59 protein-coding genes and 1 other RNA gene (2 of these 60 running past the window's edge) are annotated in these 55,136 nt (G+C 64.6%); 21 read left to right on the top strand and 39 right to left on the bottom strand.

From position 1 onward, the window contains the following. The 3 genes from mraZ to rsmI form a co-directional block, all read right to left on the bottom strand. Positions 1-56, bottom strand: the beginning of a protein-coding gene (gene mraZ, locus M6E97_RS29190) for a division/cell wall cluster transcriptional repressor MraZ (protein ID WP_003103101.1). It extends 400 nt beyond the left edge of the window; the window shows 56 of its 456 coding nt (coding positions 1-56); the start codon lies at positions 54-56; its stop codon lies off the left edge, out of view. A gap of 314 nt (positions 57-370) precedes the next feature. Then, positions 371-720, bottom strand: an RNA gene (rnpB, locus tag M6E97_RS29195) — RNase P RNA component class A. 40 nt (positions 721-760) lie between these two features. After that, a complete protein-coding gene (rsmI, locus tag M6E97_RS29200) occupies positions 761-1,609 on the bottom strand; it encodes a 16S rRNA (cytidine(1402)-2'-O)-methyltransferase (RefSeq protein ID WP_003134739.1) in 849 nt (282 codons plus the stop codon). A 126-nt stretch (positions 1,610-1,735) separates the two neighbouring features. On the opposite strand from rsmI, the gene M6E97_RS29205 reads away from it, so the two are divergent. From M6E97_RS29205 to M6E97_RS29220, 4 genes are read left to right on the top strand one after another with little or no spacing between them, the layout of a single operon-like run. Then, on the top strand, positions 1,736-3,550 hold the full coding sequence (locus M6E97_RS29205; protein ID WP_016253867.1) for a penicillin-binding protein activator: 1,815 nt from the start codon (positions 1,736-1,738) through the stop codon (positions 3,548-3,550). After that, on the top strand, positions 3,547-3,924 hold the full coding sequence (locus M6E97_RS29210; RefSeq protein ID WP_003110149.1) for a YraN family protein: 378 nt from the start codon (positions 3,547-3,549) through the stop codon (positions 3,922-3,924). Before M6E97_RS29205 ends, M6E97_RS29210 begins: the two co-directional genes overlap by 4 nt. Positions 3,925-3,952: 28 nt before the next feature. Beyond that, positions 3,953-4,546 carry a phosphoheptose isomerase gene (locus M6E97_RS29215; RefSeq protein WP_003094149.1) on the top strand — a complete coding sequence of 198 codons (594 nt, stop codon included), beginning with the start codon at positions 3,953-3,955 and terminating at the stop codon, positions 4,544-4,546. Further along, positions 4,543-5,121 carry a BON domain-containing protein gene (locus M6E97_RS29220; RefSeq protein ID WP_003094151.1) on the top strand — a complete coding sequence of 193 codons (579 nt, stop codon included), beginning with the start codon at positions 4,543-4,545 and terminating at the stop codon, positions 5,119-5,121. The genes M6E97_RS29215 and M6E97_RS29220 overlap by 4 nt, the downstream gene beginning before the upstream one ends. A 56-nt stretch (positions 5,122-5,177) precedes the next feature. Here the strand turns inward: M6E97_RS29220 and M6E97_RS29225 are convergent, their stop codons facing one another. From M6E97_RS29225 to rplM, 7 genes are all read right to left on the bottom strand, one after another. Then, a complete protein-coding gene (locus M6E97_RS29225) occupies positions 5,178-5,585 on the bottom strand; it encodes a ClpXP protease specificity-enhancing factor (RefSeq protein WP_003094153.1) in 408 nt (135 codons plus the stop codon). A gap of 11 nt (positions 5,586-5,596) precedes the next feature. Further along, positions 5,597-6,214, bottom strand: a complete 618-nt coding sequence (locus tag M6E97_RS29230; protein ID WP_003094155.1) for a glutathione S-transferase N-terminal domain-containing protein — start codon at positions 6,212-6,214, stop codon at positions 5,597-5,599. A gap of 85 nt (positions 6,215-6,299) precedes the next feature. Continuing rightward, entirely contained in the window at positions 6,300-7,082 is a 783-nt protein-coding gene (locus M6E97_RS29235) for a cytochrome c1 (protein WP_003094157.1), read from the bottom strand. Continuing rightward, positions 7,082-8,293 carry a cytochrome b gene (locus tag M6E97_RS29240; RefSeq protein WP_003094159.1) on the bottom strand — a complete coding sequence of 404 codons (1,212 nt, stop codon included), beginning with the start codon at positions 8,291-8,293 and terminating at the stop codon, positions 7,082-7,084. Before M6E97_RS29240 ends, M6E97_RS29235 begins: the two co-directional genes overlap by 1 nt. Then, on the bottom strand, positions 8,293-8,886 hold the full coding sequence (gene petA, locus M6E97_RS29245) for a ubiquinol-cytochrome c reductase iron-sulfur subunit (protein ID WP_003100631.1): 594 nt from the start codon (positions 8,884-8,886) through the stop codon (positions 8,293-8,295). The genes M6E97_RS29240 and petA overlap by 1 nt, the downstream gene beginning before the upstream one ends. Positions 8,887-9,135: 249 nt before the next feature. Then, complete coding sequence (rpsI, locus tag M6E97_RS29250) at positions 9,136-9,528, bottom strand: 30S ribosomal protein S9 (protein WP_003098810.1); 393 nt, start codon at positions 9,526-9,528, stop codon at positions 9,136-9,138. A 14-nt stretch (positions 9,529-9,542) separates the two neighbouring features. Further along, positions 9,543-9,971 carry a 50S ribosomal protein L13 gene (rplM, locus tag M6E97_RS29255; RefSeq protein WP_003094164.1) on the bottom strand — a complete coding sequence of 143 codons (429 nt, stop codon included), beginning with the start codon at positions 9,969-9,971 and terminating at the stop codon, positions 9,543-9,545. Positions 9,972-10,216: 245 nt separating this feature from the next. On the opposite strand from rplM, the gene M6E97_RS29260 reads away from it, so the two are divergent. Further along, on the top strand, positions 10,217-11,254 hold the full coding sequence (locus M6E97_RS29260) for an NADP(H)-dependent aldo-keto reductase (protein ID WP_003094166.1): 1,038 nt from the start codon (positions 10,217-10,219) through the stop codon (positions 11,252-11,254). Positions 11,255-11,338: 84 nt separating this feature from the next. Here the strand turns inward: M6E97_RS29260 and M6E97_RS29265 are convergent, their stop codons facing one another. Then, positions 11,339-12,484, bottom strand: a complete 1,146-nt coding sequence (locus M6E97_RS29265; RefSeq protein ID WP_003134747.1) for an acyl-CoA dehydrogenase family protein — start codon at positions 12,482-12,484, stop codon at positions 11,339-11,341. Between the two features lie 253 nt (positions 12,485-12,737). Between M6E97_RS29265 and M6E97_RS29270 the strand changes: the two genes are divergently transcribed. Continuing rightward, the gene (locus tag M6E97_RS29270) at positions 12,738-13,637 is read left to right on the top strand and encodes a GlxA family transcriptional regulator (protein WP_003120906.1); all 900 of its coding nucleotides are present in this window, start codon (positions 12,738-12,740) and stop codon (positions 13,635-13,637) included. A 158-nt stretch (positions 13,638-13,795) separates the two neighbouring features. Further along, positions 13,796-14,758, top strand: coding sequence for a hypothetical protein (locus M6E97_RS29275; protein ID WP_003110032.1), 963 nt, complete (start codon positions 13,796-13,798; stop codon positions 14,756-14,758). 64 nt (positions 14,759-14,822) lie between these two features. Here M6E97_RS29275 and zapE read toward each other — a convergent pair whose 3' ends face one another. The 3 genes from zapE to M6E97_RS29290 form a co-directional block, all read right to left on the bottom strand. Then, positions 14,823-15,917, bottom strand: coding sequence for a cell division protein ZapE (gene zapE, locus M6E97_RS29280; protein ID WP_003094297.1), 1,095 nt, complete (start codon positions 15,915-15,917; stop codon positions 14,823-14,825). Between the two features lie 94 nt (positions 15,918-16,011). After that, positions 16,012-17,358: a tryptophan--tRNA ligase gene (locus M6E97_RS29285; RefSeq protein ID WP_003110030.1), complete on the bottom strand. Its 1,347-nt coding sequence runs from the start codon at positions 17,356-17,358 to the stop codon at positions 16,012-16,014. Positions 17,359-17,425: 67 nt separating this feature from the next. Beyond that, the gene (locus M6E97_RS29290; RefSeq protein WP_034005145.1) at positions 17,426-18,055 is read right to left on the bottom strand and encodes an alpha/beta hydrolase; all 630 of its coding nucleotides are present in this window, start codon (positions 18,053-18,055) and stop codon (positions 17,426-17,428) included. 144 nt (positions 18,056-18,199) lie between these two features. Between M6E97_RS29290 and M6E97_RS29295 the strand changes: the two genes are divergently transcribed. Continuing rightward, entirely contained in the window at positions 18,200-18,646 is a 447-nt protein-coding gene (locus tag M6E97_RS29295) for a YhcB family protein (RefSeq protein WP_003094304.1), read from the top strand. A 73-nt stretch (positions 18,647-18,719) separates the two neighbouring features. Here the strand turns inward: M6E97_RS29295 and cysN are convergent, their stop codons facing one another. Further along, on the bottom strand, positions 18,720-20,621 hold the full coding sequence (gene cysN, locus M6E97_RS29300) for a sulfate adenylyltransferase subunit CysN (protein ID WP_034005147.1): 1,902 nt from the start codon (positions 20,619-20,621) through the stop codon (positions 18,720-18,722). An 11-nt stretch (positions 20,622-20,632) separates the two neighbouring features. Beyond that, positions 20,633-21,550: a sulfate adenylyltransferase subunit CysD gene (cysD, locus tag M6E97_RS29305; RefSeq protein WP_003094311.1), complete on the bottom strand. Its 918-nt coding sequence runs from the start codon at positions 21,548-21,550 to the stop codon at positions 20,633-20,635. Between the two features lie 344 nt (positions 21,551-21,894). Between cysD and mltB the strand changes: the two genes are divergently transcribed. Continuing rightward, a complete protein-coding gene (mltB, locus tag M6E97_RS29310; protein WP_003094315.1) occupies positions 21,895-22,998 on the top strand; it encodes a lytic murein transglycosylase B in 1,104 nt (367 codons plus the stop codon). Here the strand turns inward: mltB and M6E97_RS29315 are convergent. Continuing rightward, a complete protein-coding gene (locus M6E97_RS29315) occupies positions 22,985-23,743 on the bottom strand; it encodes a Nif3-like dinuclear metal center hexameric protein (protein ID WP_003094318.1) in 759 nt (252 codons plus the stop codon). The genes mltB and M6E97_RS29315 overlap by 14 nt on opposite strands. A 116-nt stretch (positions 23,744-23,859) precedes the next feature. On the opposite strand from M6E97_RS29315, the gene algW reads away from it, so the two are divergent. Continuing rightward, positions 23,860-25,029, top strand: a complete 1,170-nt coding sequence (gene algW, locus M6E97_RS29320) for a Do family serine endopeptidase AlgW (protein WP_003134756.1) — start codon at positions 23,860-23,862, stop codon at positions 25,027-25,029. A 42-nt stretch (positions 25,030-25,071) separates the two neighbouring features. Here the strand turns inward: algW and hisC are convergent, their stop codons facing one another. The 10 genes from hisC to M6E97_RS29370 form a co-directional block, all read right to left on the bottom strand. Then, positions 25,072-26,127: a histidinol-phosphate transaminase gene (gene hisC / locus M6E97_RS29325; RefSeq protein ID WP_003141292.1), complete on the bottom strand. Its 1,056-nt coding sequence runs from the start codon at positions 26,125-26,127 to the stop codon at positions 25,072-25,074. A gap of 2 nt (positions 26,128-26,129) precedes the next feature. Further along, entirely contained in the window at positions 26,130-27,452 is a 1,323-nt protein-coding gene (gene hisD, locus M6E97_RS29330) for a histidinol dehydrogenase (RefSeq protein WP_023912399.1), read from the bottom strand. Positions 27,453-27,577: 125 nt separating this feature from the next. Then, positions 27,578-28,213 carry an ATP phosphoribosyltransferase gene (hisG, locus tag M6E97_RS29335; RefSeq protein ID WP_033938744.1) on the bottom strand — a complete coding sequence of 212 codons (636 nt, stop codon included), beginning with the start codon at positions 28,211-28,213 and terminating at the stop codon, positions 27,578-27,580. Positions 28,214-28,230: 17 nt separating this feature from the next. After that, on the bottom strand, positions 28,231-29,496 hold the full coding sequence (gene murA / locus M6E97_RS29340) for a UDP-N-acetylglucosamine 1-carboxyvinyltransferase (RefSeq protein ID WP_003094332.1): 1,266 nt from the start codon (positions 29,494-29,496) through the stop codon (positions 28,231-28,233). Positions 29,497-29,516: 20 nt separating this feature from the next. Continuing rightward, positions 29,517-29,756, bottom strand: a complete 240-nt coding sequence (locus M6E97_RS29345) for a BolA family protein (protein ID WP_003094334.1) — start codon at positions 29,754-29,756, stop codon at positions 29,517-29,519. A gap of 116 nt (positions 29,757-29,872) precedes the next feature. Further along, positions 29,873-30,181: an STAS domain-containing protein gene (locus M6E97_RS29350; RefSeq protein ID WP_003094335.1), complete on the bottom strand. Its 309-nt coding sequence runs from the start codon at positions 30,179-30,181 to the stop codon at positions 29,873-29,875. Beyond that, positions 30,178-30,825: an MlaC/ttg2D family ABC transporter substrate-binding protein gene (locus M6E97_RS29355; RefSeq protein ID WP_003094337.1), complete on the bottom strand. Its 648-nt coding sequence runs from the start codon at positions 30,823-30,825 to the stop codon at positions 30,178-30,180. Before M6E97_RS29355 ends, M6E97_RS29350 begins: the two co-directional genes overlap by 4 nt. A gap of 11 nt (positions 30,826-30,836) precedes the next feature. Then, positions 30,837-31,310, bottom strand: coding sequence for an outer membrane lipid asymmetry maintenance protein MlaD (gene mlaD / locus M6E97_RS29360; RefSeq protein WP_003094339.1), 474 nt, complete (start codon positions 31,308-31,310; stop codon positions 30,837-30,839). Further along, positions 31,311-32,108 carry a lipid asymmetry maintenance ABC transporter permease subunit MlaE gene (mlaE, locus tag M6E97_RS29365; protein ID WP_003094341.1) on the bottom strand — a complete coding sequence of 266 codons (798 nt, stop codon included), beginning with the start codon at positions 32,106-32,108 and terminating at the stop codon, positions 31,311-31,313. It abuts the gene before it with no gap. Continuing rightward, the gene (locus M6E97_RS29370) at positions 32,108-32,917 is read right to left on the bottom strand and encodes an ABC transporter ATP-binding protein (protein WP_003094343.1); all 810 of its coding nucleotides are present in this window, start codon (positions 32,915-32,917) and stop codon (positions 32,108-32,110) included. Before M6E97_RS29370 ends, mlaE begins: the two co-directional genes overlap by 1 nt. A gap of 413 nt (positions 32,918-33,330) precedes the next feature. On the opposite strand from M6E97_RS29370, the gene kdsD reads away from it, so the two are divergent. The 10 genes from kdsD to M6E97_RS29420 all read left to right on the top strand — a co-directional run bounded on the left by kdsD (position 33,331) and on the right by M6E97_RS29420 (position 40,417). Continuing rightward, the gene (gene kdsD, locus M6E97_RS29375) at positions 33,331-34,311 is read left to right on the top strand and encodes an arabinose-5-phosphate isomerase KdsD (protein ID WP_003094347.1); all 981 of its coding nucleotides are present in this window, start codon (positions 33,331-33,333) and stop codon (positions 34,309-34,311) included. Continuing rightward, positions 34,311-34,850: a KdsC family phosphatase gene (locus M6E97_RS29380; RefSeq protein WP_003094350.1), complete on the top strand. Its 540-nt coding sequence runs from the start codon at positions 34,311-34,313 to the stop codon at positions 34,848-34,850. Before kdsD ends, M6E97_RS29380 begins: the two co-directional genes overlap by 1 nt. An 8-nt stretch (positions 34,851-34,858) precedes the next feature. After that, positions 34,859-35,431: an LPS export ABC transporter periplasmic protein LptC gene (gene lptC / locus M6E97_RS29385; protein ID WP_003094353.1), complete on the top strand. Its 573-nt coding sequence runs from the start codon at positions 34,859-34,861 to the stop codon at positions 35,429-35,431. After that, positions 35,418-35,945, top strand: a complete 528-nt coding sequence (gene lptA / locus M6E97_RS29390; RefSeq protein ID WP_003120916.1) for a lipopolysaccharide transport periplasmic protein LptA — start codon at positions 35,418-35,420, stop codon at positions 35,943-35,945. The genes lptC and lptA overlap by 14 nt, the downstream gene beginning before the upstream one ends. Continuing rightward, positions 35,945-36,670: an LPS export ABC transporter ATP-binding protein gene (lptB, locus tag M6E97_RS29395; RefSeq protein ID WP_003094355.1), complete on the top strand. Its 726-nt coding sequence runs from the start codon at positions 35,945-35,947 to the stop codon at positions 36,668-36,670. Before lptA ends, lptB begins: the two co-directional genes overlap by 1 nt. Before the next feature lie 225 nt (positions 36,671-36,895). Then, entirely contained in the window at positions 36,896-38,389 is a 1,494-nt protein-coding gene (locus M6E97_RS29400) for an RNA polymerase factor sigma-54 (RefSeq protein WP_003094357.1), read from the top strand. A gap of 77 nt (positions 38,390-38,466) precedes the next feature. Continuing rightward, entirely contained in the window at positions 38,467-38,775 is a 309-nt protein-coding gene (gene hpf / locus M6E97_RS29405) for a ribosome hibernation-promoting factor, HPF/YfiA family (RefSeq protein ID WP_003094359.1), read from the top strand. Between the two features lie 13 nt (positions 38,776-38,788). Beyond that, the gene (gene ptsN, locus M6E97_RS29410) at positions 38,789-39,253 is read left to right on the top strand and encodes a PTS IIA-like nitrogen regulatory protein PtsN (RefSeq protein ID WP_003098853.1); all 465 of its coding nucleotides are present in this window, start codon (positions 38,789-38,791) and stop codon (positions 39,251-39,253) included. Position 39,254: 1 nt separating this feature from the next. Continuing rightward, positions 39,255-40,115 carry an RNase adapter RapZ gene (gene rapZ / locus M6E97_RS29415; RefSeq protein WP_003094361.1) on the top strand — a complete coding sequence of 287 codons (861 nt, stop codon included), beginning with the start codon at positions 39,255-39,257 and terminating at the stop codon, positions 40,113-40,115. A 29-nt stretch (positions 40,116-40,144) separates the two neighbouring features. Continuing rightward, positions 40,145-40,417, top strand: a complete 273-nt coding sequence (locus tag M6E97_RS29420) for an HPr family phosphocarrier protein (RefSeq protein WP_003094362.1) — start codon at positions 40,145-40,147, stop codon at positions 40,415-40,417. 96 nt (positions 40,418-40,513) lie between these two features. Here the strand turns inward: M6E97_RS29420 and M6E97_RS29425 are convergent, their stop codons facing one another. The 6 genes from M6E97_RS29425 to pmbA form a co-directional block, all read right to left on the bottom strand. Continuing rightward, the gene (locus tag M6E97_RS29425; RefSeq protein WP_003120918.1) at positions 40,514-41,446 is read right to left on the bottom strand and encodes a ZIP family metal transporter; all 933 of its coding nucleotides are present in this window, start codon (positions 41,444-41,446) and stop codon (positions 40,514-40,516) included. Positions 41,447-41,464: 18 nt separating this feature from the next. Beyond that, complete coding sequence (locus M6E97_RS29430; protein ID WP_009315925.1) at positions 41,465-42,076, bottom strand: superoxide dismutase; 612 nt, start codon at positions 42,074-42,076, stop codon at positions 41,465-41,467. Between the two features lie 12 nt (positions 42,077-42,088). After that, on the bottom strand, positions 42,089-42,538 hold the full coding sequence (locus M6E97_RS29435) for a hypothetical protein (RefSeq protein ID WP_003094369.1): 450 nt from the start codon (positions 42,536-42,538) through the stop codon (positions 42,089-42,091). Positions 42,539-42,565: 27 nt separating this feature from the next. Continuing rightward, a complete protein-coding gene (gene fumC, locus M6E97_RS29440) occupies positions 42,566-43,942 on the bottom strand; it encodes a class II fumarate hydratase FumC (RefSeq protein ID WP_003098863.1) in 1,377 nt (458 codons plus the stop codon). Beyond that, positions 43,935-44,330, bottom strand: coding sequence for a hypothetical protein (locus tag M6E97_RS29445; RefSeq protein ID WP_003094374.1), 396 nt, complete (start codon positions 44,328-44,330; stop codon positions 43,935-43,937). Before M6E97_RS29445 ends, fumC begins: the two co-directional genes overlap by 8 nt. Positions 44,331-44,477: 147 nt before the next feature. Then, entirely contained in the window at positions 44,478-45,827 is a 1,350-nt protein-coding gene (gene pmbA / locus M6E97_RS29450; RefSeq protein WP_003110024.1) for a metalloprotease PmbA, read from the bottom strand. Between the two features lie 98 nt (positions 45,828-45,925). Here pmbA and yjgA point away from each other — a divergent pair, with 98 nt between their 5' ends. Further along, on the top strand, positions 45,926-46,450 hold the full coding sequence (gene yjgA, locus M6E97_RS29455; protein ID WP_003094378.1) for a ribosome biogenesis factor YjgA: 525 nt from the start codon (positions 45,926-45,928) through the stop codon (positions 46,448-46,450). A 30-nt stretch (positions 46,451-46,480) separates the two neighbouring features. Here the strand turns inward: yjgA and tldD are convergent, their stop codons facing one another. From tldD to mreD, 6 genes are all read right to left on the bottom strand, one after another. Then, the gene (tldD, locus tag M6E97_RS29460) at positions 46,481-47,923 is read right to left on the bottom strand and encodes a metalloprotease TldD (RefSeq protein WP_003134783.1); all 1,443 of its coding nucleotides are present in this window, start codon (positions 47,921-47,923) and stop codon (positions 46,481-46,483) included. A 2-nt stretch (positions 47,924-47,925) separates the two neighbouring features. Continuing rightward, positions 47,926-48,774, bottom strand: a complete 849-nt coding sequence (locus M6E97_RS29465) for a carbon-nitrogen hydrolase family protein (RefSeq protein ID WP_033938748.1) — start codon at positions 48,772-48,774, stop codon at positions 47,926-47,928. Between the two features lie 49 nt (positions 48,775-48,823). After that, positions 48,824-52,654, bottom strand: coding sequence for a YhdP family protein (locus tag M6E97_RS29470; RefSeq protein ID WP_033938774.1), 3,831 nt, complete (start codon positions 52,652-52,654; stop codon positions 48,824-48,826). A 14-nt stretch (positions 52,655-52,668) separates the two neighbouring features. Beyond that, positions 52,669-54,126: a ribonuclease G gene (gene rng / locus M6E97_RS29475; protein WP_003094386.1), complete on the bottom strand. Its 1,458-nt coding sequence runs from the start codon at positions 54,124-54,126 to the stop codon at positions 52,669-52,671. Between the two features lie 33 nt (positions 54,127-54,159). Then, positions 54,160-54,765 carry a Maf family protein gene (locus tag M6E97_RS29480; protein ID WP_003145924.1) on the bottom strand — a complete coding sequence of 202 codons (606 nt, stop codon included), beginning with the start codon at positions 54,763-54,765 and terminating at the stop codon, positions 54,160-54,162. A gap of 89 nt (positions 54,766-54,854) precedes the next feature. Then, positions 54,855-55,136, bottom strand: partial view of a rod shape-determining protein MreD gene (gene mreD, locus M6E97_RS29485; RefSeq protein WP_003094389.1) — the 3' portion only. The gene runs 213 nt beyond the window's last position; 282 of the gene's 495 nt are visible here — the last part of the coding sequence; its start codon lies off the right edge, out of view — the gene reads right to left on this strand; its stop codon occupies positions 54,855-54,857.

Consider the following 55,136-nt stretch of genomic DNA (forward strand, 5'->3'; position numbering starts at 1 on the left):
GGCATCGCGAGGCGCCCTTTGGCGTCGAGACTTATGGCATTAGCTCCGCGAAACACGTCAGCGCTTCCCCTGTGGTTGGCTTTCCATGCCAATTGATCCCACTTTTACCCACTTCATACCACTTCTGCACACTATAGAAATCCACACTCCCCACCGTCAAGGCGCGTCAGAAGTGAAAAATCCTTACAGGACGGAGATTTAGCGTGCTTTTGGAAGGTTGCGGAGCGCTTTTAGAAGTAAAAGAGATGACAAAACACAATAAGTCCAAAGTTTTAGCCTTCGAACTTAAAGTGATTTATCAAGAGTTGCGGCTTTTCGCTTTTGCGACGGACGGATAAAACCGGGAAAAAGCGAAGAGAGTGGGAAGAAGTGGGAGAGTCGATCTATAAGCCGGGTTCTGTCGAGGACAGCCATTCCTCTGGGACGCACATCACTGTACGCCTCAAGCGACCTACCCGAATCCAACGCGGGCCGCGCCAATGGATTCCTATTTGGTCTTGCTCCGAGTGGGGTTTACCTAGCCACGCACTGTTGCCAGCCGTGCGGTGCGCTCTTACCGCACCTTTTCACCCTTACCGGCGCTGTTGCGCTTAGGCGGTTATTTTCTGTGGCACTTTCCGTAGGCTCGCGCCTCCCAGGCGTTACCTGGCACTCTGCCCTATGGAGCCCGGACTTTCCTCCACCGCGCTATTGCGCGACAGCGACTGTCCAATCGACTCTCCGCCGACAAGGTTAGCGGGAGCAGGCGCGAAGAACAAGCTCAACTCTTCCCTTGGCGCTGCAAAGCCTGTTGATACAAAAGGTTTTTTCGCACCCCGGTGATTTCCGCCGCCAGCGCCGCGGCTTTCTTCAACGGCAGCTCGGCAAGCAGCAGGTCGAGCACCCTGAGCGCCTCTGCACCGATCGACTCCTCGCCTTCCGGCGCCTGCCACCCCGCCACCAGCACAACGCACTCGCCGCGCTGCTGGTTGCTGTCCGACGCGACCCAATCGTGCAGTTCGGCCAACGGCAGGCTGCGAATGGTCTCGAAGGTCTTGCTCAGCTCCCGCGCCAGCACCGCACGGCGCTCCCCGCCGAACACGTCGCGCATGTCCGCCAGGCTTTCCAGCAGACGATGGGGCGCCTCGTAGAAAATCAGCGTGCGTGGCTCTTCCTGTACCGCCTGGAGGCGGCTGCGTCGTCCCGCAGCCTTGGCGGGCAGGAAACCTTCGAAGATGAACCGGTCCGACGGCAATCCCGCCGCCGACAGCGCCGCGATCAGCGCGCAGGAGCCCGGCACCGGGACCACCCGGATACCCAGCGCCTGTGCCTGGCGCACCAGGTGGAAGCCGGGATCGGAAATCAGCGGGGTACCGGCGTCCGAGATCAGCGCGACGTCCTCCCCCCCCTGCAGCCGGGAGATGAAGCGCCCGCCCTCCTCGCGTTCGTTGTGCTCGTGGCAGGCCGCCAATGGCGTCTCGATGCCGAAGTGCTGGAACAGCCGGATCGAATGGCGGGTATCCTCCGCAGCCACCAGGGCCACCTCCCGCAGCACCCGCAGGGCGCGCGGGGTGATGTCGTCGAGATTGCCGATCGGGGTCGCCACTACGAACAGAGTGCCTGCTGACACGAAAATACCTCGGGAGCTATCTGAAAAGGCGGCATTGTATCGCGATTCAGGGTGCCGCCATCGCACCCGAGGCGGGCCTCCGGTACAATCGGCGACTCTTCGTGAATGCGCCATGAGAAGCCCTATATGATCGCTTGCCTGCGTCCGCTTTCTGCTCTGATCCTGGCCGGTCTGCTGACCGCCTGCGCGACCTCGTCCAATTCCGGACTGGGCGAACTTCCCCGTACGCCGAATGCCAGCATCGAGCAGTTGTTGCAACAGGCCAGCCAGAGCAAGCCCGAGGAAGCGGCGCTGCTGCGCCTCTCGGCAGCGGACCTTGCCTACCAGCAGAAGGACCTCGCCAGGTCCACCGCCATCCTGGGACAGATCCCGCTGGAAAGCCTGAAGCCGGCCCAGCAGGTCTTCGCCAGCACCCTGAACGCCGAACTGGCCCTCGCCCGCAGCAAGCCCAAGGCCGCCCTGCAGGCATTGCAGCATCCGAGCATGCAGCATCTCAGCGAACTGCCGGTGACCCAGCAGGTTCGTACCCAGCGCGCCAAGGCCCAGGCCCTCGCCGCCGACGGCCAGGTCCTTGCCGCAGCCAAGGAGCGCATCTACTTCGCACCGCTGCTCGAGGGCCCGGCGGTGATCGAGAACCAGGAAAAGATCTGGACCCTGGTCAGCAGCCTGCCGGTCGACCAGTTGCAACCGAGCGCCAACGAAGGCGACCTCAGCGGCTGGCTGACCCTGGCACGCATCACCAAGACCTCGCCGACCCTGCAGCAACAGCAGGCCAGCATCGAGAGCTGGCAACAGCAGAACCCCGAGCACCCGGCGGCCAAGCACTTGCCGGCGGCGCTGGAGAAACTCAAGACGCTGTCCCAGCAGCCGCTGACCCGCATCGCCCTCCTGCTACCCCAGCAGGGGCAGTTGGCCAACGTCGCCCGGGCCCTGCAGGACGGCTTCCTCGCCGCCCACTTCCAGGCCCAGCAGGCCGGCCAGAACCCTCCTTCGATCAAACTCTACGACAGTACCCAGGTGCGCTCGCTAGATGACTTCTACCGCCAGGCCCAGGCCGATGGCGTCGAACTGGTCGTCGGTCCACTGGAGAAGCCGCTGGTCAAGCAACTCGCCAGCCGCGAGCAACTACCGATCACCACCCTCGCACTCAACTACAGCGACAACAGCCAGGAAGGCCCGGCGCAGCTGTTCCAGTTCGGCCTCGCCGCCGAGGACGAAGCGCGCGCGGTGGCCAGCCGGGCCTGGGGCGACGGCATGCGCCGGGCCGTGGCGCTGGTGCCGCGCGGCGAATGGGGCGACCGCGTGCTGGCCGCCTTCAGCCAGAGCTGGCAGTCCGCGGGCGGCAGCCTGATCGCCGCCGAGCATGTCGACCAGCCGGTACAACTGGCGCAACAGATCGCCGACCTGCTGCAACTGCGCCAGAGCGAAGGCCGCGCCCAGCGCCTGCAGGGCGCCCTCGGCAGCCAGATCGCCACCCAGCCGTCGCGCCGCCAGGACATCGACTTCGTGTTCCTCGCCGCCACCCCGCAGCAGGCCCGCCAGATCAAGCCGACCCTGGCCTTCCAGTACGCCGGCGACCTTCCGGTCTACGCCACTTCGCACCTCTACACCGGGACCAACAACCCGACCCAGGACCAGGACCTCAACGGCATCCGCTTCTGCGAGACCCCGTGGCTGCTCAACCCCAGCGACCCGACCCGCCAGCAGGTCGCCGCCCAATGGCCCCAGGCCAACGGCAGCATGGGCCGCCTCTACGCCATGGGCGTCGACGCCTACCGCCTCGCTCCGCGACTGCCTGAACTGAAGGCCGTGCCGAGCCTGCAGATCGACGGCCTGACCGGTACCCTGAGCCTGAATCCGACCCAGCGCATCGAACGCCAGTTGCAATGGGCCGAATTCCGCAATGGCCAGGTCCAGCCGCTGGGGACCACCAGCTTTTGACCGATAGGGAAAGCTCCCGGGACAAGGGGCGCCAGGCCGAGGAACTGGCCTGCGCCCATCTACGGCGACAGGGCCTTGCCACACTTGGCAAGAATTGGACCTGTCGCCGTGGAGAGCTCGATCTGGTCATGCTCGACGGCGATACAGTAGTATTCGTCGAAGTCCGCTCCCGCCGGCATCGCGCCTGGGGCGGAGCCCTGGAGAGCATCGACGCGCGCAAGCGGCAACGCCTGATTCTCTCCGCCGAACTTTTTCTGCAACAGGAGGCGCGCTGGGCCAAACGCCCCTGTCGCTTCGATGTGGTCACCGTCGATACCAGCGACGGACAATCACCACCGCGACTGGACTGGATTCAGAACGCATTCGACGCCTGATCAGCCGCCCCACCGAAGGTCATTACCGATGGACATGCAACACCGTATCCGCCAGCTCTTCCAGGCCAGCATCGAGACCAAGCAGCAGGCGCTGGAAGTACTGCCTCCCTATATCGAGCAAGCCAGCCTGGTGATGGTCAATGCGCTGCTCAACGAGGGCAAGATCCTCTCCTGCGGCAATGGCGGCTCGGCCGGCGATGCCCAGCACTTCTCCTCCGAACTGCTCAACCGCTTCGAGCGCGAACGTCCGAGCCTGCCGGCCGTGGCCCTGACCACCGACAGCTCGACCATCACCTCGATCGCCAACGACTACAGCTACAACGAAGTCTTCTCCAAGCAGATCCGCGCCCTGGGCCAGCCGGGCGACGTCCTGCTGGCGATTTCCACCAGCGGCAATTCGGCCAACGTGATCCAGGCCATCCAGGCTGCCCACGACCGCGAGATGCTGGTGGTCGCCCTGACCGGCCGCGACGGTGGCGGCATGGCTTCGCTGCTGCTGCCGGAAGACGTGGAGATCCGCGTTCCTTCCAAGATCACCGCACGCATCCAGGAAGTCCACCTCCTGGCCATCCACTGCCTCTGCGACCTGATCGACCGCCAACTGTTCGGGAGTGAAGAATGAGCCGTACCGCCTTCGTCGCCGCCACCCTGGCCCTGAGCCTGGCCCTGGGAGGCTGCAGCAGTTTCCTCAGCGCCACCCGGGACAAACCGATCGACGACGATCGCGGGACCCGAACCATCGGCAGCAAGATCGACGACTCGCTGATCGAGACCAAGGCCGCGGTGAACATCGCCAAGGCCGATCCGGCCCTGGACAAGGACTCTCACATCGTCGTGGTCAGCTACAACGGCATCGTGCTGATCGCCGGCCAGACCCCGCGCGCCGACCTCAAGAGCAAGGCCGAGCAGGCCGCACGCACGGTGCAGAAGGTCAAGAACGTGCATAACGAACTGCAGGTGACCTCGCCCTCCTCCCTGCTCGCCCGCAACAACGACGCCTGGATCACCACCAAGCTGAAGACCCAGATGCTCAGCGATCCCAACGTGCCCTCGTCGCGGATCAAGGTGGTCACCGAGAACGGCATCGTCTACATGATGGGCCTGGTCAACCAGCAGGAAGCCGCCCAGGCTGTCCGCGTCGCCCAGGGCGTCGACGGGGTGCAGAAGATCGTCAAGCTGTTCGAATACATAAACTGAAGAACAGCGAACGAAAAAAAGGCGATCCTTCGATCGCCTTTTTCATTGCTCGCCGTTTACTTGACCACCTTCAGGGATGGCCTGCCACTGGGACGCGGCGGCTCATCGGACGGTCCGCCATCGTCATCGCCCGGCTCGTCGTCCACCGGACCCGGCTGCTCCAGATCGAAGACCATGCCCTGGCCGTTTTCCCGGGCGTAGATGGCCATTACCGCCAGCGCTGGAATGTACAGGCTCTGCGCCACGCCGCCGAAACGCCCCTCGAAGCTGACCGCCTCGTTGTCCATGTGCAGATGCCGCACGGCAGAGGGCGAGACATTGAGCACGATCTGCCCATCGCTGGCATAGCCCGGAGGCACCTTTACCCCGGCGAACTCTGCGTTCACCAGGATATGCGGCGTGCAATCGTTGTCGACGATCCATTCATAGAGCGCGCGGACCAGATAGGGACGGCTGGAATTCATCTTCATGTTCCTTAACGCATATCTCGTTCAACGGAAGACAGGCTGGCCCGGAAGCTTTCCCGGGCGAATCCGCGCTCCATATAGTCGAGCAACGGCTTGGCCTGCCGCGGCAACTCGATGCCCAGCAGCGGCAGACGCCAGAGGATCGGCAACAGGCAGCAATCCACCAGGCTGAAATCCTCGCTGAGGAAATATGCCTTGTCGGCGAACAGCGGGGAAACCCCGGTCAGGCTCTCGCGCAACTCCTTGCGCGCCTGGACCCGCTCGGCCTCCTTGCTGCGCGCATCCAGGATCCGGTCCACCAGGGAACACCAGTCCCGCTGGATACGATGGATCAACAGGCGGCTGTTGGCACGCTTCACCGGATAATCGGGCAGAAGCGGCGGATGCGGATAGCGTTCATCGAGGTATTCCATGACCACCGTCGGCTCGTACAGCGCCAGGTCGCGATCGACCAGGGTCGGTACGCTGCCGTAGGGGTTGACCTCCGCCAGCATCGGCGGACAGCGGCCCGCCTCGATATCGATCACCTCTACCGCCACGTTCTTCTCGGCCAGGACCAGGCGGATGCGATGGCAGTAATGATCGGCAGGGTCGGAATAGCAGGTCAGCTTGTTGATTGAAGCCATGGAGCCCTCCTCGCAGGTCGACTTGTGGGAGGTGAAAAGACGCGCGCGCCCCGTAGGGCGCGCGCTTCGAAGACCAACGTGCGGGTTAGTGCACGTCCTTCCAGTACTCGCGCTTGAGGAGATAGGCGAATACGAAGAAGAAGGCCAGGTAGAGCAGGACGTAGGTACCGATACGCTCGGAGGCCAGCTTGTTCGGGTTGGCCGAATAGGCCAGGAAGGTCACCAGGTTCTTGACCTTCTCGTCGAACTGAGCTTCGTTCAGTTCGCCGGTCTTCGGCACCACGGTCAACTGGTCACAAGCTTCGTGAGTCAGCGGGGTACCGGTCAACGGATCGAACTGCTTCTTGCCATCCTCGACCACCTGTACCTGCTTGCAGCCGATCACCTGGCGTCCCTGCAGGGGCGCCAGGACGTTCGGCATGCCGACGTTGGGGAAGATCACGTTGTTCACGCCCCACGGACGCTTGGGATCCTCGTAGAACGAGCGCAGGTAGCTGTACAGCCAGTCGGTGCCGCGTACGCGGGCAACCAGGGTCAGATCCGGCGGAGCGGCGCCGAACCAGGTCTTGGCGTCGGCCGGCTTCATGCCGATGTCCATGTGGTCGCCGATCTTGGCGCCGGTGAACACCAGCTTCTCCATCATCAGATCGGCAGGAATGCCCAGGTCGGTGGCGACACGCTCGTAACGCTGGAACTTGGCGCTATGGCAGCCCATGCAGTAGTTGGCGAAGGTACGCGCGCCATCCTGCATGGCCGCCTTGTCGGTCAGGTCGATATCGACATGATCCAGTTGCGGCCCATGGCCGCCAGCGGCGAAACCCAGGACTGGCAGTACCGCCAGAATCAGTGCAGCGAATTGCTTTTTCATCAGCCAGTCACCCTTTCCGGAACCGGTTTGGTCTTCTCCATCCGGGTGTAGAACGGCATCAGGATGAAGAAGGCGAAATACAGGACGGTGCAAACGCGCGACAGGGTAGTACCCAGCGGGCTCGGAGCCTGGGCGCCGTAGTAGCCGAGGATCACGAAGGACACCGCGAAGATCACCAGCCACAGCTTGCTCAGCCAGCCCTTGTAGCGGATCGAGCGAACCGGGCTGCGATCCAGCCACGGCAGGACGAACAGCACGGCGATCGCCGCACCCATCGCCACCACACCCATCAGCTTGTCCGGAACCGCGCGGAGGATCGCGTAGAACGGGGTGAAGTACCAGACCGGAGCGATGTGCTCGGGGGTCTTGAACTGGTTGGCCATCTCGAAGTTGGGCTTCTCGAGGAAGTAGCCGCCCATTTCCGGGAAGAAGAAGATCACGGTGCAGAAGATGAACAGGAACACCACCACACCGACGATATCCTTCACGGTGTAGTACGGATGGAACGCGATGCCGTCCAGCGGTACGCCGTTCTCGTCCTTCTTCTTCTTGATGTCAACGCCGTCCGGGTTGTTCGAACCGACTTCGTGCAGCGCCAGGATGTGCAGCACGACCAGGCCGAGCAGGACGATCGGCAGGGCGATCACATGCAGGGCGAAGAAGCGGTTCAGGGTGATGCCGGAGATCAGGAAGTCACCGCGGATCCACTGGGCCAGGTCTTCGCCGACCACCGGAATCGCGCCGAACAGGGAAATGATCACCTGGGCGCCCCAGTAGGACATCTGACCCCAAGGCAGCAGGTAGCCCATGAAGGCCTCGGCCATCAGCGCCAGGTAGATCAGCATGCCGAAGATCCACACCAGCTCGCGCGGCTTCTGATAGGAGCCGTAGAGCAGGCCGCGGAACATGTGCAGGTAGACCACGATGAAGAACGCCGATGCACCGGTGGAGTGCATGTAGCGAATGATCCAGCCGTAGTCGACATCGCGCATGATGTATTCGACGGAAGCGAACGCCTCTTCGGCCGACGGCGTGAAGCTCATGGTCAGCCAGATGCCGGTGAGGATCTGGTTGACCAGCACCAGCAGCGCCAGGGAACCGAAGAAATACCAGAAGTTGAAGTTCTTCGGTGCGTAGTACTTGCTCAGATGGTCTTCCCACATCTTGGTCGCGGGAAAACGCGCATCGACCCAAGCCATGAACTTGTTCATCAGGCTTTCTCCTGGTCCACGCCGATGGTGATGACGTCGTCAGCATCGAACGTATAAGGCGGAATCGGCAGGTTCAGCGGCGCTGGCTGGCCTTTGTAGACACGACCGGCGAGGTCGTAGTGGGAGCCGTGGCAAGGGCAGAAGTAGCCGCCCTTCCAGTCCGGACCGAGGTCGGCGGGGGCGACTTCGGGACGGAAGGTCGGCGAGCAGCCCAGGTGGGTGCAGATGCCGACGATCACCGCCAGTTCCGGCTTGATCGAGCGAAGCTTGGGATCGACGTACTCCGGCTGCTCCGAGGCCTTGGAGTCCGGGTCGGCCAGTTGTCCTTCGAGGCTCGGCAGGGCGTCCAGCATCTCCTTCGTGCGGTGCACGATGAATACAGGCTTGCCGCGCCATTCAGCGATGATCTGCTGACCTGGATCGATCTTGCCCACGTTCACCTGCACCGGCGCGCCAGCAGCCTTGGCTTTGGCACTGGGGAACCATGACCCTACGAACGGGACCGCAGCACCCACCGCTCCCGCCGCGCCAACCACAGAGGTGGCCGCGACGAGGAAGCGACGCCGGCCTGCATTCACGCCGTCATTACTCATTCAGTCGTCTCCCATCAGCTTCAGACCTGTTCTAATCAGGCCTTTAAGTAAAAATTCGAGCCGCGCAAAAAATTCGCCAAATGGTAAAGAAAACCCCCTTTGATGACAAGGTAATAGCCTGACACAAAACGCCCGAAACCCTTGTAGGGCGCGCCCTTCGGCCATGCGACACCTTGCCGCAGAGTTAAAGCGTAGACATAAAAAAACGCCCAGCTCCGAAGAGGTGGGCGTTTTTCAGCAAGCGTCGAATTAACGCTTGGAGTACTGCGGACGCTTACGCGCTTTACGCAGACCGACTTTCTTACGCTCGACTTCACGGGCATCGCGAGTCACGTAGCCGGCCTTGCGCAGCGAGCTACGCAGGGTTTCGTCGTACTCGATCAGGGCACGGGTGATGCCGTGACGGATCGCACCGGCCTGACCGCTTACGCCACCGCCAACGACGGTAACGAAGATGTCGAACTTCTCGACGGTCTCGGTCAGCTCGAGCGGCTGACGCACGACCATGCGAGCGGTTTCACGACCGAAGAACTGATCGAGACCACGGTTGTTGATGGAAATCTTGCCAGTACCCGGACGCAGGAAGACGCGAGCGGTAGCGGTCTTACGACGGCCAGTGCCGTAATTTTGAGTCGCCGACATAATGAGCTATCCCGTTAAATCTTCAGTTCTTGGGGCTGCTGAGCGGTGTGCGGGTGGCTGGCACCCTTGTACACCTTCAGCTTGCGATACATATCGCGACCCAGAGGGTTCTTCGGCAGCATGCCTTTTACAGCGGTCTCGATGACGCGCTCAGGGGCCTTGGCGATCAGCTTCTCGAAGTTGATCGACTTGATGCCGCCCGGGAAGCCGGAGTGGTGGTAGTACATCTTGTCGGTGGTCTTGGCACCGGTCACACGCACCTGCTCGGCGTTGATGACGACGATGTAGTCGCCGGTGTCAACGTGCGGAGTGTACTCAGGCTTGTGCTTGCCACGCAGGCGGCGGGCAATTTCGGTCGCCAGACGACCCAGGGTCTGGCCGGCAGCGTCGACGACGAACCAGTCGCGCTGTACAGTTTCCGGTTTCGCGGTATAGGTTTTCATTCGTTATAGCCTCAGGGGCCGCCTGAAAATAAGACGGCGAATCTTACTGGACAGTGGTTGCCTTGACAAGTCAAGGACAGCCGAAAACAGACACGAATTGGGGCTCGGGTCGGTGTGCGTCCGTAACGACTAGATACATCGATCGGCAGGCTTGGCATCCCCCACCGATGAAAGGCTGCGGAATTATGCAGATTTCGCCAGAATTTACAACCGCATTAACCACTTAATTTCACGAGGACACCCGCATGGAGTATCGCCCGCTCGGCCGCACCGATCTGAAAGTCAGCGCCCTCTGCCTCGGCACCATGACCTGGGGCGAGCAGAACAGCGAGCAGGACGCCTTCGCCCAGATCGCCAGGGCCAAGGCCGCCGGGATCAATTTCATGGATACCGCCGAAATGTATCCGGTGCCGCCCCGCGCCGAGACCTACGCCAGCACCGAGCGCATCATCGGCAACTGGTTCCGCCGCAGCGGCGACCGCGCCGACTGGATCCTCGCTAGCAAGATCGCCGGCCCCGGCAACGGCATCAGCCATGTGCGCGACGGCAACCTCAAGTTCAACCGCCAGCACATCGTCGCCGCCCTCGATGCCAGCCTGGAGCGCCTGCAGACAGACTGGCTGGACCTCTACCAGTTGCACTGGCCGGAGCGGCGGACCAACTTCTTCGGCCAGCTCGGCTACCAGCACCAGGAAGAGAGCTTCACACCGCTGGAGGAAACCCTGGAAGTGCTCGACGAGCAGGTGCGCGCCGGCAAGATCCGCCACATCGGCCTGTCCAACGAGACACCCTGGGGCACCATGACCTTCCTCAGGCTCGCCGAGGAGCGCGGCTGGCCGCGCGCGGTATCGATCCAGAACCCCTACAACCTGCTCAACCGCAGCTTCGAGGTGGGCCTGGCGGAAATCGCCATCCGCGAGCAGTGCGGCCTGTTGGCCTACTCGCCGATGGCCTTCGGCATGCTTTCCGGCAAGTACGCGGACGGCGCCCGCCCGGCCAACGCGCGCATCAGTCTCTACAGTCGCTTCACCCGCTACACCAACCCGCAGGCGGAAGCGGCCTGCGCGCGCTACGTGGCGCTGGCCCGCGAACATGGACTGGAACCGGCGCAGATGGCACTGGCCTACGTCACTTCGCGGCCGTTCGTGACCAGCAACATCATCGGCGCGACCTCGCTGGAACAGCTGGAAACCAACCTCGGCAGCGTCGACCTGAGGCTGGACGAGGAGGTGCTCGCCGGTATCGATGCGATCCACCGGGAGCAACCGAACCCGGCTCCCTGAGGCTCCAGGGGCCTGGCGCTGCCGCGGGTTCGGCGGACAACCGCGCGATGCGCTCGTTCGCCCCTCCCGGTGGCCAGGAGCGCCTCACAGGGCCCGCGCGATGATCTCCTTCATGATCTCGTTGGTACCGGCGTAGATCCGCTGTACCCGGGCATCAGCCCAGGCCCGCGCCACCGGATATTCCCACATGAAGCCGTAGCCGCCGTGCAACTGCACGCATTCGTCGAGCACCTTGCATTGCAGGTCTGTCGTCCAGTACTTGCACATGGCGGCGGTGGGTACGTCCAGCTTGCCCTGGAGATGCAGCTCCATGCAGCGATCGACGAAGACCCGGCCGACCTGGATCTCGGTAGCCATCTCGGCAAGCTTGAAGCGGGTATTCTGGAAGTCCGCCACCGACTTGCCGAACGCCTTGCGCTCGCGAGTGTAGTCGAGCGTCCATTGCAGGGCCGCCTCGGCCGACGCCAGCGCGCCGATACCAACGGTCAGGCGCTCCTGCGGCAGCTCCTGCATCAGGTAGATGAATCCCTGGCCGTCCTTGCCGAGCAGGTTCTCCCGGGGAATCCGCACATCCTGGAAGAACAGCTCGGAGGTGTCCTGGGCCTTCATCCCGACCTTCTCCAGGCGCTTGCCCTTGCTGAAGCCCGGCGTACCCGCCTCGACCACGAACAGGCTTATGCCCTTGGCGCCAGCCTTCGGATCGGTCTTCGCCACCACGATCACCAGGTCGGCGAGGAAGCCGTTGGTGATGAAGGTCTTCGAACCATTGATGACGTACTCGTCGCCATCCAGTACCGCCGTGGTCTTCACCCCTTGCAGGTCGGAACCGGCCCCCGGCTCGGTCATGGCGATGGCCGCGACCATCTCGCCGGATACCAGCTTCGGCAGGTACTTGCGCTTCAGCGCCTCGCTGCCGTAGTGGAGGATGTAGGGCGCAGCGATGTCCGAATGCAGGGAGAAACCGATCCCGGTCAGGCCGGCCCGACCGATCTCTTCGATGACCACGGCGCTGTAGAGGAAGTCCGCGCCCATCCCGCCATACTCTTCCGGCAGGTGCGAACAGAGCATTCCGGCCTCGCCGGCCTTGTTCCAGAGCGCGCGGTCGACATGCCCATCCTTTTCCCATTGGTGATGGAAAGGCACGGCTTCCTGTTCGAGGAACTTGCGCACGCTGTCGCGAAACAGTTCGTGGTCGGAGCTGAACAGGGTTCTCGGTATCATCGTGGTCACCTGGAAACGGTCTGGGATCGGGTTGGCTGCACGCGGCAGGTCTTCGACTGTAGGGAAATGCCCCGACCGACGCACTGGACAGTTGCGCCAAAAAATAAGACGATCCAGCCGCCTTTTGACCGCTTTCCCTTACTCACAACAACGATAAAAATCCATGCGCGCTCAATCCGCTCCGGTGCTGAAACATGTCGGCATCGTCGCCATCGACGGCGTCTTCGCCTCGACCCTGATGCAGGCCAAGGACTTCTTCCACATGGCCAGCCTGCGCCACGGCAAGCAGCAGGGCCTCGGTCTCCAGCCGGCCTTCCGCACCCGCATCCTCAGCCCCGACGGCCAGCCGGTACGCAGCTTCAGCGGCGACAGCATCGCCGTCGACGGTCCCCTCGCCGCCTGCGATATCGTGGTCCTGCCCGCCTTCTGGGGCGACTTCGACGCGCTCGAACGGCGCTATCCGCAAATCGTTCCCTGGTTGCGCCGCAGCCATGCCGAGGGAACCGCCCTCTGCGGCGAGGCGACCGGGGTTTTCTGGCTGGCCCAGGCAGGCCTGCTGGATGGCAAGGAAGCGACCACCTACTGGCGCTTCTATCGGGAATTCGCCGAACGCTTCCCGAACGTGCTGCTCAACCAGGAGAAGCACCTGACCGATGCCGACGACCTGTTCTGCGCCAGCGGCGTCACCTCCGCCTGCGACCTCTACATCTATCTGATCGAGCGTTTCTGCGGCGGATCGGTGGCCCAGGCGGTGGCCCGGGATACCCTCTACGAAGTACAGCGCAGCTACACCCCAGGGCGTATCGGCTTCGGCGGACAGAAGCTGCATCATGACCCGACGATCCTGCAGATCCAGCAATGGCTGGAAGACCACTTCGCCGACAAGTTCCGTTTCGAGGATGTCGCCCGCGACCACGGCATGAGCATCCGCAACTTCATGCGGCGCTTCCAGGCCGCTACCGGCGACAAGCCGCTGCACTACCTGCAGCGACTGCGGATCGAGACCGCCAAGGGCATGCTCTCGAGCACGCGCAAGAGCATCAAGACGATCAGCTACGAGGTCGGCTACGACGACGCCAGCTTCTTCGCCCGCCTGTTCCGCCAGCACACCGAACTCTCTCCCCACCATTACCGTCGCCAGTTCATGCAGAAGGAAAGCTGAGCCGGACATCGCCGGGCCTGCCCGAACGGCATCGGCGCCGGCGCTTTCCCTACAGAACCTAGGATAGGTAGCCAGGTCGGCCTTCGCGGGTTCTCATGAACCCGCAGGCCCGCCGCAGACGCGGGCGTTCCGAACAACGACAAGAACGGACCTTTGCCATGCGCCTTTATCTGCTCGCCTTCCTGGCCCTCTTCGGTATGAATGCTATGGCCGCCGACAACTGGAAAGCCTTCCCCTACGACCAGAGCGCCTATGACTATCCAGGCGACAAGTTGAAGGAAGCCTGGCCGCGCCTGACCCGCGGCTTCGGCGACTATCCCTATCCGGACGCCGACTGGGTGGTGAACATGGCGACCGCCCATCCGGATGCCCTGGAAAAGACCGTGAAGGCCGGCACCGGCTTCACCGGCAAGCCGGAAGAGGCCGCGCAATATGCGGCGCGCCTGCAGGATGTCTGGCGCCTGCTGTTCCGCGGCGACTACGCCAAGGCCAAGGAGCAGGGACTAGCCCTGGGAGTCGGCGGCCAGGTACCGGCGATGTTCGCCCAGGTGCTCTACGCCATGTTCCTGGCTCCCGACCAGGCGGAGAAACAGCGCCTGCTCGAAGAGGTCATCGACTACACCGAACAGGCCGGCCCGCTGGTCAAGGCCGATATCGTCGCCCAGTTCGGCAGCGTCTACGCCAAGGCGCGCCTGGCCGAGGAGCTATCGGTACCGGTAGTGCTCAAGCGCGGCTATACCAGCGAAATCCCCAAGGAACTGGACGCCCTCCTGGCCAGGCAACCCAACCAGCCGTTCGCCCTGGCGCTCTACGGCGGCTACGAGGCGGGAGTGATCCGCAAGGTCGGCAAGCTGGTCGGCAAGATGACCTACGGGGTCAGCGCCGACAAGATGGAACAGTACTTCGCCCGCTCCTTCCGCCAGGCCAACGACCTGCCGATCGGCCACTACGAGTACGCCAACGCGCTGACCTACGTATACGGCGACGACGAGCGGGAGAAGGCCATCGCCCAACTGAAGCAGGCCGTGGCGATCAAGCCGATCAACGCCATGGAAGCCCTCGAAGTGGCCCATGCGAAGAAGCTCCTCGCCGGCTTCGAGCAGAACACCGCGCAGCGCTGAAACGCCGCGCGTCCATGAAAAAAGGGGTTGCCATCGGCAACCCCTTTCTCGTTTCCGCCCCGGATCAGGGCCGGTGCGGACGCGTCAGGTATTCGTGGGACTGCATTTCCAGCAGACGACTGAGGGTGCGCTGGAATTCGAACTCCAGCCGGCCGCCGCTGTAGAGATCCTTTAGCTCGACCTCGGCGGAGATGATCAGCTTGACGCTGCGGTCGTAGAACTCATCCACCAGGTTGATGAAACGCCGCGCCATGTCGTCCTTGGTGACGCCCATCTGCTCGACGTTGGAGATCAGCACGGCGTGGAAAATCTTCGCCAGCTCGATGTAGTCGTTCTGGCTGCGCGGGCCGTCGCACAGCTCGCGGAATTCGAACCAGGCCACGTCGTCGCAGGTCAGGCGCGCGCGGATCTCGCGGTTCTCGATCATCAGCGCCTCGTCGCGCTGGGCCTTGGCACAGTCCGGGGTCAGGGCCTTGAAGCTGCGCGCCATCTCCTCCTCGACCTGTTCACTGAGCGGCCAGTGGAACAGCTCGGCCTGCTCCAGCGCGCGCAGGCGATAGTCGACGCCGCTATCGACGTTGACGATCTCGGTATGCTCCTTGAGCAGGGCGATCGCCGGCAGGAAACGGGCGCGTTGCAGGCCGTCCTTGTACAGGCCGTCCGGCACGATGTTGGAGGTCGCCACCAGGCTCACGCCGTTCTTGAACAGCTCTTCCAGCAGGGTGGCGAGGATCATCGCATCGGTGATGTCGGAGACGAAGAACTCGTCGAAGCAGATCACCCGCGCCTCGTCGGCGAAGCGCTTGCCGATGATGGTCAGCGGGTTCTTCTCGCCCTTGAGGGTCTTCAGTTCTTCGTGCACCCGCTTCATGAAGCGGTGGAAGTGCGTGCGCACCTTCTGCTCGAACGGCAGCGACTCGAAGAAAGTGTCCACCAGGTAGGTCTTGCCACGGCCGACGCCGCCCCAGAAATACAGGCCCTTCACCGGCCCGCCGGACTTCCTGCCGAGCAGCTTGCCGAACAGGCCGGGCTTGGCGTGGTCGGCGGCGACCAGGTCATCGTAGAGGCGTTGCAGATGCTTCACGGCATTCGCCTGTGCGGCATCGTGGAAGAAATCGGGGCGTTGGAGATCGGCCTGGTAGCGCTCGAGGGGCGTCATGATCGGTAGCAATGCAACGAAAACGGGGCCGTCACTTTAGCGACGACCCCGTCTCTTGGCAATCGGCCATCCGTCGAGGATGTACCGGGGCTGCCTACTCCTGCGGTGCCAGCGCTTCGCGGGTGCGCTCGATGGCGGCGTCACGGGCGGCGGCGTTGGCGAAGGCCGGGCTCTGCGCCACCGCCTCGCCATCCAGCCACAGGCCAAAGGCATTGCCCTCGGCCCGCAGGTCAGCAGTCTCGCCAGCCAGCAGGCGCTTGCTCACCGCACCGGCGGCCTTGCCGTCGGCGAAGGCGCGGGACAGCAGCAGCTGTTCGCCGGCGGCGTCCAGCAGGCGGAAGCGGAAGCTGCCGTCGTCGTCGCGGAAGCTGACCAGGCGCGCAGCCTTGGCGGCCTTCTTCTTGCCGCTCTCGGTACTTTTCAGCGGCTCGCGCAGTGAGCGCAGGCCGACTGCCTCGCGCAACTCGGCGATGAATGGGGTGGCGATGCGGCGCGCCTTGGCGGCGCCGGCGAGGAGAATGTCCTCGATATCGTCGGGCTTGGCGATCAGCGCCTGGTAACGCTCGCGAGCCTCGCCCAGTTCGTTGTCGAGCAACTGGAACAGGCGCTGCTTGGCTTCGCCCCAGGCCAGGCCGTCGAGCAGTTCCTGGCGGAACGCGGCGACCTGTTCGGCACTGGCGAAGGCCGAGTAAAGAAGGAACAGGTGCGAACTGTCCGGGTCCTTCGGCTCGCCCGGCGCGCGCGAGTCGGTGACGATGCGTGCGATGGCGTCCTTGAGCTGCCTGGACGGGCTGAACAGCGGGATGGTGTTGTCGTAGCTCTTGGACATCTTGCGCCCGTCCAGGCCCGGCAGGGTGGCGACGTTTTCCTCGATCACCGCTTCGGGCAGGACGAAGAACTCGCGGCCGTTGCCGAACAGGTGGTTGAAACGCTGGCCGATGTCGCGGGCCATCTCCACGTGCTGCACCTGGTCGCGGCCGACCGGGATCTTGTGCGCGTTGAACATCAGGATGTCCGCGGCCATCAGCACCGGATAGCTGTAGAGGCCCATGGTCACGCCGGCGTCCGGGTCTTCGCCAGCCTCGACATTGCGGTCCACCGCGGCCTTGTAGGCATGCGCGCGGTTGAGCAGACCCTTGGCACTGACGCAGGTGAGCAACCAGGTCAGCTCGGGAATCTCGGGGATGTCCGACTGCCGGTAGAAGGTCGCACGCTCGACGTCCAGGCCGCCGGCCAGCCAGGTCGCGGCGATTTCCAGGCGCGAGCGCTGGATACGAGCGGGATCGTCGCACTTGATCAAGGCGTGGTAGTCCGCCAGGAAGTAGAACGAATCCACGTCGCTCCGACGGCTGGCGAGGATCGCCGGGCGGATGGCGCCGGCGTAGTTGCCCAGGTGCGGAGTGCCGGTAGGAGTGATGCCGGTCAGGATACGAGTAGTCATGCGATACCAGATGTCAGGCAAAGAAAAGAATGGCGCGCCGGATGGTAGCAGGGCCGGCGCGACAACGTCAGTCCTGCAGGCGTGGCAGCAACAGGTCCTTCAGATCGATCAGCTTGCCATGGAAGAAATGTCCGCTTTCCGCCACCCGCAACAGCTCGTGCGGTCGTGCCAGGGACTCGCTCCAGGCATATACCGCGGCCGGCGTGACCACGTCGTCATCCTCCGGCTGCACCACGGTCAGCGGGCAACGCGCAGGCAGGCTGACCGCGAAGCGTTCCACCGGCGGCGCGATCATGAACAGCCGCGCCAGCCCGACGCCCTCCGCTTCCAGGCGACCCGCCAGATTGCCGGCGACGCAGGAGCCGAAGGAAAAGCCCATCAGTGTCAGCGGCAACCCCGGATGGCGTGCCAGCAACCAGCGCGCGGCGGCCTCGGCGTCGTCGATCTCGCCGCCCCCCTCGCCATAGCTGCCAGCGCTCTGGCCAACGCCACGGAAGTTGAAACGCAGGGTCGCCAGGCCGGCATCGCGGGCGCTGCGTTGCAGAGTGGCGACCACCTTGTTCTGCATGGTGCCGGCGAACAGCGGGTGCGGATGGCAGACCAGGGCGATGCCGCGGGCATCGGGCAGATCGAGGTGCAGGGCTTCCAGCGGCCCGCAGGGGCCATCGATGGATACAGGGATTTCGCGGGTAGACAAACAGGAACTCCGTGACCCCGGCTCGGGTCGACTCGTCTAGCAGATTACTCCAAGCGACACAGGCACTTACTCGCGTGCCGTGGTATACAGCTCGGACTCAAGCCGTTAACGTAAAGCAAAGCCGTCTATAGAGGAAGGATTCGCGTGGAACAGTCGCTCACCGCCTGGCTGCTGCCGGCCCTCGCCCTGGTCGCCGGGGTCGCCATCGGTTTTCTGATCGCCCGCCTGCTGCCCAACGCCGCGCCGAACAAGGTGCAACGCCAGATGGACGACCTGCAGGACCGCTTCGACAGCTATCAGCGCGAAGTCGTGACCCATTTCAACACCACCGCCAGCCTCGTGAAGAAGCTGACCCAGAGCTACCAGGACGTGCAGGAGCACCTCTCCGACGGCGCCCAGCGTCTGGCCCTGGACGAACAGACCCGCCAGCGCCTGCTGGCCGCGCTGCATGCCGACGAGGCCTACCCGGCCGAGCGCCGCGAGCGCCTGACTCCGCCGGCCTCCGGTGAAGTGCCGAAGGACTATGCGCCGAAGAGCCCGGACAGCCCCGGCACCCTCGACGCCACCTACGGCCTGAAAGGCAAGTACTGACGCGCTGCGCGAACCTGCCGACGCCCATGAAAAAGCCCCGCATCAGCGGGGCTTTTTCATGGCTGCGAGACGATCAGATCGCCTGGCGTTCGCGCAACAGGTCGAGCACCTGCTTCACGCCGTCCTCGACGCTCAGCGCCTGGGTATCGATCACCAGGTCGGCATCCAGCGGCACGTCGTAGGGGAAGGACTCGCCGGGGATATTGTCCTCGCCCGCCGCATACAGCCCCTGGGGATCGCGCTCGCGGCAGACCTGCGGCGACGCCTGCACATAGACGGTGATCAGGCGCTCGGCGCCGATCAGCGCCCTGGCCTGCTCGCGCCCTTCCGCGCTCGGCGCGACGAAGGCGCAGAGGCTGATCAACCCGGCCTCGTTGAACTGCTTGGCGACATGGGCGGTACGCAGCCAGTTCTCGGTGCGTCCGGCGCGGTCCTGCGGCAACCCCTTGTTCAGGTCGTGGCGCAGGTTCTGCCCGTCCAGCACGTAGACCGCGCGGCCCATATCGAACAGCTTGCGCTCCACGGCGTAGGCCAGGGTGCTCTTGCCGGCGCCGGAGAGGCCGCTGAACAGTACGGTCGCCGGCTGCTGGCCGAAGCGGCCGGCACGCTCCTCGCGCGTCACATGGGCATTCGAACCGTGATGCGCGCTGCTGCCATGGGCCGCCGGCGGAGCGGAGACGATCATGCCGGCGCCAACGGTGCCGTTGGTCAGGCGATCGATGACGATGAAGGCGCCGGTGGTGCGGTTCTGCTCATAGCCATCGAGCGCGATGGGCGCGTCCAGGCTGACCTTGACCCTGGCGATCTCGTTCAGCTTCAGCTCGCTGCCCGGGGTCCGCTCCAGGGTATTCACGTCCACCTTGTGGACGATGCTCGGAATCGAACCCGGCACATAGCTGGTAGCGCGCTTGATATCGTACTTCTTGCCCGGAAGCATCGGCTCCTCGGCCATCCACACCAGCATGGCATCGAAGCCGTCGGTGACCAGCGGGCGATTGTCGGCATGCACCAGCATGTCGCCGCGGGAAACGTCGATCTCGTCTTCCAGGGTCAGGGTGACGGCCTGGCCGGGACCGGCCTGCTCCAGTTCGCCCTCGAAGGTGACGATGGATTTCACCTTGCTGCCCTTGCCCGACGGCAAGGCCACCACCTCGTCGCCCTTGCGCACCACGCCGCTGGCCAGGGTGCCGGCGAAACCGCGGAAGTTCAGGTTCGGCCGGTTCACGTACTGCACCGGGAAGCGCATGTCATCGAGGTTGCGGTCGGCTGCGATCTCGACGGTTTCGAGGATTTCCATCAGCGACTGGCCGGCGTACCAGGGCGAACGCTCGGACTTGTTGACCACGTTGTCGCCCTTGAGCGCCGACATCGGCACGAAGTGCAGCGAACTGGTCTTCAGACCGATCTTCTCGGCAAAGGCCAGGTAGTCGGTCTTGATCTGTTCGAAGACACCCTGGTCGAAGTCCTTCAGGTCCATCTTGTTGATGGCGACCACGATATGCCGGATGCCCAGCAGGGACGCGATGAAACTGTGCCGGCGGGTCTGGGTCTGCACGCCGTAGCGGGCATCGATCAGGATGATCGCCAGGTCGCAGGTCGAGGCACCGGTGGCCATGTTGCGGGTGTACTGCTCATGACCGGGCGTGTCGGCGATGATGAACTTGCGCTTGGCGGTGCTGAAGTAGCGGTACGCCACGTCGATGGTGATGCCCTGCTCACGCTCGGCCTGCAGGCCGTCGACCAGCAGCGCCAGGTCGACATCGTCGCCCGTGGTGCCGACTTTCTTCGAGTCGCGGGTGATGGCCTCGAGGTGATCCTCGTAGATCATCTTGGAGTCATGCAGCAGGCGCCCGATCAGGGTGCTCTTGCCGTCATCGACGTTGCCGCAGGTAAGGAAGCGCAGCAGTTCCTTGCGTTCGTGCTGCCCCAGGTAGGCGAGGATGTCCTCGCTGATCAGATCGGATTGATGAGACATGCTGCGTACCCTCAGAAATAGCCCTGACGTTTCTTTTCTTCCATCGAACCGGCCTGGTCATGGTCGATGACCCGGCCCTGGCGTTCGGAAGTACGCGTCAGGAGCATTTCCTGGATGATTTCCGGCAGCGTGGTGGCGCTGGACTCGACCGCGCCGGTGAGCGGGTAGCAGCCGAGGGTACGGAAGCGCACCATGCGCTTCTCGATGCGGGCTTTCTCTTCGTCAGAGAGATGCTCGAGGATGCGCTCGTCGTCGATCATGATCAGCGTGCCGTTCTTCTCGATAACCTCGCGCTCGGCGGCGAAGTACAGCGGGACGATCGGGATGCCTTCCAGGTAGATGTATTGCCAGATGTCCAGCTCGGTCCAGTTGGACAGCGGGAAGACGCGGATCGACTCGCCCTTCTTCACCTTGCCGTTGTAGATGTTCCACAGCTCGGGACGCTGGTTCTTCGGGTCCCAGCGGTGCTTGCTGTCGCGGAACGAATAGACCCGTTCCTTGGCCCGCGACTTCTCCTCGTCGCGGCGCGCACCGCCGAAGGCAGCGTCGAAACCGTACTTGTCCAGGGCCTGCTTGAGTCCCTCGGTCTTCATCACGTCGGTGTGCTTGGCGCTGCCGTGGGTGAACGGGTTGATGCCCTGGGCGACGCCGTCCGGGTTGACGTGGGTGATCAGGTCCAGGCCCATTTCCTCGACCATCCGATCACGGAACCTGTACATCTCCTGGAATTTCCAGCGGGTGTCCACGTGCATCACCGGGAAGGGCAGCTTGCCGGGGAAGAAGGCCTTGCGGGCCAGGTGCAGCATGACCGCGGAATCCTTGCCGATCGAGTACAGCATCACCGGGTTATCGAACTCGGCGGCCACCTCGCGGATGATGTGGATGCTTTCCGCCTCCAGCTGTTTCAGGTGCGTCAGTTTGTCGACCATGGCTACTCACGGAATTGCTTATGGACGGCCGTCGGGCCGTAGACGAACGCGCACTCTATCACAGCGCAAGGCTCTAAAAGATTCGCCATTTATACCGAAAAAATATACCCATATAGCCATCAGAGCTCAGCCTCGCAGCCGGCGAAAACACTGGCGTCGAGAGGTTTTCCTGGGGCGTTTCGCAGACCGGGCGGACAAAGCTGAGACGGCATCGTCCCGGACCGGACAAAGCCGTCGCCGCGACAGCGAGCAGACGGTCCGCCCCCCTTTCGGCGGCTCGACTTGTACGCCAGCGGCACTGCGCTAGCATAGCGGGCATCGTCATTCCGCCAAGAAGACCCCAGATGCGCCGTACCGCCCTCGCCCTGCCCCTGTTCCTTCTGGTCTCAGCATGCAGCAGCGAACCGACGCCACCACCGAAACCCGCCGCCAAACCCCAGGCCCGCACCGTCATTTCACCCCGCCCCGTACGCCAGTCGGTGCAACCGATACTGCCGCTGCGCGGCGATTACGCGAACAATCCGGCGGCACAGCGCTTCATCGACAGGATGGTCAGCCAGCACGGCTTCAACCGCCAGCAACTGCACGACCTGTTCGCCCAGACCCAGCGCCTGGACTGGGTGATCCGCCTGATGGACCGGCAAGCCCCGACCTATACCCCACCCAGCGGACCGAACGGCGCCTGGCTGCGCTACCGGAAGAAGTTCGTCACGCCAGGCAACGTACAGAACGGCGTGCTGTTCTGGGACCAATACGAAACCGACCTGCAACGGGCATCGCGCGTCTACGGCGTGCCGCCGGAGATCATCGTCGGCATCATCGGCGTGGAAACCCGCTGGGGGCGGGTGATGGGCAAGACGCGGATCATCGATGCGCTGTCCACCCTGTCCTTCTCCTACCCTCGCCGCGCGGAGTTCTTCAGCGGCGAGCTGGAACAATTCCTCCTCCAGGCGCGCAAGGAAGGCACCGACCCGCTGGCCCTGCGCGGTTCCTATGCCGGCGCCATGGGCTACGGCCAGTTCATGCCGTCTTCATTCACCAAGTACGCGGTGGACTTCGACGGCGATGGGCATATCGACCTGTGGAATCCGCGTGACGCGATCGGCAGCGTCGCCAACTATTTCAAGCAGCACGGCTGGGTCAACGGCGATCGCGTGGCGGTTCCCGCCAGCGGCCGGGCGCCCTCGCTGGAGGATGGCTTCAAGACGCTGTACCCGCTGGACGTGCTCGCTTCCGCCGGACTACGCCCGCAGGGTCCGCTCGGCGGGCACCGGCAAGCCAGCCTGCTGCGCCTGGACATGGGCAGGAACTACCAGTACTGGTACGGCTTGCCGAACTTCTACGTGATCACCCGCTACAACCACAGCACCCACTACGCGATGGCTGTCTGGGAACTGGGCAAGGAGGTCGACCGGGTGCGTCACCGCTCCGTCGTCAGGCAGGATTAGGACAGTCGATGAACAGGTGCTCGATGGCGAAGCGCTTGCCCAGGTAGTCGCCCAGCGCCTGCACCCCGTAGCGCTCGGTGGCGTGGTGTCCGGCTGCGATGAAGCTGATGCCGTTCTCCCGCGCGCTGTGCACGGTCTGCTCGGAAACCTCGCCGGTCAGGTAGGCATCGACGCCGGCGGCTATCGCCTGGTCGATATAACCCTGGGCGCCGCCGGTGCACCAGGCGATGCGTCGGATCGGCTGGCCGGCGTCGACCAGCAGCGGCTCGCGCCCCAGCGCATCGCGCACATGCCGAGCGAAATCGGCAGGCTGCATCGGCTCGGCAAGCGAACCGAGGAGGACGATGGAACGCGGGTTGCCCGGCTCCAACGGCCCTTCCACTTCGAAGCCGAGCTGCCGGGCGAGCTGCACGTTGTTGCCCACCTCCGGATGCAGATCCAGCGGCAGGTGGTAAGCGAGCAGACTGATATCGTTGTTCAGCAGGGTCTTCAGGCGCCGTTGCTTCATGCCGACCACGCAGGGATTCTCACCCTTCCAGAAGTAGCCGTGATGCACCAGCACCACGTCGGCGTCGGCCTCCACGGCGGCATCCAGCAGCGCCTGGCTGGCAGTGACCCCGCTGACGATCCGCCGCACCTGCGGCCGGCCCTCGACCTGCAGGCCGTTCGGGCAGTAGTCCTGGATGCGCGCGGCATCCAGATAACGGTCGGCCTCTTCGACCAGGGTGCTCAGGGCGATAGCCATGCAAATTCCTCTTCATTCAGGCAGGGCGCGCCGCTCCTCTAATGGACGGCTTCCCCCTATAATGGGCGCCACCTTATCGGCCGCTTTTCGGCCTCGCAACCCCAAGGATTGTCCCGATGCCCAAGGCCCTGCGTTTCCTCGGCTGGCCCGTGCTGGTCGGCGTGCTGCTGGCCCTGCTGATCATCCAGCGCAACCCCGAGCTGGTCGGCCTGCCACGCCAGGAGGTGCACGTCGAGCAGGCGCCTCTGCTCAGCCGTCTGCAGGAAGGCCCGGTGTCCTATGCCAATGCGGTGAGCCGGGCGGCTCCGGCAGTGGCCAACCTGTACACCACCAAGATGGTCAGCAAGCCCTCCCACCCATTGTTCGACGACCCGATGTTCCGCCGCTTCTTCGGCGACAACCTGCCACAACAGAAGCGCATGGAATCGAGCCTCGGCTCGGCAGTGATCATGAGCGCGGAAGGCTACCTGCTGACCAACAACCACGTGACCGCTGGCGCCGACCAGATCATCGTGGCCTTGCGCGACGGCCGCGAGACCATCGCCCAGTTGGTCGGCAGCGACCCGGAAACCGACCTGGCCGTGCTGAAGATCGACCTTAAGAACCTGCCGGCGATGACCCTCGGCCGCTCCGACGGCATTCGCACCGGCGACGTCTGCCTCGCCATCGGCAACCCGTTCGGCGTCGGCCAGACCGTGACCATGGGCATCATCAGCGCCACCGGACGCAACCAGCTCGGCCTGAACACCTACGAAGACTTCATCCAGACCGACGCGGCGATCAACCCCGGTAACTCCGGCGGCGCGCTGGTGGACGCTGCCGGCAACCTGATCGGCATCAACACGGCGATCTTCTCCAAGTCCGGCGGCTCCCAGGGTATCGGCTTCGCCATCCCGACCAAGCTGGCCCTGGAGGTCATGCAGTCGATCATCGAGCACGGCCAGGTGATCCGCGGCTGGCTCGGCGTCGAGGTCAAGGCGCTGACCCCGGAACTGGCGGAGTCCCTGGGCCTCGGCGAAACCGCAGGGATCGTCGTCGCCGGCGTCTATCGCGACGGTCCGGCGGCGCGCGGCGGCCTGCTGCCGGGCGACGTGATCCTGACCATCGACAAGCAGGAAGCCAGCGACGGCCGCCGCTCGATGAACCAGGTGGCGCGCACCCGTCCGGGACAGAAGATCAGCATCGTGGTGCTGCGCAACGGACAGAAGGTCAACCTGACCGCCGAGGTCGGCCTGCGTCCGCCGCCGGCACCGGCTCCACAGCAGAAACAGGACGGCGGCGAGTGATCCCCGCCATTGAAAACGGCGCCCTCGGGCGCCGTTTTCGTATCACTTGAGGAAGTGCAGGGCGTCCAGTAGCGCCTGGTTCTGCTCCGGACTGCCGATGGTGATACGCAGGAACTGGTCGATCCGCGCCTGCTTGAAATGGCGGACGATCACTCCCTGCTCGCGCAGGGTCGAGGCAATCTGCCCGGCATCGTGCCGCGGATGACGGGCGAAGACGAAGTTGGCGGCCGACGGTAGTACCTCGAAGCCCAGCGCCTGCAAAGAGGCGCTCAACGCCTCGCGGCTATCGATCACTGCCTGGCAGGTCCGACGGAAATAGGCGTCGTCCTCGAAAGCCGCCGCCGCGCCGGCGATCGCCAGGCGATCCAGCGGGTAGGAATTGAAGCTGTTCTTGATCCGCTCCAGCGCCTCGACCAGATCGGCATGGCCGACCGCCAGGCCGACCCGCAGGCCGGCCAGGGAGCGCGACTTGGACAGCGTCTGGGTGACCAGCAGGTTCGGGTAGCGATCGACCAGGGCGATGGCGCTCTCGCCACCGAAGTCGACATAGGCCTCGTCGACCACCACCACCGAATCCGGCGACGCCTTCAGCATAGCTTCGATGGCGTCCAGCGGCAGCAGGCAGCCGGTCGGCGCGTTCGGATTGGGGAAGATGATTCCGCCGTTGGGCCGCGCGTAGTCTTCGACGCGGATGCGGAACCTTTCATCCAACGTGATCTTCTCGTGCGCGACCCCGTACAGGCCGCAATAGACCGGGTAGAAGCTGTAGGTCACGTCCGGGAACAGAAGCGGCAGGTCGTGTTGGAACAGGCCATGGAAAATGTGCGCGAGCACCTCGTCGGAGCCGTTGCCGACGAACACCTGGTTGGCCTGTACGCCGTAGTGCGCGGCGACCGCCTGCTTCAACCGCTCGCCGTTGGGATCGGGATACAGACGCAGGTCGTCGTTGAGTTCCGCCTGCATCGCGGCGAGCGCCTGTGGCGACGGACCGTAGGGATTCTCGTTGGTGTTCAGCTTGACCAGCCGCGACAGCTTCGGCTGCTCGCCCGGCACATAAGGCACCAGGTCCTTGACGAAGGGACTCCAGAATTTGCTCATGCTCAGGCCTCCTTCTCGTCGAGGATGCGGTATTCGGCGCTGCGCGCGTGGGCGGTCAACGACTCGCCGCGAGCCAGCACCGAAGCGGTGCGACCGAGGACCGAAGCGCCCTCGGCCGAGCAGTTGATGATCGACGAACGCTTCTGGAAGTCATATACCCCCAGAGGCGAAGAGAAACGCGCGGTACCGGAGGTCGGCAGCACGTGGTTCGGGCCGGCGCAGTAGTCGCCCAGGGCCTCGGCAGTGTAGCGGCCCATGAAGATCGCGCCGGCATGGCGGATCTCCGGCAGCCAGCTTTCCGGATCGGCCACCGACAGCTCCAGGTGTTCCGGGGCGATGCGGTTGGCGACCGCACAGGCCTCGGCCTGGTCGGCGACCTGGATCAGCGCGCCGCGCCCCTCCAGGGAGGTGCGGATGATCTCGGCGCGCTCCATGGTCGGCAGCAGGCGAGCGATGCTGTCCGCGACGCGGTCCAGGAACGCCGCGTCCGGACTGACCAGGATCGACTGGGCGTCTTCGTCGTGTTCGGCCTGGGAGAACAGGTCCATGGCGATCCAGTCGGGATCGGTCTGGCCATCGCAGACCACGAGGATTTCCGAGGGACCGGCGATCATGTCGATGCCGACCTGGCCGAACACGTGACGCTTGGCGGTGGCCACGTAGATGTTGCCGGGGCCGACGATCTTGTCCACCCGCGGCACGCTTTCGGTGCCGTAGGCCAACGCGGCCACGGCCTGTGCCCCGCCGATGGTGAAGACACGGTCGACACCGGCGATGCAGGCGGCGGCGAGGACGATCTCGTTGATCTCGCCGCGCGGGGTCGGTACGACCATGACCACTTCGGACACCCCGGCGACCTTGGCCGGGATCGCGTTCATCAGCACCGAGGACGGGTAGGACGCCTTGCCGCCCGGCACATAGAGCCCGGCGCGGTCCAGCGGGGTGACCTGCTGGCCGAGCACCGTGCCGTCGGCCTCGGTGTAGCGCCAGGAACCCTGCTTCTGCTTCTCGTGGTAGCTGCGCACGCGCTCGGCGGCGACTTCCAGGGCTTCGCGCTGGGCTACGGTGATGCGGGTGAGAGCCAGCTCCAGGCGCTCGCGCGGCAGGATCAGGTCAGCCATCGAGGCGGCCTGGAGACCGTCGAAGCGCTGGGTGAACTCGACCACGGCGGCGTCGCCACGGCTGCGTACGGCGGCGATGATGTCGAGGACGCGCTGGTTGACCGAATCGTCGGAGACACTTTCCCAGCTCAGCAGATGATCCAGATGACGCCCGAAGTCCGGATCAGCGGCATTGAGTCGACGGATAGCGAAGGGAGCGGTCATAGCGAGCCTCTTTTATGGATGGCGTTGTCTCGGGCGCCGCTAGACTACCAAGCCCACCGTGCGGGCACCCGAGAAAATTTGGCTATGACACGGATAGGCAGGTGCGGCGCGGAGCCGCACGGGTATCAGTGACGGTGTCGCGCCTCGACGGCGTCGCGCAGGGTATCGATCAGCGACTGGATGCAACCGTGCTGCATCTTCATCGAGGCCTTGTTGACCACCAGGCGCGAGCTGATCGTGGCGATCAGTTCCTGGGGCTCCAGGCCGTTGGCGCGCAGGGTATTGCCGGTATCCACGACGTCGATGATCTTGTCGGCGAGACCGACCAGCGGCGCCAGCTCCATCGAGCCGTACAGCTTGATCACGTCGACCTGGCGGCCCTGCTCGGCGTAGTAGCGCTTGGCGACATTGACGAACTTGGTGGCCACCCGCAGGCGTCCCTTGGGTTCAGGCGCGCCAATGGCGCCGGCGGTCATCAGCTTGCAGTTGGCGATACGCAGGTCCAGCGGTTCGTAGAGTCCCTGGCCGCCGTACTCCATCAGCACGTCCTTGCCGGCCACGCCGAGATCGGCGGCGCCATGCTCGACATAGGTCGGCACGTCGGTGGCGCGCACGATGAGCAGGCGCACATCGGGCAGGGACGTCGGGATGATCAGCTTGCGGCTCTTGTCCGGGTTCTCCGACGGCACGATGCCCGCCGCTGCGAGCAGCGGCAGGGTATCGTCGAGAATCCGGCCCTTGGACAAGGCGATGGTCAGCATTTGCGCGACAGCCTCCGCTAGCCCGGTACGCGGCGGATCTTGGCGCCGAGCAGCTGGAGTTTCTCTTCGATGCACTCGTAGCCACGGTCGATGTGGTAGATGCGATCGATCAGGGTGTCGCCCTCGGCCACCAGGCCGGCGATCACCAGGCTCGCGGATGCGCGCAGGTCGGTCGCCATGACCGGAGCGCCCTTGAGCTTGGGTACGCCGGTGACGATGGCGGTGTTGCCTTCGACGAGGATCTGCGCACCCATGCGGTTCATTTCGTAAACATGCATGAAGCGGTTCTCGAAGACCGTCTCGATGACCGCGCCGGTGCCTTCGGCAACCGCGTTCATGGAGATGAACTGGGCCTGCATGTCGGTGGGGAACGCCGGGTACGGCGCGGTACGCACGTTGACCGCCTTCGGCCGGTTGCCCTTCATGTCCAGCTCGATCCAGTTGCTGCCGGTGCTGATGTGAGCACCGGCCTCTTCCAGCTTCTGCAGGACCGCCTCGAGGATGGTCGGATCGGTATCCTTCAACTTCACCCGGCCGCCGGTCGCGGCCGCGGCCACCAGGTAGGTGCCGGTCTCGATACGGTCGGGCAGTACGTCGTAGCGAGCGCCGCCGAGGCGCTTCACGCCTTCGATGACGATGGTATCGGAGCCAGCGCCCTGGACGTTGGCGCCCATGGCGTTCAGGCAGTTGGCCAGGTCGACCACCTCCGGCTCGCGAGCGGCGTTCTGCAGCACGGTGCGGCCGTTGGCCAGCGCGGCGGCCATCATCAGGTTCTCGGTGCCGGTCACGCTGACGGTATCGAAGAAGAAGTGACCGCCACGCAGGCCGCCGGCGGGCGCCTTGGCCTTGATGTAGCCGCCTTCGACCTCGATCTGCGCGCCCATGGCCTCGAGACCGCGGATATGCAGGTCGACCGGACGCGAACCGATCGCGCAACCGCCCGGCAGGGCCACTTCGGCCTCGCCGAAGCGCGCCAGCATCGGACCCAGCACCAGGATCGAGGCACGCATGGTCTTCACCAGTTCGTACGGCGCGACCAGGGTCTTGATGCTGCTGGCGTCGACTTCGACGTTGAGCTTCTCGTCGATGATCGGCTGCACGCCCATGCGGCCGAACAGTTCGATCATGGTGGTAATGTCGTGCAGGTGCGGCAGGTTGCAGACGGTGACCGGAGTATCGGCCAGCAGGGTCGCGGCCAGGATCGGCAGCGCCGAGTTCTTCGCGCCGGAAATGCGGATTTCGCCATCGAGGCGGTTACCGCCGGTAATAATCAGTTTATCCATTGCAATGATCCCCCGTGGGCTCAGGAACGCTCGGCCCAGGCGGCGCGGCTGAAGAATTTCATGGTGACGGCATGGATGCTGCCATCGGCGATCCAGGCGTTCAAATGGGCGTAGACCTGCTGCTGACGCTTGACCGGGCTCTGGCCGGCCAGTTCGTCGCTGATCAGATTCAGTTGGAAATTGCACCCTTCGCCCTCGACTTCCACCTGGGTGCCGGGGAGTTTTTCCTGGAGAAGGCTCTTAACGTCTTCGGCCTGCATGCTCAACCTCAATCGGGCGCCCTACGCGCACGGTCGGCCATCATACAAAAAAGCCCTCCGCCTGCGAACCCCAGGAAGGGACGCGCAGACGGAGGGCCGCTCGTTCCACCGGCCGGTCATTCCTGCAGAGGCAGGATCTCCAGAAGGCTGCTGACCTTGGCAATCTCCCGCATGTCGTCCGGCAAGGCCCTGACGCTCAGGACCTTGCCGGCCTTGCGTGCGTCGCGCATGAAGGCCAGCAACAGGGAAATGCCCACGCTGCTGGAGCGCTCCACCGCCGAGCAGTCGACGACCAGTTCCGCCGCCTGGCTGGCGCGGATCAGCCGACCGCCCTGCTCGCGCAACGCCGGCCCGCTGCTGTAGTCGAGCACGCCGGCGAGCTGCAGTTCGCCGGCCGCGCCTTCGCGCAGGCTGGCCTGGCTCATTTCGCCCCGGCCTCTTCCGCTTTCGCGGTTTCCTTGGCCTTGGCGACCACCTCGCCCCAGCCGGCGATGGTCTTCTCGAGGTCGTTGCGGTTCTTCTGCATGGTGTCGGCGAACTGGTCGCGGAACAGCTTGCCGATGTTGATGCCGTTGATGATCACGTTGCGGACCTTCCAGCCACCGGCCAGGTTGGTCATGGTGTAGGAGACCGGGTAGACCGTGCCCTTGCTGTCACGGATCTCCATGTTGACGCTGGCGCGATCGTCGCTCGGCTTGGCCGAGCTAGGCAGCACGCGGATGTCCTGGTTGTCGTATTCGAGCAGCGCGTTGCCGTAGAACTGCATCAGGCTGTTCTTGAACACTTCCTCGAAGCGCTTGATCTGCTCGGGTGAGGCCTGGCGCGAATACTTGACGGTCATCACGCTCTTGGCGATGCCCTCGGCATCGACCACCGGCCCGAGGATACGGTCGAGAGTGGCGTAGAGCTTTTGCGGATCGGCCTTGTAGGCGGCCTTGTTGGCCTTGATGTCGGAAAGCAGCTCGTCGACCGTGCCCTGCACCACCTGTTGCGGGGTCGGCGCCGCCATGGAAAGCAGCGGGAAAGCCGCCAGGAACACCAGCAGGCCGCGACGCAGAAGAGTCAGCATGGAAGAAAACCTCACTTTTTGGCTTCGTCTTTGTTAACCGAGTTCAGCAGGAACTTGCCGATCAGGTCTTCCAGCACCAGCGCCGACTGGGTGTCGTGGATGGTGCTGCCGTCCTTCAGAACGTCCTCGTCGCCGCCGACGCTGATGCCGATGTATTTCTCGCCCAGCAGGCCGGCGGTCAGGATCGACGCCGTGGAATCGACCGGCAGGTTGTTCACGTTCTGGTTGATCTCCATGGTCACGCGACCAGTGTAGCTGTCGCGATCCAGGTCGACCGCCGTCACCTTGCCGATCGTCACGCCGGCCAGGGTGACCTTGCCGCGCACGGTAACACCGGCGATGTTGTCGAAGTAGGCGTAGACCTTGTAGGTATCGCCGGCGTTGCCCACGCTCAGGCCGCTGACCCGCAGGGCCAGCAGCAACAGGGCCAGCAGGCCGGCCAGGAGGAACAGGCCGACACCGATTTCCAGGGTGCGGGTTTGCATTCAGAAATCTCCAAACATCAAAGCAGTCAGAATGAAATCGAGCCCCAGCACCGCCAGGGAGGCATAGACCACGGTCCGAGTCGTCGCCCGGCTGATTCCTTCCGAGGTCGGCTCGCAGTCGTAGCCTTGGTAGACCGCGATCCAGGTCACCACGAAGGCGAATACGATACTTTTGATCACGCCGTTGAGCACATCCTCGGTGAACTGCACGCTGTTCTGCATGTTCGCCCAGAACGACCCCTCGTATACGCCCAGCCAGTCGACCGCGACCATCGCCCCGCCCCAGATGCCGACCACGCTGAAGATCGCGGCGAGCAGCGGCATGGAGATGAAACCGGCCCACAGGCGCGGCGCGACGATGTACTTGAGCGGGTCGACACCGATCATTTCCAGGCTGGAAAGCTGTTCGGTGGCCTTCATGTTGCCGATTTCCGCGGTAAGCGCAGAGCCGGCACGGCCGGCGAACAGCAGGCCGGTCACCACCGGCCCCAGTTCGCGCAGCAGGGTCAGGGCCACCATCTGCCCGACCGCCTGCTCGGAACCATAGGAAATCAGGATGTTGTAGCCCTGCAGGGCCAGCACCATGCCAATGAACAGGCCCGAGACGACGATGATCGCCAGCGACAGCACGCCTACCGAGTAGAGTTGCTTCACCAGCAGGTGCAAACCGGTGCCTGGCGTGCGCCGGCCGAGCAGGGCGTGGCCGAGGAACAGGGTCGAGCGGCCGAGCGCGGCGACCACGTCCAGGCCGGCGCGGCCGAACAGGCGGATACGTTCGAGGGGAGAGACTCTACGCATCAGCGCTCTCCCAGCAGGTCGGCCCGGTAGTCGCGGGCCGGATAATGGAACGGAACGGGACCATCCGGGATTCCCTTGACGAACTGGCGGATACGAGGATCGTCGGTTTCCTTGAGGACGTCCGGCGTCCCGTGGCCAAGTACCCGGCCGTCGCCGACGATATAGATGTAGTCGGCGATGCTGGCGGTCTCGGCCAGGTCATGGGAAACCACGATGCTGGTGATGCCGAGGGCATCGTTGAGCAGGCGGATCAGGCGCACCAGGACGCCCATGGCGATCGGATCCTGCCCCACGAACGGCTCGTCGTAGAGCAGGATCTGCGGGTCCAGGGCGATCGCCCGGGCCAGGGCGACGCGGCGCTTCATGCCGCCGGAAAGCTCGTCCGGCATCAGTTCCACGGCGCCGCGCAGGCCGACGGCCTGAAGCTTCATCAGGACGATGTCGCGGATCATCTCTTCCGGCAGCTGGGTATGCACGCGCAGCGGAAACGCGACGTTCTCGAAGACGTCGAGATCGGTGAACAGCGCCCCGCTCTGGAACAGCACGCCGAACTGCTTGCGCATGTCGAACAGGTCGCCGCGCGAAAGCTGCGGCAGGTTCTGCCCGTTGACCCAGACCTCCCCCTTCGAAGGACGCAACTGGGAGGCGATCAGCCGCAGCAACGTGGTCTTGCCGCAACCGGACGGGCCCATGATGCCGGTCACCTTTCCGCGCGGGATACGCACATCGATGTTGTCGAAAATCGCCCGCGATCCGCGCTTGAAGGTCAGGCCCTTCAACTCGACCGCGTAGGCACTATCGGTGCTCATCAGGACTCCTTGCGATGCGACCCGTCCATGCTGGACGCCTTGCCCCGTTGCAAAGGCACGCATCCGGGAGGGGTCGAATGGGCGCGGACTATAGCACTGCGGCGGGTTCTGGCCCAAGGCCTGGCACCGTGCCGTTCAGCTTGGATTCAGCTTGTTCGGAGCGTTCTCTCAGCCCTTTAGGACATATCGCACACTTCAGGTTCACTACGGACAGAAAAAAATCGCGTCGACGTCGAATATATCGACATTTATGCAGTCATAGCGCGGAGTGCAGATAACGGCGGCGTAACAGAGCATTGCAGTGCATACAACATTGCGCCGCGGGGGATGCGGACCGACTTCACAGCATGGCTGGTGTAAGCGGGACACGCTTTCCCGTTATAATCCCGCCTTTAATCCAGGCGCCACATTCGTTGAACATGAGCCAGAACCTCGATTTCATCCATTCCGCCCAGCGCACCATCGGCCTCGAGCGCGACGCGGTAGACAGCCTGCTGGCGCGGATTGGCGACGATTTCGTCAAGGCCTGCGAACTGCTGCTGGCCGGCAAGGGCCGGGTCGTCGTCGTCGGCATGGGCAAATCCGGCCACATCGGCAAGAAGATCGCCGCTACCCTGGCCAGCACCGGCACCCCCTCCTTCTTCGTGCATCCGGCCGAGGCCAGCCACGGCGACATGGGCATGATCACCAAGGACGACGTGGTCCTCGCCCTGTCCAACTCCGGCTCGACTGCCGAAATCGTCACCCTGTTGCCTCTGATCAAGCGCCTGGGCATCACCCTGATCAGCATGACCGGCAACCCCGAGTCGCCCCTGGCCAAGGCTGCGGAAGTGAACCTGGACGCCAGTGTCGGCCAGGAAGCCTGTCCACTGAACCTGGCCCCGACCTCCTCCACCACCGTAACCCTGGTCCTCGGCGACGCCCTGGCGATCGCCCTGCTCGAAGCTCGCGGCTTTACCGCGGAAGACTTCGCCTTCTCGCACCCGGGCGGTGCGCTGGGCCGCCGACTGCTGCTGAAGGTGGAAGACGTCATGCACGTCGGCGAAGGGCTGCCGCAGGTGCTGCTCGGCACCTCGCTGACCGGCGCGCTGATGGAAATGACCCGCAAGGGCCTGGGCATGACCGTAGTGCTCGACGAACACGGCAAGCTTGCCGGCATTTTCACCGATGGCGACCTGCGTCGCGCCCTGGATCGGGGCATCGACGTCCGCCAGGTCACCATCGACCAGGTGATGACCGTCCACGGCAAGACCGTCCGCGCCGAAATTCTCGCCGCGGAAGCCCTGAAGATCATGGAAGACAACAAGATCGGCGCACTGGTGGTGGTCGACGCGGACGACCGTCCGGTCGGCGCCCTGAACATGCACGACCTGTTGCGCGCAGGAGTGATGTAATGAGCGATACCCATTCGGCCGCGGAACTCCCGGTCCGGGCCCGCCGGATACGCCTGGCGATCTTCGACGTCGACGGCGTGCTGACCGACGGCAAGCTGTATTTCCTCGTCGACGGCAGCGAGTTCAAGACCTTCAACACCCTGGACGGACATGGCATCAAGATGCTCATCGCCTCCGGCGTGCGCACCGCCATCATCACCGGCCGCGACACTCCGGTGGTCGAACGGCGCGCGCGCAACCTGGGCATCCAGCACCTCTATCAGGGCCGGGAAGACAAGCTCGCCGTCCTCGACGAACTTCTCGGCGAACTCGGACTAGGCTATGAGCAAGTCGCCTACCTTGGCGACGACCTGCCCGATCTGCCGGTGATCCGCCGCGTCGGCCTGGGCATGGCGGTAGCCAGTGCCGACCCGTTCGTGCGCCAGCATGCCCATGGCGTCACCGCGGCCCGCGGCGGCGAAGGCGCCGCCCGCGAGTTCTGCGAACTGATCATGCGCGCCCAGGGTACGCTCGAAGCCGCCCAGGGCGCCTATCTGTAGAGCCGACCATGCCGAAGACACTACGCCAGAAACTGCTGCTCGCCCTGATCGCCCTGTTGCTGATCGTCGCGGGCTACTACTGGAACGTCGGGCTCGAGCTGTTCAACGAACAGCCGACCCGCCCCGGCCAGGACAACACCATCGACTACTATGCCGAGAATGCCCATAGCCTCCAGTACCAGGAGGACGGCAGCCTCGACTACGAGATGACCGCGGTGAAGCTGGAGCACCAGAAAGCCACGGACATCACTTTCGTCACCACCCCCGACCTGCTGCTCTTCCGTGGCAACGTGCAACCCTGGCACATCCAGAGCGCCCGCGCCGAAGTCGGACCGAAAGGCAAGGAGGTCGAACTCATCGACGACGTGCGCGTCGCACGTACCGATGCCAAGGGCCAACCAAGCATCCTGACCACCACTCGGCTGACCGTATTCCCCGACAAGAATTATGCACAGACCGAGCAAGCCGTTAAAATCGACGCGGCCAATGGAGTGACGACGGCTGTTGGAATGAAAGCGTATCTGAAAGACAGCCGGATGCACCTGCTGTCCAACGTAAGAGGTCAGCATGAGGTTCGTTAATACCCTCCCCCTTATTTTCGGTCTGACTGCCGCCCTCGGCAGCTCCATGGCCTTGGCCCTGCCTTCGGACCGCGAACAACCGATCCGCGTCCAGGCCGACAGCGCCGAACTGGACGACAAGCAGGGCGTCGCGGTCTACCGCGGCGACGTCGTGGTGACCCAGGGCAGCACCAAGCTGACCGGCAACACCGTGACCCTGAAGCAGGACAAGAACGGCGACATCGAGGTCGTGACCTCGGTCGGCAAGCCTGCCTACTACGAGCAGAAACCCGCTCCGGACAAGGACGTGACCAAGGCCTATGGCCTGACCATCCAGTACTTCGTCACGCAGAACCGGGTCGTGCTGATCGACCAGGCCAAGGTGATCCAGGAAGGCAACACCTTCGAAGGCGAGAAGATCGTCTACGACACCCAGCGCCAGATCGTCAACGCGGGTCGTGCCACCGGCTCCCAGGTGACCAGCCCGCGCCCGCGCATCGACATGGTCATCCAGCCGAAGAAAAAGGCCCAGTAATGGCAACGCTCAAAGCCCAGCACCTGGCCAAAAGCTATAAAGGCCGGCAAGTCGTCCGCGACGTCAGCATGTCCATCGATAGCGGGCAGATCGTCGGCCTGCTCGGTCCGAACGGTGCCGGCAAGACCACCTGCTTCTACATGATCGTCGGCCTGGTCCAGGCCGACCAGGGCGTGGTCCGCATCGACGAGCAGAACGTCACCCACCTGCCGATGCACGGGCGCGCCCGGGCCGGCATCGGCTACCTGCCGCAGGAAGCCTCGATCTTCCGCAAGCTGTCGGTATCCGACAACATCATGGCGATCCTCGAGACCCGCAGCGACCTCGATCGCAACGGTCGCAAGGAAGCCCTGGAAGGCCTGCTGCAGGAATTCCACATCCACCACATCCGCGACAACCTCGGCATGAGCCTGTCCGGCGGCGAACGACGCCGGGTGGAAATCGCCCGCGCCCTGGCCAGCGCGCCGAAATTCATCCTCCTCGACGAGCCCTTCGCCGGCGTGGACCCGATCTCGGTCGGCGACATCAAGCAGATCATCCATCACCTCAAGGCGAAGGGTATCGGCATCCTCATCACCGACCACAACGTCCGCGAGACCCTGGACATCTGTGAAACGGCGTATATCGTCAATGATGGGCAGTTGATCGCGGAGGGGGATGCCGAGAGCATCCTCGCCAACGACCTGGTCAAGGAAGTCTACCTGGGGCACGAGTTCCGCCTCTGAAGAAATCTCCTAGCGCGCCCTCCGGCCTCGCCGGAGCGGTTCCGCTCGCCCGCGGTTTCGCAACCACGAGTGCCGCCTGGAGCGGATGATTTATTCAGAGCAACCCTAGGCAAAGTACGAAAATTCAGGCATATAATTTGCTTCCTGGCGGTGCCGCCACCTCGGCACCCGTAGTAGTGGATGGTGCCATCCGGTACCAGCGAATAAGGTACTAAGCCCTCAGCCATGAAACCATCGCTAGTCCTCAAGATGGGCCAGCAGCTGACGATGACGCCGCAGCTGCAACAGGCCATACGCCTCCTCCAGCTATCCACCCTGGACCTCCAGCAGGAAATCCAGGAAGCGCTGGAATCCAATCCCATGCTCGAACGCCAGGAAGACGGCGACGATTTCGACAACAGCGACCCCCTCGCCGATGGCGCCGAACAGGCGGCCAGCGCGCCCCAGGAGAGCCCCCTCCAGGAAAGCGCCACGCCCAGCGTCGAAAGCCTCGACGACGACCAGTGGAGCGAACGCATACCCAGCGAGTTGCCGGTGGATACCGCCTGGGAAGACATCTACCAGACCAGCGCCAGCAGCCTGCCCAGCAACGACGATGACGAATGGGACTTCACCGCGCGCACCAGCAGCGGCGAGAGCCTGCACAGCCACCTGCTCTGGCAGGTCAACCTGGCACCGATGTCGGACACCGATCGGATGATCGCGGTGACCATCATCGATAGCATCAACAACGATGGCTATCTCGAAGAGTCCCTCGAAGAAATCCTCGCCGCCATCGATCCGGAACTGGACGTCGAGCTCGACGAAGTGGAAGTCGTGCTGCGCCGCATCCAGCAACTGGAACCCGCCGGGATCGGCGCTCGCAACCTGCGCGAGTGCCTGCTGCTGCAACTGCGCCAGTTGCCGTCCACCACGCCCTGGCTGAACGAAGCGCTGCGCCTGGTATCCGACTACCTCGACCTGCTCGGCGGCCGCGACTACAGCCAATTGATGCGGCGCATGAAGCTCAAGGAAGACGAACTGCGCCAGGTCATCGAGCTGATCCAGTGCCTGCATCCCCGGCCCGGTTCGCAGATCGAATCGAGCGAAGCCGAATACATCGTCCCCGACGTCATCGTGCGCAAGGACAACGAGCGCTGGCTGGTCGAGCTGAACCAGGAGGCGATGCCGCGCCTGCGCGTCAACGCCACCTACGCCGGCATGGTCCGCCGCGCCGATAGCAGCGCCGACAATACCTTCATGCGCAACCAGTTGCAGGAAGCCCGCTGGTTCATCAAGAGCCTGCAGAGCCGCAACGAAACGCTGATGAAGGTCGCCACCCAGATCGTCGAGCACCAGCGCGGTTTCCTCGACTACGGCGAAGAAGCCATGAAGCCGCTGGTCCTGCATGACATCGCCGAAGCGGTGGGCATGCACGAATCGACCATTTCGCGGGTCACCACGCAGAAATACATGCATACGCCGCGCGGCATTTTCGAGCTGAAATATTTCTTTTCAAGTCACGTCAGTACCGCTGAAGGCGGGGAATGCTCGTCCACCGCGATCCGCGCGATCATCAAGAAACTGGTGGCCGCGGAAAATGCGAAAAAGCCATTGAGCGACAGCAAGATCGCTGGTTTACTGGAGGCACAGGGCATTCAAGTGGCTCGCCGCACCGTCGCCAAATACCGCGAATCCCTGGGCATAGCCCCTTCGAGCGAGCGCAAGCGACTGGTGTGACGTTGATCCACGCCAAGGTGTTCCGGAGGCAGGTTGCTAACCTGCCACTTACACACGGGCAACAAGGAGAACGCGGTATGCAAGTCAACATCAGTGGCCATCAACTGGATGTGACCGACGCCCTGCGCGACTATGTCGGCGAGAAACTGAGCCGTCTGGAGCGCCATTTCGACAAGATCACCAATGTTCAGGTGATCATGGAGGTCGAGAAACTGAAGCAGAAGATCGAAGCCACTCTGCGCATCGCCGGTGGCGAGATCGTAGCCAATGCGGAACATGAGGACATGTACGCGGCCATCGACCTGCTGATCGACAAACTCGACCGTCAACTGATCAAACACAAAGAGAAGTATCTCGAACGGCAGCAAGGCGTAGGCGCCCGCTGATCTCCCCTCCCCTATGATCCGACTTGAGCAAATCCTGACCCCCGGCCGTTCCCTCGTGAACGTGCCGGGCGGCAGCAAGAAACGCGTACTCGAACAAATCGCCAACCTGGTAGCCAGGGAGCTGCCGGAGTTCGACGCCCAGACCATCTTCGAAAACCTGGTGGCCCGGGAAAAACTCGGCTCCACCGGCTTCGGCAATGGCATCGCCATTCCGCACTGCCGCCTGTCTGGCTGCCAGAGCCCCATCAGCGCCGTGCTGCACCTGGATGCTCCCGTGGACTTCGACGCGCTGGACGGCGCGCCGGTCGACCTGCTCTTCGTCTTGCTGGTACCGGAGGCCGCGACCGAAGAACATCTCGAACTGCTCCGGCAGATCGCCGCCATGCTCGACCGTGCCGACGTACGCGACCGCCTGCGCAGCGCTCCCACTGCCGAAGCGCTTTATCAGATCGTGGTAGACGTACAGAACGGGCAATGACATGCGCCTGATCATCGTCAGCGGCCGCTCGGGCTCGGGCAAGAGCACCGCCCTGAACGTCCTCGAAGACAACGGCTTCTATTGCATCGACAACCTTCCCGCCAGCCTGCTTCCCGACCTGGCGCAGCGCGCCCTGTTGCACACGGAGCTACTGCAGCCACAGGTGGCGGTGTCGATCGACGCCCGCAACCTGCCCAGCCAGTTGCAGCGCTTCCCCGAACTGTTGCAGGAAGTGCGGGACAACCACATCAACTGCGATGTGCTGTATCTCGACGCCGACGACGAGACGCTGCTCAAACGATTCTCGGAAACCCGCCGGCGCCACCCGCTGACCACCGACACCCGTTCGCTGGCGGAGGCGATTGGCGACGAGAGCCAATTGCTCGGACCGATCGCCGACCTCGCCGACCTGAAGCTGGACACCACCAGCCTCAACCTCTATCAGTTGCGCGACACCATCAAACTGCGCCTGTTGAACAAGCCGGAACCCGGCACCGCGTTCCTCGTCGAATCCTTTGGCTTCAAGCGCGGCATGCCAGTCGACGCCGACCTGGTGTTCGATGTGCGCTGCCTGCCGAACCCCTACTGGAAGCCCGAGTTGCGCGATCATTCGGGGCTGGAGCCGGAAGTCCGCGAGTATCTGGCCGCCCAGCCGGACGTCGAGGAAATGTACCAGGACATCGTCGGCTACCTGAACAAATGGTTGCCGCGCTTCGCCGCCAGTAACCGCTCATATGTAACAGTTGCGATAGGCTGTACCGGCGGGCACCATCGTTCGGTCTACCTCGCCGAGCGGATTGGCGCTGCACTCAGGGATTCCCTGAAGAACGTGCAGATTCGCCACCGCGATCTCAGCAGCTAGCCCATAACAAGAAGGACAGACTCCCCAAGATGCCCGCCCTCGAGATCACCATCATCAACAAGCTCGGTCTGCACGCCCGCGCGGCGGCCAAGTTCGTCGGCGTCGCGGGGCGCTACCCTTGCCAGGTCCGGGTCGGCCGCAATCCTGAAAGCTGCGTCGACGGCAAGAGCATCATGGCCGTGATGATGCTGGCTGCCGGCAAGGGCACCAACCTGCACCTGCATACCGAAGGCGAACAGGAAGACGAGGCGTTGAACGCGCTGGTCGAACTGATCAACAACCGTTTCGACGAAGGCGAGTAGCCTCTTCCCAGCGACAACGAAAAAGCCGCCAACTGGCGGCTTTTCCTTTCCGGCGATTGCGGCCGGCGTCAATTCAGCGCGGGTCGGATGAGTCCCCTAGCCCAGCGCGGTATCCAGCACCATCATCAGGCAGAAGCCGAACACCAGGCCCAGCGTAGCCTCGGCGGCATGTCCCTGGCGGTGGGACTCGGGAATGATCTCGTGGGTGACCACGAAGAGCATCGCTCCCGCCGCGGCGGCCAGCCCCCAGGGCAGGAGCAGCGCGGAGAGGCCGACCAGCCAGGCGCAGAGCACCGCGAACAGCGGCTCGACCAGGCCCGACGCGGCACCGACCAGCATCGCCTTGAAACGCGACATACCGACTCCGGCCAGCACCAGCGCCACCACCAGCCCTTCCGGCACATCCTGCAGAGCGATGCCCAGGGCGAGGCCGTTGGCCTCGTCCAGGCCGGCACCGGCCGACACGCCAACCGCCATGCCTTCGGGGATGTTGTGCAGGACGATGGCCGTGACGAATAGCAGGATGCGCGGGGGAATGCCACCGGACAGTGGCGCGCCCTCGCAACCGGGATGGACGTCCGGCATCAGCCGGCCGAGGATGAACAGCCCCATCACGCCGACCGCCAGGCCGAAACTGACCAGGAACCCCGCGCCGAACTTCGAGTAGCCGAGGTCGCCGGCCGCGGATAGCGCCGGCATGATCAGCGAGAAGGCCGTCGCCGAGAGCATCACGCCGGCACCGAAGCCCAGCAGCGCATCCGACAGGCGCGCCGGCATGGTCTTCACCACCAGCACCGGCATCGCCCCGAGAGCGGTACCGAAGGCGCAGAGCAGGCCGCCTTTCAACGCCAGCACGATGGGCGCCGGCAGGTTGAGCTCGGCCAGCAACAGGGCGTGGCGGCCGAGCAGGTAGCCGCCGCCGATGAAGATCAGCAGGCCCAGCAGGTTGCGCAGCGTCCGCCCGTTACCTTCGGCGATGCCATGGAGCAACGCCTTCATCGCTGCACCGCCAGGCTGCCGGCCAGCCATCTCGCATCACGGGTAGTATTAGGCCAGGGCTTGCGCATAGCGACGCGCGACCTCCCGCCAGTCGATCACGTTGTAGAAAGCGCCGATGTATTCCGGGCGGCGGTTCTGGTACTTCAGGTAATAGGCGTGCTCCCATACGTCCAGGCCGAGGATCGGCGTATTGCCGTTCATCAGCGGGCTGTCCTGGTTACCGCTGCTCTCCACCAGCAAGCTGCCCTGGGGAGTCACGCTGAGCCAGGCCCAGCCGCTGCCGAAGCGGGTCAGCGCAGCCTTGGTGAACGCATCCTTGAACGCCTCGAAGCCCCCGAGCTGCTCATCGATGGCCCGCCCCAGGTCGCCATCGGGACGGCCACCGCCCTGGGGCGACATCACGGTCCAGAACAGCGAGTGGTTGGCATGCCCACCGCCATTGTTGACAACCGGGGTGCGCAGCTTCTCCGGCAGACCAGCCAGTTGCCGCAGCAGGCTTTCCACCGGCTGCTCGGCATAGGGCGTGCCTTCCAGCGCGGCGTTCAGGTTGTTCACGTAGGTCTGGTGGTGCTTGCTGTGGTGGATCTCCATGGTCAGCGCATCGATGTGCGGTTCCAAGGCATCGTAGGAGTAGGGCAAGGGCGGCAAGGCGTGGGGCATGGAAACTCTCCGTCAGTGATAGCGAAGTGAGGGGGGCGGAGCGAGGAACTCAGGTCGGACCTCCGCGTTCGGCGGTCCCTTGAGCAGGCGCTCGGTGCGCGGATAGGCACCGTGTTCGCCGATGAACGACAGCAGTTCGACATAGGTGCGCCGGCTGTGATGCTGGGCCGCCTGGCGCAGGGCCAACGGCAGCTTCTGGTCGGCGCTGACCCGCAACAGGCGCTCGTGGCAGGCGCAGAGGTATTCGGCGGTTTCCTCCGGTTGCTCCAGTTGCAGGTGCAAGTCGGCCAGGTTGTGATGGGAAATGACGAACGCCATCACCGCCTCGTCGGCGTCGCCCCAGCGTTCCAGCAGCACCTGGGCCAGGGCCAGGGCATGGAGGTAGTGCTCACGCGCATCGATCAATGCGCCGGTGACGAAACAGCGGTTGCCCTGTTCGATCGTTCGTTGCCAATGACGCATGGCGGTACCTCCAGTGGTGGGGCGGCCTCAGAGGCCGCCAGCCGTGAGTTTTTCCGGATCCAGCAACACCTCCAGGCGCGCACGGTCCAGATCGGTGTTTTCCAGCGCCACATCGATGATCGGCCGTCCCTCGCGATAGGCCTGCTTGGCGATTTCCGCAGCCTTCTGGTAGCCGATGATCGGGTTCAGCGCAGTGACCAGGATCGGGTTGCGCGCCAACGCCTCGCTGAGCTTGCCCTGGTTGACCTTGAAGCTGGCGATGGCCTTGTCCGCCAGCAGCCGGCTGACGTTGGCCAGCAACTGGATGCTGTGCAACAGGTTGTCCGCCACCAGCGGCAGCATCACGTTCAGTTCGAAGTTGCCCGATTGGCCGGCGACGGCAATGGCGGCGTCATTGCCGATCACCTGGGCGGCGACCATCGCGGTGGCCTCCGGGATCACCGGGTTGACCTTGCCGGGCATGATCGAGGAGCCTGGTTGCAGCGCTTCCAGCTCGATCTCGCCGAGCCCGGCAAGCGGCCCGGAGTTCATCCAGCGCAGGTCGTTGGCCAGCTTCATCAGGGTCACGGCTAGGGTCTTCAACTGGCCGGACGCAGCGACCGCCGTGTCCTGCGAACCGATCAGGGCGAAGAAGTCGTCGCCGGGGCGGAACGCCAACCCGGTCAGGTCGTTCAGCTCCTGGCTGAAACGTTCGGCGAACCGCGGATGGGCGTTGATCCCGGTGCCCACCGCGGTGCCGCCCTGTGCCAACTGCTGCAAGGCAGGAAGTACGCTCTCGATGTGCACGCCGGCCTGTCGCACCTGCTGCGCCCAGCCACCGAGCACCTGGCTCATGCGTACCGGCATCGCATCCATCAGGTGGGTGCGGCCGGTCTTCACATAGGCATGCACTTCGCCGGCCTTGCTCTGGATAGTCTGCTCCAGGTGGCGCAGCGCCGGCAGCAGGCGTTCGCTGATCTCGAGGGCGGCACTGATGTGGATGGTCGAGGGGATGATGTCGTTGCTGCTCTGCCCGCAGTTCACATGGTCGTTCGGATTGACCTTGCCGCCCAGGCGGCGACTGGCCAGGGTCGCCACCACTTCGTTGGCGTTCATGTTGGAACTGGTGCCGGAGCCGGTCTGGAACACATCCACCGGGAAATGCTGCATGAAATCCTCTTGCAGCAACTGCAGGCAGGTCTCGGCGATCGCCTCGCCCATCGGTGCATCCAGTTGCTGCAGGGAGACGTTCGCCCGCGCCGCCGCGGCCTTGGCCAGCAGCAGGGCGCGGACGAAGGCCTGGGGCATGCGCTGGCCGCTGACCGGGAAGTTGTTCACCGCGCGCTGGGTCTGGGCGCCATAGAGGGCGGTCGCCGGGACCGCCAGTTCGCCCATGCTGTCGCGTTCGATGCGGGTGTCAGTCATCTTGGTTTCCTTGTTGCGGGTGATCGAAGCTCATCGACGGCGCCAGGTCCTGCCTGGCCATTCGTACGGAGAGCTGGCGCAGCCGTCGCCGCTGGCTGCCGTTGGTGGTCAATCGCTGAAGTTCGCAGAGGGGCCGGTAGGCGTAGTCGAGGCAGAGGCTGCGCCAGTGCCAGGGCAATATCGGATCGCGACCGGTATCGAGCAGGAGGTTGTAGGCTTTCTCGAACAGCGGCCAGGCGGCCACACCTTCCCAACCGGCGAGATAGCGCGCCTCGCCGAGGTACTGGTCGAGCAGGCGCGGTTCGTCGGGATCGAGCGCGCAGCGGATCTGCGTGCCCAGCCAGTACCAGTGATCCAATGCTTGCGGGTCGTGCGCCTCGAAGGACATGGCAACCTCACCAGACGATAATGAGATTGATTATTGTTTTCTTCTTGGCAAAAGACAAGCATGGTCCCCATAGAGGCGGACAATCGAACAGGCGGAAACGAAAACGCCAGCGACGAGCGCTGGCGTTCTACAGAGGGAAACCCGGCCTCAGCGCCCGGCCACCATCATCGACTCGACCAGTACAGAACCGGTATGCAGGTTGCCGCGCCGTTCGATGTCCTTGCCGACCGCGACGATACGGCGGAACAGGTCGCGCAGGTTGGCGGCGATGGTGACTTCCTGGACCGGGAACTGGATCTCGCCGTTCTCAACCCAGTAGCCGGCGGCGCCGCGGGAATAATCGCCGGTCACCAGGTTGACGCCCTGCCCCATCAACTCGGTGACCAGCAGGCCACGCCCCATCCGGCGTATGAGAGCGGCCTGGTCCTCGTCGCCATGGCTGACGAACAGGTTATGCACGCCGCCGGCGTTGGCCGTGCTCGGCAAGCCGAGCTTGCGCCCGGAATAGGTGCCCAGGACATAGGACACCAGCTCGCCGTTCTCGACGAATGGCTTGGCGTAGGTGGCCAGGCCGTCGCTATCGAAGCTGGCGCTGCCGAGCGCGCCGACCAGGTGCGGCCGCTCGTCGATGCTCAGCCACTCGGGAAACAGGCGCTGGCCCAGCGCGCCTTCGAGGAAGGATGACTTGCGATACAGGCTGCCGCCTGAGATCGCCCCGAGGAAATGGCCGAACAGGCCAACAGCGATTTCCGGAGCGAACAGCACCGGCACTTCGGCGGTCTGCACCGGCCGCGCGCCCAGTCGGCTGGCGGCGCGCTCGGCGGCGCGCCGGCCGATCGACTCGGCGCTGGCCAAGGCCTCGCCACGGCGGTTGACGTCATACCAATAGTCACGCTGCATCTGTCCTTCGCCCTCGGCGATCATCACGCAGCTGAGGCTGTGCCGGGTGCTGGCGTAACCACCGATGAAACCGTGGCTGTTACCGTATACCCGGCAGCCCTGGTGGGTATTCAGGGTGGTGCCGTCGGCCTTGGTCACCCGCTTGTCGGCGGCGAACGCCGCTGCCTCGCAAGCCAGGGCACGTTCCACGGCCTGCTCGGGACTCAGGCTCCATGGATGATAGAGGTCCAGCTCGGGCAACTCGCGGGCCATCAACGCGGCATCGGCGAGACCGGCGCATTCGTCCTCGGAGGTATGGCGGGCGATCGCCAGCGCCGCCGCCACCGTCTCGCGGATGGCCGCCTCGCCGGTCGCCGAGGTGCTCGCCGAGCCCTTGCGCTGGCCTGCGTAGAGGGTGATGCCGAAACCTTGGTCACGGTTGAACTCGACGGTTTCCACCTCGCCCTGGCGCACGCTGGTGGACAGGCCCTGCTCCAGCGACACCGCCACTTCGCAGGCACTGGCGCCCTGGCGGCGGGCCTCGGCGATGATCTGCTCGACCTGCTCGCGAAGATCCGGAAGCACGGAGGGACCGACTGCCGCGGCATGTAGACTCATCTGTTGACTCTCCTGTTGACGTGGCCGCCCACGCGGCCGGGCCGGACAAGCGGCCCCTGACTCGTTATCATGGCGGCGTTTTCCACTGGACCACCACCATGGCTGAATTTCACGACGACGACTCGCAATTCGAAGAGAAGAGCAAGTCGCAGATCAAACGCGAGCTGCATGCCCTGCAGGACCTCGGCGAGCGCCTGACCACCCTGCAACCGCAGTTGCTGGAGCGCCTGCCGCTCACCGACCCGCTACGCAAGGCGCTGCTCGAGGCGCCGAAGCACAAGGCGCACATCGCCCGCAAACGGCATATCCAGTACATCGGCAAACTGATGCGCGACCAGGACGTGGACGCCATCGTCGCCCTCATCGACCAGGTGGACTCCTCCACCCGCCAGTACAACGAACGTTTCCATGCCCTCGAACGTTGGCGCGACCAGTTGATCGCCGGCGGCGACGCAGCGCTCGACGCCTTCGTCGGGGAGTTCCCCGAGTGCGATCGCCAGCACCTGCGCGGCCTGGTCCGCCACGCCCAGCACGAGGCCGCGCACAACAAACCGCCGGCCGCCGCACGCAAAGTGTTCAAGTACATCCGCGAACTGGACGAAACCAAGCGCGGCCTGCGCTAGGTTTCGCCGCGCCGGCGCCCGGGCCATGCCTCAGGCGCCGGTGCCGCCGACGGTGATCGCATCGATCTTCAGGGTCGGCTGGCCTACACCGACCGGCACCGACTGACCGTCCTTCCCGCAGGTTCCCACGCCACTGTCCAGGGCCAGGTCGTTGCCGACCATAGACACCCGGCTCATCGCTTCCGGACCGTTGCCGATCAGGGTGGCGCCTTTCACCGGGGTGGTGATCCTGCCGTTCTCGATCAGGTAGGCCTCGCTGGTGGAGAACACGAACTTGCCGCTGGTGATATCGACCTGGCCACCGCCGAGGTTGGCGCAGTAGATACCCTTCTCCACCGAGGCGATGATTTCCTGCGGATCGCTCTCGCCGGCCAGCATGTAGGTGTTGGTCATGCGTGGCATCGGCAGGTGCGCGTAGGACTCGCGGCGGCCGTTACCGGTGCGCGCCACGCCCATCAGGCGGGCGTTGAGCTTGTCCTGCATGTAGCCCTTGAGCACGCCGTTCTCGATCAACACGTTGCAGTTGCTCGGCGTGCCTTCGTCATCCACGCTCAGCGAGCCGCGACGCCCGGCCAGGGTGCCGTCGTCGACGATGGTGCACAGGCTCGAGGCGACCTTTTCGCCGATCCGGCCGCTGTAGGCGGAGCTGCCCTTGCGGTTGAAGTCGCCCTCCAGGCCGTGGCCGACCGCTTCGTGGAGCAGGACCCCGGACCAACCCGCGCCCATCACCACCGGCAGGGTGCCGGCCGGCGCGGGAATCGCCTCGAGGTTGACCAGCGCCTGGCGCAGGGCCTCGCGGGCGTAGCCCATGGCACGATCTTCCTGGAGGAAATAGCGATAGTCGGTGCGACCGCCGCCGCCGTGGCCGCCGCGTTCGCGTCGGCCGTTCTGTTCGACGATCACGCTGACGTTGAAACGCACCAGCGGACGAATGTCGGCGGCCAGCGAACCGTCGCTGGCCGCTACCAGGATCTGCTCCCAGACGCCGGCCATGCTCACCGTGACCTGCTGGATGCGGGGATCGAGCGCACGGGTAGCGGCGTCGATCTGCTTCAGCAACTCGACCTTCTCGGCACGGCTGAGCACGTCCAGCGGGTTCTCGCCGGCGTACAGGCGAGCCGGCACCACGGCCTTGAACGCCTGCACACTGCCGTTCTGTCCCGCACGGGAAATCGAACGGGCCGCCACCGCGGCCTGTTTCAACGCCTCGGCGGTGATCGCATTGCTATAGGCGAAGCCGGTCTTCTCGCCCGACTGCGCGCGTACCCCGACACCCTGGTCGAGATTGAAGCTGCCTTCCTTGACGATGCCGTCCTCGAGCATCCACGACTCGGAGACCTGGCTCTGGAAATACAGGTCGGCGGCATCGATGCCCGGGCCGTTCAGTTCATGAAGAATGCCGGGCAGGCTGTCCAGTTCCAGACCACCGGGGGCCAGCAATTGCTGGCTGACGGATGACAACAACTCGCTCATATTCACTCCGTACGCGCCGGCCGCGGTTCGGCCGGCGGGAAAAATCGTCTGTGCGCCACCACCGGCATGCGCCGGCGGATATCCGCCTGTTCTGCGGCGTCGCGCGCCGCCAGCAGCACCGCTTCGCCCTGCGGCCGCTCGGCCAGGACCCGGCCCCAGGGATCGACGATGGCCGAATGGCCGAACGTCTCCCGGCCCCGTGGGTGGACGCCACCCTGTCCGGCCGCCAGCAGGTAGCACTGGGTCTCGATGGCGCGGGCGCGGACCAGCACTTGCCAGTGCGCCGCGCCGGTCACCGCGGTGAACGCCGACGGCGCCGTGATCAGCTCTGCGCCGGCCTCGCGCAGCGCGGTATAGAGTTCCGGAAAACGCAGGTCGTAGCAGACCGTCAGGCCAAGGCGACCGACCGGCGTATCCGCCACCACGATCTTCTGACCGAAAGCATAGTCGTCGGATTCACGATAGCGGCCCCGCGCATCGGCTACGTCCACATCGAACAGGTGCAGCTTGTCGTAGCGGGCAACCCGTTCTCCATGCTCGTCGATCAGCAGCGAACAGGCATTCGCCTTCGCCTCGGGTTGCCCCTCCGGCGGCAGCGGCAGCGTTCCAGCGACTATCCACAACCTGAGGTCGCGAGCGGCGGAATTCAACCACGACAGGATCGGCCCGTTCCCCCGCGCCTCGGCGCGCCCCAGTTCGGCCAGGTCGCGCCGGCCCATGGCGGCGAAGTTTTCCGGCAACACGGCGAGCCGCGCCCCACCCTCGGCGGCCTGTTCCAGCAGGCGACGGGCGGCGGCCAGGTTGGCCGTCACGTCGTCCTGGCTGACCATCTGGATCACGGCAATGAACATGGTTTCCTCCTTGCGGACGAAAGCGCCGCGTCGCGGCACCGGGCGCCGCTCAGCGGGGCTTCTCGAATGGCTTGTCGAAGCTGATCTTCGGATCCTGCCAGGGGCCCTTGACGCTGTATTGCACGCTGGCGAAGCGCGAGACCCGGTCGCCGAGCAGCTTGTCGACGACGAAGACCGCGCCGCCGACGGCCGGACCGCCGACTATCAGTGCCGCCAGGGTCAGGTTGTTGGTCAATGGCAAGGTCACCAGCAGCTTGGCGTCGATCCGATCGTGAGCCAGATCCAGGGTACCGTTCAACTCCAGGTTGCTCGACGGCCCTTCCAGCTTCAGCGGCTCGCGGGTGATGTAGACGCCGTCGGTGGCGGAGAGAACCCCCTTCACCCGGTCATAGCTCAGTCCCTTGCCGAGGATGTCCGAGAAGTCCAGGCGCAGCCGGCGGTTGATCGCGTTGAAATTGAGCAGGCCGAACACTCGCAGCGCCTGGGCGCTGCCTTCGACCTCGACGAACTGCCCCTTGCGCAGCGATGCATCCATGCTGCCGCTGAAGCGCTTCAGGGCCATGTAGGCTGGCGATCCCGGCCACTGGCCGTTGATATCCATGCGGAAACGTTCGCTGGTGGCACTCGGCGCGAAATTCCAGGCCTTGAGCACATCCGCCAGGTTCTTGCCCTCGATCCGGCCCTGATAGGTGCTGCGGGTATTGCCCGGACTGCCGTCCCAACGCAGGCTGCCGTTGACGTGCAGGCCACGCAGGTCGAGGTCCAGGTCGTTGAACGCCACGCCGTTGCTGCCCGGCCGTACCTTCAGGCTCCAGGCGCCCAGCGGCTGGCCGCCGAGGGCGACCTGGCCGATCTTCACGTCTACCGCCGGCAGGCTGCGCGGATCGACGGCGGCCAGCGGGTCCGAATCCTCCACTTTGTTCTCGTCGGGAAGAGTCGACTTCGGCAGGTTCAGGCGGTCCAGATCGACCACGATCGGCGCGCCCCTGGCATCCGGCAGGACCAGACGCCCCGATGCGAGGTCGCTGACCAGCACCAGTTGCCAGGCCCGCTCCTGGCGGGCCAGGTCGACGGTCAGGTTCTTCAGCTCCTGGCCGAAGCCCTTGAAGCTGTCGATGCGCAGGTCGGCGCCGCGCAGCAGGCCCGCAGCGCTACTGGCAGCCTGGTCGCCATTGCCGTAGCGCTTCAGGGTGGCCTGCCAGGCGTCCCAGTCCAGTTCCGCCAGACGCCCGCGCACCCGCAGCCCCTGTGCCGAGGGCAGCAGCGCCGGGTCACCGCCCAGGCGCAGGGCGCCGCGTCCGTTCAGCGGCTTGTCCGCCGGGGCCGCATAGGCCAAGCTGGCGAGGCCGTCGTAACGCGCCCAGTAACGCCGTTCGGCGCCATCCAGGGTCATCCGCCATTGGGTCGGCCGCGCCTGGGCGGCCGTCTTGCCGAACGGCGCCGGCAGGTCGACGACGGCGCCCTTGAGATCCGAATCGATCTGCAACTGGCTGTCCTTGCCATCCAGCAGCAGGTTGAGCTGGAACGGCAGGCGTCCCGAGACCGGTAACGGACGCTGGCCAGCGCCGAGCCAGTCGCTCAGCGACTTGACCGCCACCTGGCCGTTGAGCAGCAAGCGCGTGCGCGCATCGCCGCGCCCCTCGGCGACGATCCGCCCGCGTACCTCGCTGCCCAGCACCCGGGCCTGCACCGCCGGGGCGCTCAGGCCCTTGGCCAGGTCGAAACGGAAGTCGCCCTTCACTTCGCTCATATCCAGCTTCGGACTGGGCATCTTCAGGGTCGCGCCCACGGTGGAGAAATCCACGACCACCCCGGTCTTGCCGGCCTCGTCGTGGTCCAGTGGAATATCCAGCTTCAGGTGGCCCTGCAAGGGCCCGTCGCCCTCCCAGCCGGCGAAGATCTTGCGGGTCGGGATCGGCGCTTCCTGGAGCAGCTTGATGCCGTCCTTCAGGTTACTGTCGACGGCCCCATCCACATACAGGTGCGGCGTCTGTCCCGGACGGCCGAGGGGAATGTCGACCTTGACGTCGCTGACCCGGGAATTCAGCAGATTCCCGCTGGAGGCCAGCACGCGGACTCCGGAATCCTCGACGAACACCTCGCCGACCGTTTTGCTCAGGGCGGGCCAGCCGGGCTGGTAGGCCAGCTCGCCGTCGCGGACCTTGAAGTAGAGGTTCATGACGTGGGCTTCGGCCGCCGCGCCGCGGTTCAGCGAGCCCTGCCACTGGAAGTAGCCCTGCTCGACATGGCCACTGCGGATCGCCGTCTTCAACCAGTTCGCCAGGCTTTTGTTCATTCCCGGCAACTGGGTCGGCAGGTACTTGGCGGTGAAGCGCGCGTCGCCGTCGCTGAGGCCGACCTGCAGGTCCATGTAGTCTTCAGCGCCGGGATCGCGCATCAGGCGGATCAGCATGTCGCCGGCCAGGCTGCCCTCCTCGCCCTCGACCCGCATCAGGTGGCTGCCGAGGGTGAAGGCGCGGTCGTCCAGGCTCCAGAACATCCGCGTGCGAGCCTCGCGGTAGCGCCACGGCTCGGGAAATACCTTGGCCAGGTGCAGCATGAAATCCTGCGCCGATGCGTCGAGCTGGCCTCCGGCCAGGGTGCCGGTCAAGGTGCCGCTGACGTTTTCCACCGCCGGGACCTCATGGAACGCCGAGATACCGACCTTTTCCAGGTTGGTCGCGTAGCTGACCCGCTCGGGCACCTCTCGCTGCGGCCAGAAATCGGCGTTCAGGTTGTGCAGGATGCCCTTCGGCTTCAGGCCCACCACCCACTCCGCCGCCGCGTCCGGCAGCGGCGCCAGCGCTTCTATCGCCGGCACCAGGGGCGTCAGGTCGACGCGGTCGGCCTGCAGCTTCCAGTGTGGCTCGTTGTTCTGCTGGTCGCGACGCAACAGCAACTCCACCTCGCCCCAGCGCTGCTCGCCGAAATTCGCCGCCAGGTCGCCGACCCGAACCTTCCAGCCCTGCGCTTCGCGATCGAAAAACAGGTTCATGCCCAGGTCGTTGATTTCCACCGGCTTGCGCGCGGCATACGAGGCCTTCAACTGCGGCGCCAGCAGCCGTGCCACCAGCCGTTGCGCCTTGCCGTCGCGCCAGTCGAACCAGAAGTCGCCGCCGGCCTTGGCCCGGACGATCTTCCATTCCTGGGTCAGACCGGCCGGCAACCATTGCGCCCAGTCGCTCTGCGGCAGGCTGAGATAGAACCTGGCGCTGCTGCGCGGCCAGTCCCCGCTGTCGATCCGCCCTTCGGCGTGCAGCGCCAGAGGTTGGCCATCCGGCAGTTGCAGGCGGGCATCGAGACTCTGCCCACCAACCGATGAACTGCGCAGGGTCGCGCCGACCGCGCTGAGCGACAACGCTGCGCTTCCCCGCGGCGCCACCTCCAGTTGACTGTCCAGCAGCGAGATGCGTTGGGTCTGCAGCAGGAATTGCAGGAGCTTCCGGGGATCGCTGGGCTTGTCACTGTGCGGCAGGCCATCCAGGCTCCACTGGCCATCCTCGCCTTCGCGCAGGGTCAGCTTGAGTCCCTCCAGCTCCAGGCTGCCGATCCGCACCTGGCGCGCCAGCAGGCTGCCGAGCAGGTCCGGCGCCAGCCGCACCCGCGCCAGGCGCAGACTCTGTTCGCCGTCGCCGACCTGGATGTCGCGCGCCACCACCAGAGGCTCGAAGCCGCGCCAGGAGCCCGTCAGCTCGGCAATCCGCACCGGTATGCCGAGTTGCTTGCCAGCTTCGTCCTCCAGCTGCTGGCGGTATTCGGCCACCAGCGGCACCAGTTGCCGGCCAAGGCTGACGTACAGCGCCAGCAGCACCAGTACCAGGGCGCACAGACCCAGGACGATTCGTAGCAGTCGCGTTCCGAGGCTTCCCACATCCGCCATTTCAGCCATACGCCTCAGAGCAGGACCACGTCATATTGCTCCTGCGAGTACATCGCCTCGACCTGGAACTTGATGGTGCGGCCGATGAACGCCTCGAGATCGGCGACGTTACCCGACTCCTCGTCGAGCAGCCGGTCCACCACCTTCTGGTTGGCCAGCACCAGGTAGGAGTCGGCCTGGTAGGCACGCGCCTCGCGGAGAATCTCGCGGAAAATCTCGTAGCAGGTGGTTTCCGCAGTCTTCAGCATGCCGCGTCCCTGGCAGCAGGGACACGGCTCGCAGAGGATCTGCACCAGGCTTTCGCGGGTGCGCTTGCGGGTCATCTGCACCAGGCCCAACTCGGTGATACCGATGATGTTGGTCTTCGCGTGGTCGCGCTCCAGTTGCTTCTCCAGGGTGCGCAGGACCTGCCGGCGATGCTCCTCGTCCTCCATGTCGATGAAGTCGATGATGATGATCCCGCCCAGGTTGCGCAGGCGCAGTTGGCGGGCGATCGCGGTGGCCGCCTCGAGGTTGGTCTTGAAGATGGTTTCCTCGAGGTTGCGATGGCCGACGAAGGCGCCGGTGTTCACGTCGATGGTGGTCATCGCCTCGGTCGGATCGACGATCAGGTAGCCGCCGGACTTCAGCAGTACCTTGCGCTCCAGGGCTTTCTGGATTTCGTCCTCGACGCCGTAGAGATCGAAGATCGGTCGCTCGCCCGGGTAATGTTCGAGGCGATCGGAAATCTCCGGCATCAATTCTTCGACGAAGGAAGTGATCTTCTGGAAGTTCTCTCGCGAGTCGATGCGGATCTTCTCGATCCGCGGGTTCACCAGGTCGCGCAGGGTACGGATCGCCAGGGACAGGTCTTCGTAGATCACCGAAGGCGCGCCGACGGTCTGGATCTGCGCGGCAATCTGGTCCCATAGCCGGCGAAGGTAGCGGATGTCGGCGAGAATCTCGTCCTCGCCCGCACCTTCCGCAGCGGTGCGCAGAATGAAGCCGCCCTGCCCCTCGATGCCTTCCGCCGCCACGCAGTCGGCCACCACCTTCTTCAGGCGCTCGCGCTCGACTTCGTCCTCGATCCGCAGGGATATCCCGACATGGCTGGTGCGCGGCATGTACACCAGATAGCGCGAAGGAATCGACAGGTGGGTGGTCAGCCGTGCGCCCTTGGTGCCGATCGGATCCTTGGTCACCTGCACCACCAGCGCCTGCCCCTCATGGACCAGGGCACTGATGCTTTCCACGGCGCTGCCTTCGCGATTGGATATCTCGGCGGCATGGATGAACGCCGCACGTTCCAGGCCGATGTCGACGAACGCCGCCTGCATCCCCGGCAGTACCCGTACCACCCGCCCCTTGTAGATATTGCCGACGATGCCGCGCCGCTGGGTGCGTTCGACATGCACTTCCTGCAGGACGCCGTTTTCCACCACCGCCACGCGCGACTCCATCGGCGTGATATTGATCAGGATCTCTTCGCTCATGCGTCCACTGTCCTTATTTCGGCGCGTTAGGCGTTACGGCGGGTTGCCACCCACGGGCTGCCAGCAAGGGATGCCGAATTCCCTCAACAGTTCCGCAGTTTCACACAAAGGCAGCCCGACCACCGCACTGTAACTGCCTTCGATGCGACTGACGAATATCGCCCCGAGGCCCTGGATCGCATATCCGCCTGCCTTGTCCGCCGGCTCGCCGCTCTGCCAGTAGCGCAGCGCTTCTTCCGGAGCGACCTGGCGGAAGCGCACCCGGCACTCCACCACCCGCGCCTCGACGCCGCCAGCGGCGGCCAGGGCCACGGCGGTGAGAACCTGGTGTTCGCGCCCGGACAGCGCAGCCAGCATGGCCAGCCCGTCGGCCTGGTCCACGGGCTTGCCGAGAATTCGCCCGTCGATCACCACCGAGGTATCCGCGCCCAGGACACAACCGTCCTCGCCGCGCCCTTCCAGCATAGCCAGCCCGGCGGCCGCCTTGCCGCGCGCCAGGCGCTCGACGTAGGCGGCGGGCGCTTCGTTCGGCAAGGGGGACTCGTCGATAGCGGTGGCGAGCACGGACAGCGGCACGCCGATCTGGGTCAGCAGTTCACGGCGACGGGGCGAGGCGGAGGCGAGATACAGCGACGGCATGGAGGCTCCCGGGAAACGCGTCGGGCGATGCGCCGATCACCCGTTTCGAAGAATGACGATATCCGCCGCAGCATAGCTGCGAAGCGGACCTACCTCACGTTGAGACGCAGGCGGACGAACTGCAGCAGGGCGTACACCCAGGGCCAGAGCAGCGCACTGACCAGGGCCGGGAGCAGGAAGGTCAGGGTCGGCGGACGATTGCCGGTCAGGGCGTTGAGCCAGAGCTGGAGCAGCTGCGCCAGGCCGTAGACCACCACCAGCACCAGGCACTGCTGCCAGGCCGGGAACATGCGCAGGCGCTGGTGCAGGGAAAGCACGAGGAAGGTGATCAGGCCAAGGATCAGCGCGTTCTGCCCGAGCAGGTTGCCGTA

The organism is Pseudomonas sp. B111 (assembly GCF_026428275.1).
Classification (GTDB): Bacteria; Pseudomonadota; Gammaproteobacteria; order Pseudomonadales; family Pseudomonadaceae; genus Pseudomonas; species Pseudomonas aeruginosa.

Excerpts from the sequence above, each read along its gene's own strand:
- M6E97_RS29205 (WP_016253867.1), top strand. The coding sequence starts at position 1,736 with ATGATCGCTTGCCTGCGTCCGCTTTCTGCTCTGATCCTGGCCGGTCTG.
- M6E97_RS29215 (WP_003094149.1), top strand. The coding sequence starts at position 3,953 with ATGGACATGCAACACCGTATCCGCCAGCTCTTCCAGGCCAGCATCGAG.
- M6E97_RS29220 (WP_003094151.1), top strand. The coding sequence starts at position 4,543 with ATGAGCCGTACCGCCTTCGTCGCCGCCACCCTGGCCCTGAGCCTGGCC.
- M6E97_RS29225 (WP_003094153.1), bottom strand. The coding sequence starts at position 5,585 with ATGAATTCCAGCCGTCCCTATCTGGTCCGCGCGCTCTATGAATGGATC.
- M6E97_RS29230 (WP_003094155.1), bottom strand. The coding sequence starts at position 6,214 with ATGGCTTCAATCAACAAGCTGACCTGCTATTCCGACCCTGCCGATCAT.
- M6E97_RS29235 (WP_003094157.1), bottom strand. The coding sequence starts at position 7,082 with ATGAAAAAGCAATTCGCTGCACTGATTCTGGCGGTACTGCCAGTCCTG.
- M6E97_RS29240 (WP_003094159.1), bottom strand. The coding sequence starts at position 8,293 with ATGAACAAGTTCATGGCTTGGGTCGATGCGCGTTTTCCCGCGACCAAG.
- petA (WP_003100631.1), bottom strand. The coding sequence starts at position 8,886 with ATGAGTAATGACGGCGTGAATGCAGGCCGGCGTCGCTTCCTCGTCGCG.
- rpsI (WP_003098810.1), bottom strand. The coding sequence starts at position 9,528 with ATGTCGGCGACTCAAAATTACGGCACTGGCCGTCGTAAGACCGCTACC.
- rplM (WP_003094164.1), bottom strand. The coding sequence starts at position 9,971 with ATGAAAACCTATACCGCGAAACCGGAAACTGTACAGCGCGACTGGTTC.
- M6E97_RS29260 (WP_003094166.1), top strand. The coding sequence starts at position 10,217 with ATGGAGTATCGCCCGCTCGGCCGCACCGATCTGAAAGTCAGCGCCCTC.
- M6E97_RS29270 (WP_003120906.1), top strand. The coding sequence starts at position 12,738 with ATGGCCAGCCTGCGCCACGGCAAGCAGCAGGGCCTCGGTCTCCAGCCG.
- M6E97_RS29275 (WP_003110032.1), top strand. The coding sequence starts at position 13,796 with ATGCGCCTTTATCTGCTCGCCTTCCTGGCCCTCTTCGGTATGAATGCT.
- zapE (WP_003094297.1), bottom strand. The coding sequence starts at position 15,917 with ATGACGCCCCTCGAGCGCTACCAGGCCGATCTCCAACGCCCCGATTTC.
- M6E97_RS29285 (WP_003110030.1), bottom strand. The coding sequence starts at position 17,358 with ATGACTACTCGTATCCTGACCGGCATCACTCCTACCGGCACTCCGCAC.
- cysN (WP_034005147.1), bottom strand. The coding sequence starts at position 20,621 with ATGTCTCATCAATCCGATCTGATCAGCGAGGACATCCTCGCCTACCTG.
- cysD (WP_003094311.1), bottom strand. The coding sequence starts at position 21,550 with ATGGTCGACAAACTGACGCACCTGAAACAGCTGGAGGCGGAAAGCATC.
- mltB (WP_003094315.1), top strand. The coding sequence starts at position 21,895 with ATGCGCCGTACCGCCCTCGCCCTGCCCCTGTTCCTTCTGGTCTCAGCA.
- M6E97_RS29315 (WP_003094318.1), bottom strand. The coding sequence starts at position 23,743 with ATGGCTATCGCCCTGAGCACCCTGGTCGAAGAGGCCGACCGTTATCTG.
- algW (WP_003134756.1), top strand. The coding sequence starts at position 23,860 with ATGCCCAAGGCCCTGCGTTTCCTCGGCTGGCCCGTGCTGGTCGGCGTG.
- hisC (WP_003141292.1), bottom strand. The coding sequence starts at position 26,127 with ATGAGCAAATTCTGGAGTCCCTTCGTCAAGGACCTGGTGCCTTATGTG.
- hisD (WP_023912399.1), bottom strand. The coding sequence starts at position 27,452 with ATGACCGCTCCCTTCGCTATCCGTCGACTCAATGCCGCTGATCCGGAC.
- hisG (WP_033938744.1), bottom strand. The coding sequence starts at position 28,213 with ATGCTGACCATCGCCTTGTCCAAGGGCCGGATTCTCGACGATACCCTG.
- murA (WP_003094332.1), bottom strand. The coding sequence starts at position 29,496 with ATGGATAAACTGATTATTACCGGCGGTAACCGCCTCGATGGCGAAATC.
- M6E97_RS29345 (WP_003094334.1), bottom strand. The coding sequence starts at position 29,756 with ATGCAGGCCGAAGACGTTAAGAGCCTTCTCCAGGAAAAACTCCCCGGC.
- M6E97_RS29350 (WP_003094335.1), bottom strand. The coding sequence starts at position 30,181 with ATGAGCCAGGCCAGCCTGCGCGAAGGCGCGGCCGGCGAACTGCAGCTC.
- M6E97_RS29355 (WP_003094337.1), bottom strand. The coding sequence starts at position 30,825 with ATGCTGACTCTTCTGCGTCGCGGCCTGCTGGTGTTCCTGGCGGCTTTC.
- mlaD (WP_003094339.1), bottom strand. The coding sequence starts at position 31,310 with ATGCAAACCCGCACCCTGGAAATCGGTGTCGGCCTGTTCCTCCTGGCC.
- mlaE (WP_003094341.1), bottom strand. The coding sequence starts at position 32,108 with ATGCGTAGAGTCTCTCCCCTCGAACGTATCCGCCTGTTCGGCCGCGCC.
- M6E97_RS29370 (WP_003094343.1), bottom strand. The coding sequence starts at position 32,917 with ATGAGCACCGATAGTGCCTACGCGGTCGAGTTGAAGGGCCTGACCTTC.
- M6E97_RS29380 (WP_003094350.1), top strand. The coding sequence starts at position 34,311 with ATGAGCGATACCCATTCGGCCGCGGAACTCCCGGTCCGGGCCCGCCGG.
- lptC (WP_003094353.1), top strand. The coding sequence starts at position 34,859 with ATGCCGAAGACACTACGCCAGAAACTGCTGCTCGCCCTGATCGCCCTG.
- lptA (WP_003120916.1), top strand. The coding sequence starts at position 35,418 with ATGAGGTTCGTTAATACCCTCCCCCTTATTTTCGGTCTGACTGCCGCC.
- lptB (WP_003094355.1), top strand. The coding sequence starts at position 35,945 with ATGGCAACGCTCAAAGCCCAGCACCTGGCCAAAAGCTATAAAGGCCGG.
- M6E97_RS29400 (WP_003094357.1), top strand. The coding sequence starts at position 36,896 with ATGAAACCATCGCTAGTCCTCAAGATGGGCCAGCAGCTGACGATGACG.
- hpf (WP_003094359.1), top strand. The coding sequence starts at position 38,467 with ATGCAAGTCAACATCAGTGGCCATCAACTGGATGTGACCGACGCCCTG.
- ptsN (WP_003098853.1), top strand. The coding sequence starts at position 38,789 with ATGATCCGACTTGAGCAAATCCTGACCCCCGGCCGTTCCCTCGTGAAC.
- rapZ (WP_003094361.1), top strand. The coding sequence starts at position 39,255 with ATGCGCCTGATCATCGTCAGCGGCCGCTCGGGCTCGGGCAAGAGCACC.
- M6E97_RS29420 (WP_003094362.1), top strand. The coding sequence starts at position 40,145 with ATGCCCGCCCTCGAGATCACCATCATCAACAAGCTCGGTCTGCACGCC.
- M6E97_RS29425 (WP_003120918.1), bottom strand. The coding sequence starts at position 41,446 with ATGGCTGGCCGGCAGCCTGGCGGTGCAGCGATGAAGGCGTTGCTCCAT.
- M6E97_RS29430 (WP_009315925.1), bottom strand. The coding sequence starts at position 42,076 with ATGCCCCACGCCTTGCCGCCCTTGCCCTACTCCTACGATGCCTTGGAA.
- M6E97_RS29435 (WP_003094369.1), bottom strand. The coding sequence starts at position 42,538 with ATGCGTCATTGGCAACGAACGATCGAACAGGGCAACCGCTGTTTCGTC.
- fumC (WP_003098863.1), bottom strand. The coding sequence starts at position 43,942 with ATGACTGACACCCGCATCGAACGCGACAGCATGGGCGAACTGGCGGTC.
- M6E97_RS29445 (WP_003094374.1), bottom strand. The coding sequence starts at position 44,330 with ATGTCCTTCGAGGCGCACGACCCGCAAGCATTGGATCACTGGTACTGG.
- pmbA (WP_003110024.1), bottom strand. The coding sequence starts at position 45,827 with ATGAGTCTACATGCCGCGGCAGTCGGTCCCTCCGTGCTTCCGGATCTT.
- yjgA (WP_003094378.1), top strand. The coding sequence starts at position 45,926 with ATGGCTGAATTTCACGACGACGACTCGCAATTCGAAGAGAAGAGCAAG.
- tldD (WP_003134783.1), bottom strand. The coding sequence starts at position 47,923 with ATGAGCGAGTTGTTGTCATCCGTCAGCCAGCAATTGCTGGCCCCCGGT.
- M6E97_RS29465 (WP_033938748.1), bottom strand. The coding sequence starts at position 48,774 with ATGTTCATTGCCGTGATCCAGATGGTCAGCCAGGACGACGTGACGGCC.
- M6E97_RS29470 (WP_033938774.1), bottom strand. The coding sequence starts at position 52,654 with ATGGCGGATGTGGGAAGCCTCGGAACGCGACTGCTACGAATCGTCCTG.
- rng (WP_003094386.1), bottom strand. The coding sequence starts at position 54,126 with ATGAGCGAAGAGATCCTGATCAATATCACGCCGATGGAGTCGCGCGTG.
- M6E97_RS29480 (WP_003145924.1), bottom strand. The coding sequence starts at position 54,765 with ATGCCGTCGCTGTATCTCGCCTCCGCCTCGCCCCGTCGCCGTGAACTG.